This window comes from Salibacter halophilus (assembly GCF_008806325.1).
GTDB lineage: Bacteria > Bacteroidota > Bacteroidia > Flavobacteriales_G > Salibacteraceae > Salibacter > Salibacter halophilus.
This window is the reverse complement of sequence record NZ_WACR01000002.1, coordinates 57,672-115,342: the sequence shown is the minus strand read 5'-3', so window position 1 is coordinate 115,342 and position 57,671 is coordinate 57,672. Positions and strand designations below refer to the sequence as shown.

The window sequence follows — 57,671 nt, the reverse complement described above, 5'->3', positions numbered from 1 at the left end:
ACTAATTTAAAAACCGACTTATTACCCTTTCCATCTGAAATTTCAACAAAGTAAACTCCGGGAGACTCATGGATTTCGTGATTGATGTGATTTGTTTTGTGGTACTGTTTTTCCTGTAGGAGTTGGCCGGTAATGTTGTATAATCTTAAGGTGACAGGGTTCTGAAGATCATTAAGATCTACTGAAAAGATTCCTTTTGTAGGATTTGGGTAGATTGAAATAATGTCTTCATAAGTGTTTGATAAATCTTCATAATTTGTTGGATCTTGATATTCAAACACCTTTACTTGTCCGGAACTTTGAGCGATATCACTATTTCCTATTGCACCTACAGCAAATCGTTTAGCATTTTTACTCAATGAAACTGATCGTCCTAACTGGTTGTTTAATGTATCTCCATAAACACTTTGCCCCAGTTGTGTCCAGCTTGATCCGTCCCATTTGTAAACCTCTGCTTTACCGGCAGCGTTTCCGTTTGTATAGTCATAATTATCACTTATAGCAATTGTATCTCCTGAAGAGCTCAAAGAAGTGGAATAGCCAAAATCCTGTGAATTTGAGTGTCCATGGATATTTGAACCTTTTTGTAACCAGCCATTGCCAATCCATTCATAAACTTTTACAAGTCCATAGGGGGCACCATTGATAATACCGGTAGCGAATGTATTTCCCTGATTATTCATCGAAACTGAAAAACCAAAACCACCATTTACGGATAAGCCGTTTAAATCGGTTCCTTTTTGCATCCAGTCAGATCCATTCCATTCATACACTCTCACCTGACCTGAGTTTAAAGCGATGTCACTATTATTGATTGCTCCGGCAACAAATAAATTGCCATCTGCACTCAACGAAACAGACGAACCGAAGTAATCACCAGCGTTTTCACCGTCAATGTCAGATCCTTTTTGTTGCCAATTTGTTCCGTCCCACTCGAAGACTCTAACCTGACCTGCAGTTGATCCACTATCATCATTAGAAATAGCCCCTATCGCAACAATATCTCCATTGTTGCTGATTGATAGCGAATTGCCGCTGCCATCACCTGCATATTCACCATCAATATTCATCCCTTTCTGAATCCATGAGGATCCATCCCATTCATAAACCTGAACGTGACCGGAGTTGACACCATTTCCGTCATTTCCGGGAGCACCTATTGCGATAGTATTGCCAGCGGAATCGATTTCAACAGCTGTACCAAAACTATCACCCATAGACTCGCCATTAATATCCTGTCCTCTCTGAACCCAGGTATTGCCGGTCCACTCAAAAATCCTCACCTGGCCGGCATTATTGCCGGAATCATTGTTACCGTATGATCCAACTGCAGCAATGTTACCATGATGGTTTAGAGAGACTGCATTACCACAATAGTCATCTATTGATTCACCATTGATGTCAGCTCCCAGTTGATTCCATTGAGCATTTGTTCCTAAGGAAAAGATTGAAGTAATTAACAAGAGAAAGGTGATTTTCATGTCTTTATGAAGGTTTTAAAATTTAAGAGATTAAACGCAAGATAGTTAAAACAGAGATTAAAGTTTGTGATAAACGTTACATTTATTCAGGTGATATACTCTCATTTAAATCACTGGCATTTTCTTTCTTTTGATTATCTTCTTTATCCTGATTTTTCTTTTCCTCCTCAATATTATCTTCATCTTTGAACATACTTGAAACTGCGTTCAGGCATGGACTTACATCAAAGTAGAGCCCCTCAATTCCGTATTTGTTTTGTTCCACAGTCAGGTAGTCATAATGCTCTATCAGTGATTGTTTACCGCCAAAATCAAGGTCGACAATATTCAAAATAACATACTCATGTGATGGGGTAATGACATAGAAAGAAGTTTTCATTTCATAACCATCTCCAGAGCTTAAAATGGCATCAATAACTGAATTGTGCTGTGTTAGCCTTTTATTGTATTTGTCTTTCATCTCCAGGTCTCTCAATGAGTGTAGTTGATAGTAGATTGCTCTGAGGTCAAATGGATTAGACATTAATGAAGAATCTGCAAGTTGAATTATTTTAAGGTTATCATCCTCAGTTAGTTCCTCTTTTTGCCTAATACTTCTTATGCTGTCGTTAAAAACAGAAAACGGATAAGGTGAGTATTCATCCTGAAAAGTGTACCCGTAATAGATATGTCTTTTTTCTTTGAGGGATAATGTAGTGTCGCCACTCTGAAAACGAAGCATTAATGAATCATAAAAAAGACTGGATTCTTCTTTGCTGATATTCTTTTCAATCTTTTGGTAATTGGGCTTTTTGAAATCTTTCTTTTGAGAAAAGCCATCCAAACCAATGATAATAATGATGGTGAGGAACAGTAAACGTTTCATAGTTAAGGGGTTTGTTTTGACTATTCATCAAAAATAACCCATTAGCTGATTTTAACAAATAAGAGACCACTACACTTTGAGAATTACATTCCCCGTTTTTTCTCCTTTTAGAACATATTCATAGGCATCAGCAGTTTTTTCAAGAGGGTACTCTCTATCAATTATCGGTTTGAACTTTTCCTTTTTTAGCTGTTCAATAAAATACGGAATAGACACTTTTCTGCTGTAAGGCACAGGGAAGATGACTCTTTTAGTAAAAATAGAATAAAAGATGTTTTGAGAATTAGGTCCGAGCTCTGATGAAATGTAAACTCCTTTTGGCTTTAAGATAGGTTTACACTTCCCGAGTGTACATTTCCCAACCGCATCAAATACAAAATCGTATTGAAGAGAGTCTTTCGTGAAATCATCTTTTGTGTAATCGATGACTTTATCAGCTCCAAGAGATTTTATCAGTTCTATATTTTTTGAGTCTGAAGTGGCTGTTATTTCCACATCAAACTGACGAGTGAATTGAAGAAGTGCAGATCCTATAGCTCCGGTAGCTCCGTTGATCAGGATTCTTTGACCAGGTTGAATATTCGATTTTCGAATAAAAGAGTATGCATAATTGGCTCCCTCCAAACTTGCTGCTGCATCTTTAAAGTTGATGTTTTCAGGAATAGGGAAGAGGTTGTCTTCTTTGATGGAAGTGAATTGAGCCTGTGATTGAATCCCTGAATCATCAAACCCGAATAACCGATCTCCCTCACGATATGATTTTACCTTTTTACCGACAGAAACAACTTTTCCTGCAAAGTCTGTCCCCAAAACGATTTTTTTGGGTCTGACCAACCCCTGAAAAAAGCGCATGATAAATGGCTTTCCGGTCAAAATTGCACAGTCTGTTCGATTGACAGTAGAGGCATAAACTTCGATCAGAACCTCATTGTCCTTTGGGGATGGCTGGTCGATTTCTTCGACACTAATTTGGTCGGGTAGGCAATAATCCCTGCGTATAGCTGCTTTCATTGTTTTATCTATCGAGCCAAAGATCGATCAATTCCTCAATTGTTTCTGCTTCACTATCTATGATTTTTTCTGATGCATCAGCTTTATAGAGGCCCCATTTACCGTTTTTCCTGAGGGCGCAACCATCTGTGTAGTCGAGACTGAGGTATTCAAAATCATCAAATTCACAGGGTTGTAGCTTTTTGAAATCGGAATCTTTGTAGATGTAATACCCGACTTGTGAGCCACACCACACTTCGAGTACTTTACTTTCTCCAAACTCGTGACTGATAATTGAATCTGCTGCGATAGGAAATTCAGTTTCGCTTCTAAAAGCTCCCTGAATACTAATGGACCAACGTTTTGTTTCGTTGTGTCTGACTTGTAAAACAGGATGAAATTCTGAATCTGTGTAATCGTGGTATCCAAATGGTAGAGCAATATCGATTGAAGGATTTTCAATGAGGAAATTACTGATGAATCCCATGAATTCCTCATCTATACCTTCTGTATAATAATTTCTAATTAATGAGTTTAGTGTTCTATCTGAAGAACTTTTATTAGAAAAATTAAAGCCAGATAATTGATAAAGCTCATTTTCTTTATTGGAGAAGTAAGCTAAAGCCCATCTTTTATCCTTTTCAAGCAAGATAAACTCACAGTTTTTAATCGTGTCCTGTATCAACTTTCCATCGGGATCTTCATAGTAAACGTGATCAAATCTGTAGTGCGGTTTTAATCTATCAAATTCAATTTTTTCAATTAACCCACCGCCTTCAGGACTCAATGAGTAAAGGTATTTTTTCCTTTTGTGGTTGACAATCGTGAAATCACCACATTGTAATTTTGGGAATTCAAATGAGTATCCTTTTAGGTTGTCGATAATACCTTCATTACTGCACAAAACCCAATCATCTTTTTTTGTCTTTAATCTGAAAGGGTAGGAGCTTTTTGAACTACTAGTATTGTACTCGATGTTAATGTATTCTTCACTTGTGAGTAGCTTGTCAAGTGTTGTGACAGGATTTGAGAATCCGACATCCATGTAATAATCCTGCTTTTTAATGTAGTGTTCTACACTTGAGTAGGGTAGATCGTCTTTATTATTAAAGTTAAATGGTGTCAACTGATAAGCAGATTTTTCATACGGATCTGAATTGAGGTAGTATAAAGCCCAGTCTTGTTTTCTCTTGAGAGCAGCTAAATATTCAGTATTCATTTGTTCAACAGTAGTTTGAGTTGAATTGTCAAAAACATAATTGGTGTCTTTGACTCCATGTAAACTCATTTCTTCAAATGAGACATAATCTATTACTTCTTCTCTGGCGAGTGAGTACAGGTATTTATCTCCTTTGAACAAAACTGTCGTTAAACCGATTTTTTCCAGTTCTTTTTGAGGAAATTCAAATGAGTATTTCTTTTTAGCAAAGAAGTCTTGTGTTGAAAAGTTAAACAAAAGCCAGTCTCCTGATTTGTTTTGCACTCGAAAATTGTACTGAGAACTTTTATTTGGGTTGAACTCTATTTCTTCAAGTTCATTTACTTTCAAATATTCGGTTAATTTTTCCTGAGGGAGGTCTGGTGTGATATCTATCATTGTATTTGTTTCCTCATCGTAGTAAGATACATCCTGACTCTTTAACACAAGACTTAAAAGAGAAAGCACGATCACACTCAAAATAGTTTTATTTCTCATGCTATAAAAGTAAACTTTTGAGTTGAAAGAATCTCTCATCCATTGTAAATTAAGCTTTTATAAAAATCATTAGAGTGAATTTTCAATGTAGCCCATCAAATACCTAAATGTTGGTATTGTCTGCTTTCAGACTCAGAAATACTTTTGCCCTCAATATTTATTAAGATTAAATCTAAATAGCTTTATGAGCATTCAAAAAGTAATTGCAATTTCTCTTCTGGCAACAGTAGGTTTAGCCTCTTGTAACAAGGACGATGATGATGACAACAATCCATCACCTTCAATTCCTAACAATTATTCATCAAACAATTTTGAAGCAAACGCAGCTTCTCAAATAGAACTCGGTGACGAGCTAGAGGCTCTCGCTTCAAAAATTGGCGAAGGTGATGACGGTTCAAAACTCGATCAATCAGAAGTTGATGCTCTTTATACTTCTGGTCTCAAAGGAGGAGGAACTTTTGACTATACCAACTTCATCGAGTCTGACGTGCTTCCATTGGTTGGACCGGAAAGTGGTCAATCATGGGATGTTGTTACCAATCCAGATAGTGGTGGTGGCGTTTTTGCCGGTCGCTTTTTGTCTTATACCGGACTAGAACACAAGCAACTCGTTGAAAAAGCTTATTTCATGGGCGGACACTACATCCAGGCTTACTCAATAGCTTATGATGATGGCTTTTCATCAACTGATGTAGATAAACTGCTAGCTCTTTTTGGAACAACTCCTAATTTCCCAATGGGTGCCAGCAATGCACAGGTCTCTGATCGTTTTAGCGCCAAGTACGCAGCACGCAGAACGCCAGAAACAGGCGGTTTTTACCTCGATGCTCGCAAGGCTCTGATCATTGCAAAATATCACCTTGATAATGGAGCTTCTCCTGATGCATTTGAAGTACGTGATCAAATTGATAACTTCTTTGCTGCTTGGGAAAAGAGTATCGCTGCTACGGCCATTAATTACATGTATTCCACTCTGGATGTTATCACTAAATCTAATCCAACTGATGAGGAATTAGCTAATGCACTACACGCTCACAGTGAGGCTGTTGCTTTTATCCTGGGAGCTTATCAACTACCTTCAGGTGAGTATTTAATCGCGAGTGATAGTCAGCTCGAATCAGTATTGTCATTATTGAAGTTCAACGACATTAATTACGATAATTCTGATGCTTATTTATTCGCTTCAGAACCAAATGATCATTATCTCGATATTTCAATCGCGATGGATCAATTAAAGGAAACTTATAATTTCACTGATGATCAAATGGAGTCTTTCAAGATCAATTGGGTGAATGAAGACAACAGATAGTTCAATATTCAATTTTAGACAGATTTCCCTTTGTGGTTTGATTGACTTCAAATCACAAAGGGTTTCGCATTTAAAGTAGGTATGGATAGATTAATTTTAGTAATAGGTGTAGTATTTAGTTTAAGCTTAGTTTCGTGTGATAACGATGATGATGCTGATAATTCAACTCGAGCTTATGATCGTGGACCTATGCTCGAGAACTATTCTCAGAATATTATCCTCCCTCGTTTGCAGGATTTTAATGAAAAAGCAATCGATTTACACGAAGCGGTTGTCGCATTAAAGCAAACTACGAACTCACAAAACCTCGTTCAGGCAAGAGAAAGCTGGAAGCAGGCTTATAAGAGCTTTCAATATTGCAACGCCTTCAATTTTGGGCCGGGTGATCAAATTGACGGAACCTTTCTCGAGAAGCTGGGTACTTTTCCGCCCGATACTGCTCAAATTGAAACTTACATCAATCAAAACGATACTTCTTTCAACAACTTCAACCGTAACACTCGCGGATTTACTGCACTGGATTACATGCTTTTCAAAAGTGACGAAAACACAACTGTTCAGTATCTCAACGGTCAGAACCGAATGAACTACGTGCTCGCTGTATCGGGCAGAATCAAATCTGTAACCAATAAAATGCTCAGTGACTGGCAGCAATACGCGTCTTCATTTGAAAGTAATCTCAATGTAGAGGCCGGTTCACCAACTTCTTTGTTCTATAACGAATTCGTCAAAAGCTATGAGGCAGTAAAAAACTTCAAAACAGGGTTGCCATTGGGGAAACGTCCGGGTCAGCAATCTGCCGAACCGTATCAGGCCGAGGCCTACTTCAGTGGATACAGCAAAGAACTCATGGATGCTCACCTGGAATCGATTCACCAGTTGTATGAGGGCATCGGTGTCGATGGCTCTGACCGTGAAGGACTGGTAGATTTTGTGGAATCTACTTACGGTGGTCAAAGTCTTGCTACAGATACCAGAGAGCAGTGGAACAACGTAACTGATGCTTTTGAAAATTTACCCGCAAAACCAATTCACAAACTGGTTGTAGAAAATCAAATGGAGATGGATGCCTACTACACTGAGTTGAGTAAACAAACGCGATTTTTCAAAAGTGATATGTCATCAAAACTCGGCATTTCAATAACCTACGATAGTGGAGACGGGGATTAAAAAAGCGATACAAAATTCAATTTTCCAGCGGGTATCAATATATCCGCTGGTTACTTTACGCGTACTTTTTGGTGCAGTGATGCTTTTCAGCACGGTTCGTTTTTGGCTCCTTGGCTGGATTGAGAATCATTACATCAATCCTCAATTTCATTTTCATTACTTTGGTTTTGAATGGGTTGAGCCTCTTGCGCCCTGGGCCATGTATGCTATTCATGCGGTAATGATCATCGCTGCACTGGGCATTATGCTGGGAGCGTTTTACAGATTTAGTGCTTTCGTCTTCTTCGTTATTTTCACTTACACTGAATTGATCGATCTCACTTATTACCTCAACCACTACTACTTTATGAGTTTGCTCGCTTTACTCATGATATTCTTACCCGCTCATCGCCAACTTTCATTTGACGTAAAGTGGCAAAGAGTTAAAGCCTCTCGTTTTGTCGAGAAATGGAACATTTTGGCCCCAAAGCTACTCGTTGGAATTGTCTATTTCTATGCCGGAATCGCCAAAATCAATGAAGCCTGGCTGATAGATGCTATGCCACTTAAAATATGGCTGCCAGCACATTCGCATACTCCGATTATTGGAGAGTTGCTGGGACTGGAAATTACGGCTTATCTCTTTTCGTGGATCGGGATGCTATACGATGTGTCAGTCCCGTTTTTATTGCTTTCAAAAAAGTTGAGACCTTACGTTTACTGGGTAATTGTTGCTTTTCACAGCATGACGAGCTACTTCTTTGAAATCGGAGTTTTTCCGCTCGCTATGACAGGTGTTGTCCTTATTTTTTGGAGTGGAAAATGGCATGAGAAACTCTGGCACAAATTGTCGACTATTTTTCATTTTTCGTGGTCGCCATCAATTGTTTTTCACTGTCAGAGCCGAAGGTCCCGAAACCTTTTACTCTCCAGCCTAACCGTTTTTTTCGCCTTTCAGTTGTTGTTCCCATTCAGGTATTTGTTGTATCCCGGGAATCTATTTTGGAACGAAGAGGGTTATCGGTTCTCGTGGCGTGTGATGCTGGTTGAAAAAGCCGGAACGGCCACTTTTTATGTGAAAGATGGTGAAAATGGGAGAGAAGGAGAAGTGGTGAACAGTGAATTTCTCAATCCGCACCAGGAAAAACAAATGGCTTTTCAGCCGGATATGATTTTACAATTTGCTCATTATCTCGAAGAACACTACAGAGAAGAGGGTTTTGAAGATCCCATTGTTCGCTGTGAATCGTGGGTTACGATGAATGGTGAACGGAGCAGGCTTATTGTAGATCCGCAAAAGGATCTGACCGAAATAAAAGATTCATTTAAACACAAAAACTGGATTGTACCGCACGATGCTGAGGATACTGCTTTTGCTCATCGCTAGTTTTGCGAGTGCCTCGATTTGGGCACAACACGAGCTGCACTTATCGGTTCGTGGCCAGGATGCTGTTGCGCTCAATGGTGAGGTTTATTTACCCTCGCTGGAAAAATTCGTTTCGCTTGAAAAGGGAGAAGCGAAAATAGAGTTTGGTGATGAGGGTGTCTATCCCATTGTTGTTTACGTTGAAGGATACAAGTCGTTATCGAGGAAAGTAAAGGTAAAAGGGCTAATAACGAAAGCCCAGGTTGAGTTAGAGCGATTGAACATAAACTTAAGGGAAGTTACAGTAAGGGGCGGAGATTCTTCAAATACCGGGATTCAACGATTAAATGCCATCGATGGCGTTGCAATTTACGCTGCCAAGAAAAACGAAGTACTCGTGCCTGCTGATATGGCTGCTAATAAAGCGGTTAATAATGCGCGACAGGTTTTTTCAAAAGTACCAGGGCTCAATATTTGGGAAAGTGGTGATGCCGGTGTTCAACTCGATATTGGAGCCAGAGGATTGAGTCCCAGTAGAACATCAAACTTCAATGTTCGCCAAAACGGTTACGATATCAGTGCCGATGCGCTCGGTTATCCTGAGAGCTATTATACACCACCAACTGAAGCAGTTGAGCGAATTGAAGTTGTTCGTGGAGCAGCCGGATTGCAGTACGGAACACAGTTTGGCGGTATGCTCAACTTTGTGATGAAAGGAGCACCGGAAAAGACTGGTTTTGAACTTGAATCACGACAAACAATCGGTTCATTTGGTCTTTTCAACTCATTTAACAGCATCGGTTACCGAAAGGAAAAGACGGGAGTTTATGGGTTTTATCAGCACAAACAATCCAATGGCTGGCGACCCAATTCTCAGGTAGATCAAAATACAGGATATCTCCAAATTGAACATGATGTTAATGAAAAGTTGAGTCTGCGTGCAGAATACACTTACATGCATTATCTCTCGCAACTTCCGGGCGGACTCACCGATGAAGAGTTTGAACGCGATCCTTCTCAAAGCAAGCGCGAACGAAACTGGTTTCGGGTTAAGTGGAATTTGGCTTCGCTCTCTGCAGATTATAAAATCAGCGATAAATGGCGGTTGAATTCACGTTTTTTTGCTTTGATGGCGAGCAGGGAAGCTCTGGGAAATCTGGAACGCATCAACCGGATTGACAACGGAGAAGAGCGCACATTGATTTACGGAGGATTTCAAAACATAGGTAACGAAACAAGAGTTTTGAGACGCTATAACTTTTTGGGGAATCCGGCCAATCTATTGATCGGTACAAGGCTTTATGCAGGTTTTACTGAGAGTAGGCAGGGAGAGGCCAGTAACGGATCTGACCATGATTTCACCTACAACAACCCCGATGATTTAGAGGGATCAGATTATGACTTTCCCAGCAGGAATGCAGCAGTTTTTGCTGAGAATATTTTCAGGATAACAGATAAATTGAGTATTACTCCGGGTGTTCGGTTTGAGTACATCAACACCCGTGCTGATGGCTGGTACAAGGAATCAGCATATAACTCTGCCGGTGAACTCGTTGCTTCTCAAAAGGTGGAGGAGGAAAAGGAACTCAATCGTGCATTTGTTTTGGGCGGACTGGGAGTTTCTCAAAAACTGAAGAACAAAACTGAGCTCTACGCTAACTTTTCACAAAACTACAGGGCGATAACCTTCAATGATATAAGAGTTGATAACCCCAATTTCGTGATAGATCCCAACATCACTGATGAGAGAGGGTTTAATTTTGATCTCGGTTACCGTGGAAAACCAAAATCTTACCTCACTTTTGACATCGGTTTGTTTTATTTGGCTTACAACAACCGCATTGGATTTCTTACAATTATCGACAGTACAACCTATTTAGAAAAACGATTGCGAACAAATGTTGGCGATAGCCGATCGTATGGTTTAGAAAGTTTTGTTGAGGTTGATTGGTTTGATCTTTTTCGGTCAGAGCCTATCAAAAGCCAGTTGCGAACTTTCGTGAATTTCTCTTACTTGCAGGCTGAGTATGTGAGCAGTGAAGATAATCTAGTTGAAGGAAAAGAGGTGGAGTTAGTACCTCCTATGACGCTGAAAACAGGGATTACTTATCAGCGAAATGATTTTAAGGTCAGTTATCAATTCAGCTATAACGATGCTCAATTCACTGATGCTTACAATACTCAAGAACCTGTTCCCACTGCAATAGCCGGAGAAATTCCGGCTTATTGGGTTTCAGATTTATCTTTAGGTTACAAATACAAATGGCTCGTTGCCGAGGCAGGAGTTAACAACCTATTTGACAATCAGTATTTCACCAGGAGAGCTACTGGGTATCCGGGCCCGGGTGTGATTCCGGCTAAGCCAAGAAACTTCTACTTTACTCTTGGAGTGAAGTTTTAAGGTCAGGGTATTTTAGTACATCATAGAGTGTAAGTTGCATTTTGTTTGCTATATTCGTGATAAATAGGAGTTTAAATATTGACAACAACCTGCTTTGATCAATTATTATAGCTACTTCAATCCATGCAGCAAGTGCATTTTTGACCATCTATTAAAAGCAAACCACATTATGAACTTCCCTAAGTTACTTTCAATTATATTGATTTTGACTGTTAGTTTGTTTTCATGTAATAAAGATGATAATAACACTTCAGTCAATACTATTCCTAATAATTATCAATCCAATGACTTTGATTCTAACGCATTTTCACAAATAAAACTTGGAAACCAACTAGAAGCTCTTGTTTCAAGAATTGGAGAAGGTGATGAAGGCTTAAAAGTTGAACAGGCTGATGTTGATTCGCTGTTTAACTACAAGCTTTCGATTGGAGGATCCATTTTCTATACTGATTTTGTAGAGAAAGAAGTACTTCCACTCATTGGATCTGAAAGTGGTAACCAATGGGATCTTGTCAACAACCCAAAAGGTGGAGGTGGAGTTTTTGGAGGTCATTTGTTATCGTACACTGGTTTTAAGCACAGGGAGTTAATTGAAAAAGCTTATTACATGAGTGGGCATTATCTTCAGGCATATAAGATTGCTTATAATCCTTCGTTTTCTTCAGCTGATGTAGATAAGCTTTTAGCTTTGTTTGGGACAACTCCAGCATTTCCAATGGGATCTCATAATGCTCAAGTGAAAGATAGATTCAGTGCAAAATATACTGCACGAAGAACTCCGGTAAGAGGAGGCTTCTATTTAGATATTAGAAAAGCGCTTATTTTCACTAAACATTACATGGAACATGGATATTCAGCTGAAAGTGATGAAGTGCGAGATCAGTTGGAAGTTCTTTTTACAGTTTGGGAGAAAAGTATTGCAGCTTCAGCGATTCATAATATGTATGCTACACTTGATCTTTTAGCAAAGTCAAACCCAACTCAAAAACAACTAGCAGATGCTTTAAGTACTCATAGTAAGTCAGTTGCGTTTATTTTAGGCTCTCAGCAACTTCTAATAGATCGTTATATTATGGCTAAAGATGAGGATCTTGAAGCGGTATTATCTCTTTTAATGTTTAATGATCTCGATTACAGCAACTCGAATGCGTATTTATTAGCCTCAGATCACGAAAAACACCAACAAGATATCGTGTTAGTAATTAATTTGTTGCAGAATATTTATGATTTTAGCGATGGTGAAATGGACTCATTTAAGGTGAATTGGGTTGAAGAAGAAAATCGGTTATTTTAGAAGCTATAATTGTGATAGTATTTATTATCGCTTGATGACATCAAGTGTCCACTCAAAAGCGTCCTCTTTTTTGTTAAATAGTTTTGCCTGAGCGTTATTGATAAGTTTTTTCTCTATATCAAAAAAGTTTATGGTCAGAGCCCGAGTTGAGACAACAGCTATTGATTTGAGGTTTGGAAATCTCTTTTGAGTTTGAACATAGTTCGTTGGATCAAAAGAAATAGAATGTTTCCTTACTGCTATGAAACCAAAAGGCTTGTTAGCAAAATGCTGTTGAGCAATTTCAAACAGCTTTTCAATCTCCTTTTTCCCTATATGAACCATCGGTTTGGGTGTATTGACGAGGAAATGAGAGAATATCTCGACAACCCCAAAGTCCATGTCATATTCTTTTATTGCTCTCATTCAGCTTGTTAAATTAGTTGCAATTTTTAGTCTTTGAAATATGATTGATTACTTCCTAACATTTTGATTTAGAGTCTGTTTTATTTTATAACAACTTTATCTATCATAACCAGATTATTGTCGTCTTTCAGGATGAAGAAATGAACACCTCTTTTTACCTGACTCAGATCTATTGAAATTGAATGATTAAAATGTCTTGTTAAAACAACGCTTCCCTTTAAATCAATAATGAATAATTTTCCAGTAAGTGGAGCTTTGATATTTACAATTGTATTAACAGGATTTGGATAAATAAGCATTTCAGGCGAATTTGCTGAAGTCGATTCTTGACCAACACTTATATCAGTTATAATAGTAGTATCATTGTCAGTACCACATATTCCAGAGACAGTACCTATAACCATTAAATCATGGTTATTAGACGATACTGATAGGCATGAATCATTAGATGAACTAATATTCCATGAATAAGTAAAAGGAGAGAATCCATTTAAAGGCTGAAGGCAAATTTGAGCAGAATCTCCTGTCACGATGGTATCCGGCAATGGAATAAGTTGGACTGGTTCTTTTGCAGCGATTTGTAATGTATCTCCTTCAAAAACGCATCCTTCACTGTCAAAAGCGGAAGCCACAAGTATAGAGTCACTTGTTCCATTAAATAGTAACTGATCATTTGTTGAGTTGCCATTTACAGAGAAGTTGTAAGGTGGAATTCCGCCTGTAGCTTCTAGAGATAGGTTGACAGAATCATTCTTACAAATCGTTGTATCAGTCTGATTAAACTCTACTTTAATTGGATTTGAAATCTGAATATAAAAATAAGCTGTATCACTACACTGACCAATTGTGTCAGTTAATACAGCTGTGATTGAATCTGACTGTGGTAGACTTAATCTCACCGAATTTGTTCCGGGCAAGCTATTACTCCATGAGTAACGGTAAGGTCCGTTTCCTGAATGTAATGTTATCGTGGTCGAGTCACCGGGGCAAATAGCAGTATCATAACTGAGTTTTGCCAAAGAGGAGGGGATACCCTGACTAACAACTCCGTAAAGTGTGTCAGTAAATATGCAATTTCCTGATGAAACCTGAACCGTAGTAGTATCTATACCTGCAGTTGTACCCGGTTTAAAATAGTTGATCCCCGAACTGTTATTGTCCCAAGAAATTTGCTGTGAAGTAGTGTTGACTGAATATGATAGCGTATCTCCCTTACAAATGGTATCGCGCATAGCTTGCGTTTCAAAAACAGGTATTGAATCAACGTTAATCGTTAGAGTGTCAGATCCCGGGCAGGAAGAGCTTGAAGATGCGCTGACTAAATATGTTGAATTAATTGAAGGTGACACTGTTGGATCAGGACATTGTGTACAGGAGAAGTTAGCTGAGCTGGTACTGTTTCCGCTCAAAGATTGCCAGGAAAGCGTTGAGTCACCCAGGGCTTGAATTTGAACTGAGTCACCTTTACAAATTGAAATTAGGTCATTGACAATTGATACACCATCAATGATGTTGACAGAATACGACCTTTGTGATTCTCCAACAATGGGGCAGGCGCTATCGGCTGTGCTGATTGTGAACTGTTTTGTGCCCGAAAAACCTTCCGGAGTAGGCCAACAAACTGAAATCGTCTTTGGGTTCTGACCATTTTCAGTAAACGAAGCACCGGGCAGACTACTCAACAACAATGAATCATTGAACTTGATAGTTTGACTTGAATTTGAATCTGATAGGAGAATGTCAAAACAGATCGTATCTCCTGAACAGGAGGTGATTCCGTTAGGACCTGTCAACTGTCCTCCTGTTACATTGGTCAGATCACCGGGCTCATCAGGGTTTATGTTTGAAGTTGTAATACCTGTAAACCGCATTTCATGATCCATGTAGCCTAACGTATCGCCATTTGAGTTGATTTCGTAGACTCTCTGGAAAATGAAAATATTATTCGATACTCCTGAATGAATATTCAATTCGAGGTCTCCGCTGATCGAATCGTTTATCAGGCTGTCAAGAGCATTGTAGTTGGTGCTTGAAGCAACATTGGGGGTATAGAGAGAATACCGAAGTTGATTGCCATCGGGATCGATAGCTGCGCTGTTGTACTGTGTCCACTCGTTTAAAGTTACGTAAGCATTAGCTGGGTTCTGAATGAGCGGACTCGAATTATCCTGATCAATTTGTGTATTCATCCCGGATGAAATCGTTATTGGAGAAGAAACCTGTTGATTGCTAGAGTTTGTAAAGTTTGAAGTCAGTTGCCTACAACAGTTGATAAAAGTAAATTCCCAGTCATTACAAGGAGGAAGTACTACTGTATCAGTATAGGTGTGCTGAACAAGTCCTAAAAGTGATCCTCCGCCACCACCGCAGTTATAGCCGGTAGAATTGCAGGTATTGGTAATGAAATTAGTATACGAAAAAGGTAACGGTAGAGTAAAGGAATTACTACAGGAGCTTGAGATTGTGATGTCTCTGGATGGAAAAACAAATGGTACATCACATTCAGAATATTGAACCAGTTGAATTTGAAAGCTATCCTGACCAATATTTTGATAGGTTATGTAACCTCCTTGCTGACTTGTTGAATAACCTAAAATTTGAATTAATAGAAATAAGGTAACAAGTATTGATTCAATCTTATATTTCAATTTCATAGAAAAAGGGGGTATGAATTAATGAGGATAAAAATAATAAAAAACCTCAAATGAAATTGAATTTCAGTTTTTTACATTTTGAAATGCATCTTTTGTTAATTTGTTTTTTAAAGATTTAGCGAATCATTTAAGAAATCAGTGAAATGTGCTCCTTTATTGCGATCAGGGATACCATTTTTGATTTCAAAAAATTGTGGTTTAAGCGTGGATACGTTTCACAATTTATTATCACCCTTCAATCATTTCGATCAGATCCTCTAAATCCTCCAGTTTGTTGGCTTCAGCGGGCTTTTTGTCGTACCTGATGCGACTGATACGCGGAAAACGCAAAGCCACTCCGGATTTATGCCTTGAGGAGCGGGCAATACCTTCAAAGGCAATTTCAAAGACCATTTCGGGTTCAACGCTCCGTACCGGACCAAAACGCTCTATGGTATTCTGCTTGACAAAACGATCTACTTCCCGCATTTCTTTATCGGTTAGACCTGAATAGGCTTTGGTAAAAGGTATTAGCTCGTTTCCTTTCCACACAGCAAAGGTGTAGTCGGAGTAGAGGTTAGCGCGCCTGCCGTGTCCGCGCATGGCGTAAATCATTACGCCATCGATCAGTAGCGGATCCACTTTCCATTTCCACCAATCGCCCTTTTTGCGACCCACCAGGTAAGGTGATCTCTTTTGCTTGAGCATAATGCCCTCAGCTTTTACTTCTCGGGCGTTTTCCTGCAGTTCTTGAAGCTTTTTCCAGGAATCAAACTCGATGAGTTTTGACAATTGAATGACTGGCGAATTGAGTTCGTTAACCAGCTTTTCCAGTTTTGCTCTTCGTTCAGAAAAAGGAGTATGTCGCAGATCTTTACCGTTTAGTTCTAAAAGATCGTAGGCCATTAAAATAACAGGTGCTTTTTCAAGTGTCTTTTTTCCCACTTTCTTTCGTCCGATCCGAGTTTGCAAAACCTGAAAGGGGAGAGGCTCGCCATCTCTGAAAGGCAAAATTTCACCATCCAGCACAAAGTCTTGCTCAGCTATTTTTAAGCTGTTTTTATCGGTAAATTCGGGAAAGCGTTCAGTGATGAGCTCTTCACCGCGCGACCACAAATGTAAAGTTCCCTTGCGGTGAATGAGCTGACCTCTAATTCCGTCCCATTTGTATTCGGCATTCCAGTCGGTTGTGTTGCCCAGCTCTTCAGCTTCTTTATCCAACTGATAGGCCAGGTAGAAAGGATAAGGTTTGGAGAGATCCTCCTCAGCATCTTTTTCCACCAACAACTTTTTAAAACTGGTTTCTTCCGGTTTCCAGTTTCCCATGAGTCGGTGCGCCACCATGTTTTCATCTTCGTTGAGGTGCTTGCTTAGGGCTCTGACCATTAACTTTTGCGAGACTCCCATGCGGAAACCGCCAGTGAGTAGCTTGTTGAAAACGAAGCGTTCGTGTTTACTCAGCGAAAGCCAGGCTTCACTGATAGCGATTTTCTTTTCTTCATCGGGCTGATCTTTGAGTTCTTTTAGATAAGTCATCCATTCTGCAAGCGAGCGATCTGATTGCGATTCATCAGCCGGGAGCACTGAGGCAATCGTCTCGGCTAAATCACCCACAACGTGATAAGAATCCTCAAAGAGCCAAAGCGGAATACCCGCCAGCTCAGCCGCCCATTCGCGCAGCTGATTGGTTCTCACTGATCTTTTTGGACGCTTACCGGCCAATAGTGCCACGGCCCACAATTTGTCATTATCTGGAGCTTCGTCTAAAAACCGGACAAAAGCTTCTACTTTTTTTAAGGTGGAATTTGTTTGATCGATGGTCAAAAAAAGATGGGTGAAATACCTCATTTTTCGCCTCCTTCCTCTTTTTCGTCAACCATTTCTCCGGTGTAGAGTGTCTTTTCCTGAACGGCATTATATCCCTGATCGTTGAGCCATTTGGTGAAGATGTCGGTATATCCGTGGGTTGTAATGATGTTTTCGGGTTGTGAAAGTTGAATAGCCTCATTCAGTTCTTTCCAGTCGGCATGGTCAGATAAGATAAATCCACGATCAGCTGCGCGTCTCCTTCTCGCTCCGCGCAAAGCCATCCAGCCCGAGGCGATTCCCAGAGAGTAGGGCTTTAACTTTTTCGACCAGGAGGAATTGATTGCGGATGGCGGAGCAATAATCAACGCATTTTTCAGTTCAGCTTTTTTTGTTTCTGACGTGATTCGTTGTGAGCTGAGGTCAAAACTGGTTTGAGGCTGCAGTATCTCATTGCTGTTGAAAATAGCTCCGTGTGTGTAAACAGGGCCGATATCGCGGTTGATGTGTCTGAAAATTCGCTGTGCTTTTCCCAGTGAATAAGCCATGAGCAACGAAGCTTTTCCTTCCCGTGCATTATTTTGCCACCATTGGTTGATAGCGTCAAAAACACTTTCTTGATCGGGCCAGTTGAAAACGGGTAATCCAAATGTACACTCGGTAATCATGGTATTACATTTTACCGGTTCAAAAGCTTCGGCTACTCCGTCATCTGTCAGTTTGTAATCGCCAGTTACCAACCAAATTTCGCCTTTGTATTCCACACGAATTTGTGCTGATCCAATGATGTGTCCGGCCGGATGAAAAGAAACTTTGACACCGTTTATCGAAAGTTTTTCATTGTACTCAACCGTTTCCAGCTTGATGTCGTCTCCTAATCGGTAACGCATAATCGCCTCTGATCCTTTATTGGCCAGATAATGGTCAGATCCAAACCTTGCATGATCAGCATGAGCGTGCGTAATCAGCGCTTTTTTTACCGGTCGCCACGGATCGATGTAGAAATCACCTTTTGGGCAATAGATGCCGTTGTCGTTGAATGTGAGTAAAGGTAAACCGGTCATAATGTTATGTAACAGCTACTATGGTCTTAAGTTTATTGTAATGAGGTAAAACTTTGTGGCCAAAACAAACGAATATCATACCTTTACAACAATCTAATTTTCAGCACCATGAAATTATTCAGTTCTTTTTTAAGTATTTTCTTTCTCGTTGCAATTCACTTTTCGTTCAACATCGGTTCTGAGAAAGATGTATCCGGAACTTACGGTGGTTGTTGTGTAGAGTCAAAAGTGGTTTTGGTTCTGAACGAAGATCAAACTTTTGAATACCGCGATCACTCTGATGTCAATAATAAAATCACTACATCAGGCAGCTGGGCACTCGATGGTAATGTTATACAGCTTTCTAATTATGATGCGCCACAAAAAATTCATCATAAGTGGAGGGTTGAAAAAAACGGCAAAGCGATTAAATCGAGAAAAGGGCTAGCTTTTTATCGTTTAGTGAAAGAGTGTAAGTAGTTGGTTTGGATAGTTTTAAATTTTGTATAATTTAGCGGTTGAAATATTATTATCCATTAGTATGGAAAAACAGAATAAAATAGAAGCGGTGTTGGTGGGGAATTCTCTATTCCTCATTTTGATTCTGTTGAGTTTTTTCAATCACATTAATGGAAACAGTCTTGAGCTCTGGAGAGGATTGTTCTTCCTCGCTAGTTTTAGCGTGTTCTTATTTTTTGAAATTATGCTTTTCGTAGAGTTATTAAAGTCTAAAGATTCTCCTGAAAACTCTAAGTAATATTGGAATCTTAGAAACTGTAATAAATTTTCTGTTTTGGCTTTAAGTAATACTTTTCCTTCAGAACATTATGGCTTACCTTTCTTTTATAATCTTATAAGTCGATACGTTTTTCTTAGTCCTAACTTCAATTAAATAGAGTCCAGGTTCACCATTTATGTTAGCTTGAACTGTTCTTTTAGAATTATACTTCTTGAAGAATATCATCTGTCCAAGTGTATTTTTAATTATTAGAGAAATTTCATCGTAGGTTTTACCTAAATCTACATTGAGGTTTTTATAAGTGGGATTAGGAAAGATATTTACTTGATTATCAAACTTAGCGTTAGCTATTGATAAACTATTTACTGTATAGCATATAGAAGTATCTATGCAACCGTGTTTTGAAACTTCAACAGCATAACTACCATTAGAAGTTGCAGTAAAACTTTGGTTAGTATCACCATTGATAATTGAAAAGCCATTATTGCAGTCTAACCATTGGTATGAAGCTGAATTAAGCTCAGCAACGAGCGTTGGAGAATTATTTGTTACAGAATTATTTATTGAGTTTAGTACAGATAATACAATAGTTAAAATGCTATCACAGCCAGCTGCATCTGGTAGTGTATCTAAGTAAACTCCACTCGTATTCCATGTATATTTTCCACTTGGAGAAGTATAGTTATTACAGGTGGTGTCTGCTAATGTACTTGAACCATCATTTATGGTAAGGTCAATTGTGATTATGCTGTCACAGCCAGCTGCATTAGGGATTATATCCTGATAAACACCGCTTGAAGCCCAGAGATAGTTACCGCTAGGTGATAAATAGCTATCACATTCAACAATTGTTAATGTATCTCTCGTACTCTTAATAATTGAAAGATCAATTGTAATTATGCTGTCACAACCGCCATTATTTGGTACTGTATCCTGATAAATACCACTATTAGTCCACGTATATTTTCCACTTGGAGAAGTGTAGCTATGACAAGTTGTATCTGAAATATTGCTGAATGTATTGTTCGTATTAATGGTCAAATTAATATACAATATACTGTCACAACCTCTAATATTTGTCAATGTATCAGTGTATAGACCACTCGAAGTCCATGTATGATTACCTGTAGGTGATCTGTAGCTCAAACATGACGTGATAGATAAGTTTGATCCAGAGTTGTTTAAACAATAAACGGAATCATTCTTTAATTTACCATAGTAAGTATCGTTATTGTTAATGCTAGAGGTAATTGTTAAACTGTCAAAATCCACAGTGGGTAAATAGGTGTTACATAAAAAGAATAAATGCTTTTCATTCGTAGTTAGATCTGTAATTTTCTTTCCCCAATTTGTATATGTACTTGTAGCAAATACTTTACTCCAATTGTAAGCTAACATTGGGTCATAGTTCAATAGAAAAAGTCCCGTATCAACAGTGTCAGGTCCAATTTTATATTGACCATGTGTAAGCCCGCCAATTGTTATCATATTTTCATTACTAACATCGATAACTGAAGGATGAAATAAAACTGGATTAGAAGTATCTAAGATTACTATTCTGTCTTCATAATTTATAGAACTGTCGTACATTAAAATCACATGACCATGATGATTAAAAGAAATAGTAGTATCTTTCAGTATGGTATGTGGCGTATTACTGCCCATTCTTAAAAGGATGTAAGACGTTCCTGATTGTGAAGTAGTGAAATCATGTATTTCAAAAAAAGTTGGATCAAATCCAGTTATTCTCTCATTTTTCAAAACCTGTCCAGAAGAGTCTATTTTTACGATGAAACTAGCACCATCTCCATTTGATGATAAATATGTTTTTGAAAAATATCCGTAGATATTTGCTAATGAATCCAATGATAATCCTTTTGAAACATCCCTTCTATTGGAAGAGGACCCAAAAGATCGAGTCCATTGAAATTGGCCGTTACTTCTAATCTTGCTAATGAAAATATCAGTTGAACCAACTGATGTTAGAGTATCAGAGCCAAAAACCTCAGTATTTTCATAGTTACTCATAACATAACAATTCCCTGCACGATCTATTTCAAACTGATTCCACAACTCATAACTATCACCAATTGGAAACTGCTTATGCCAAATTAAAGTTGAATCAGTTAGTTTAATAAGGTTTAAATCATCTGGAGTTGATGAAATTGTATCATTCCCAAATTTCAAAAAGCCATCGAACTCAAGTAATACATAAATATCCCCGGCAGTGTCTACTCTTATTTTTAAAGCCTCAACTTCGTCTATAGTGTTCACAAAATCAGGAATAAAAGTCCAGAGAATGTTAGTTGAGTCAGCTTTAGTAATAAATGGACCATCAATGGAGCCATATGCATCAGTTTTACCAGTAAAATAAATATAATTACTGTCGTCAATTGCCATGCTTTTTGCGTGATCGTTAAAACTATAATCAAATTGTTTAACCCAATCATATGAAGGCTGAGCATATACCGATGCTGAAGAAAAAAAAGCTATCGCTGAACAGAGTAAGATTTTGAGTATTGAAATAGAGTTCATAGTTAAGGGGTAATATTTTTTACTAATATACAATATTAGGTTCCCCTGTTGATTTTCAAGGGGTCAATATTAAGTTGGTATTTCATTAATGACCAGGATAAGGCACAAACTCAGTTTCACCTTCAACTTTAGGGAAACGCTGATCAATCCAGTCTTGCCTTGCCTTCTTTAATCGCTCTTTGCTGGACGAAACAAAATTCCAGTTAATATAGCGTTCTTCCGGAAAAGGCTCTCCGCCAAAAATGTAGACGGTTGTATTCGCAGCAATTTCAAATTCACACAATTTGCTGTCTTTAGCGACTAATATCTGTTTTGGATCGTAGGTATTCCCTTCACTTGAAACGCTTCCTTCAAGAATGTAAAGAGCGCTTTCGCCAAATAAATCGTCACCGATTGAAACTTTTTGCGGTTTATCAGATTTAATCTCTACAAAGTAAAAATGACTGTGAACGGGAACCGGTGATTTCTTTCCGAATGCTTCTCCGGCAATCAATTTGATTTTGAGTCCGTCCTGTTCCCAGGAGGGAATGTCAGATGCTTCGATGTGTGTGAATTTTGGTTCGCACTCTTCGAGGTCTATTGGCAATGCCACCCAAATCTGTAATCCGTGTAAGGTTTTGTTGGATTCACGCAGATATTCTGGTGTTCGTTCAGAATGTACAACTCCTTTACCGGCTGTCATCCAATTGACAGCTCCAGGCTTTATTTCAACTTCACTGCCAATGCTGTCACGGTGCATGATGGAACCTTCAAATAAATAGGTCAGTGTCGACAACCCGATGTGAGGATGGGGGAGGACATCCAAATTTTCGCGTTCATTCATCTTTGCCGGACCCATGTGGTCCAGGAATACAAACGGACCAACAGCCCTTTTTTGCCGGAATGGCAGCAGCCTGCCCACCATGAAATTACCGATGTCGGCTGCTCTTTCTTCTATAATGAGATCTATGTTTGACATGGATCAAAATTAGGTGATTTTTTGGTAGGTAGGATCGCAAAATCTTGCGATCCTACCTACCAATTTTTGGGATTATCAATTATGTATTTTCTAATTCTATAGAATGATTTTTCATTCCTAATGATGTGATCATGATACCGGGATTGCCATTTGAATTCGATATCATTCATTCTGGCATATTTTGTCACACCGGCTTTAAAACCCCTAACAATTGATCCTAAATTTTTAGACTGTGGTCCAAATTGATTTGGTTGAATAACTCTATTATTAGGATGTATTTGTTTGTCGATAATAATGATACCGTGAACATGGTCAGGCATGATGACAAATGCATCTAATTTGACAAATGGAAAATGATCGGGAATATCAGACCAGTATTGATTGGCGATTTCACCAATATCAGTAAGATGCATTTTAGCATTCTCAATTTCTCCAAAAAATGGATTTCTATTTGTCGTGCAGATAGTTATGAAATAGGCAGCATTAGATCCGTAATCCCAGTTTTTTAATCTGTTGGTTTCATCTTTGAGTTTCTTACGATGGTTAGTCATACTAATATGGTTGAGGTTCCTTTCTCAAACCTAACCATTTCCCCTGTTTATTCAAAACCACATGGTGTAAGGGTGCAAAATTTTGCGCCCCTACACCATGTGGTCTGAAAATTGAAAAATATACTTTTGCACATGCAGGAAAAGATACTCATTCTCGATTTTGGTTCGCAGTACACGCAGCTTATCGCGCGCAGAATTCGCGAACTCAACGTTTATTGTGAAATTCATCCGTTTAATGACTTCCCGGCTCTCGATGAATCGGTAAAAGGGGTAATCCTTTCGGGTAGCCCGTTTTCTGTGCTCGATGACGAGGCTCCGCTACCGGATCTGACCGAAATAAGAGGCAAAAAGCCGCTTCTCGCTGTATGTTACGGTGCACAATGGTTAGCGCACAACAATGGCGGTAGTGTGGCAAAGTCGTCAACACGTGAGTACGGCCGTGCCAATTTGTCGTTTATTCACGATCAGAGCCCTTTGCTGAAAGACATTCCGCTGGAATCACAGGTGTGGATGTCGCACGGTGACACGATTCAGGAATTGCCTGATGATGTGGAGATCATTTGCAGCACTCCCGATGTGAAAGTAGGTGGCTTTGCATTTGAGAATGAACAAACTTTCGGAATTCAGTTTCATCCTGAGGTATCGCATTCTGTCGATGGCAAAATATTGCTCAGGAATTTCTTAGTCGATATTTGCGGAGTGGCGCAGGACTGGACACCGGCTTCGTTTGTTGAAGAAACTGTTCAGATCCTGAAAGACCAGGTGGGCAATGACAAAGTTGTTATGGGCCTTTCTGGCGGTGTGGATTCATCTGTTGCCGCAACGCTTCTGCACAAGGCGATTGGTAAAAATCTGTACTGCATTTTTGTGGACAACGGCCTATTGCGTAAAAACGAATTTGAAAATGTGCTGGAAGACTACAAAGAACTGGGTCTGAATATTAAAGGAGTAAATTCGAGCAAGCGTTTCTACGAAAAACTTGAAGGAGTTTCTGATCCTGAAGAAAAACGCAAGATTATCGGGAATATGTTCATCGAGGTGTTTGATGATGAAGCACATCAAATTGAGGATGTTACCTGGCTCGGACAGGGAACAATTTACCCCGATGTAATTGAATCAAAATCAGTGAAGGGCCCTAGTGCCACGATCAAGTCGCACCACAACGTTGGCGGATTACCGGATTTCATGAAGTTGAAAGTGGTGGAGCCGCTCAACACGTTGTTCAAAGACGAAGTACGCAGAGTAGGTCGCGAAATGGGCTTGCCTGAGAATTTACTCGGCCGTCATCCTTTTCCGGGTCCGGGATTAGCGATACGTATCCTGGGTGATATCACAGAAGAAAAAGTGAAAATCTTGCAGGAAGTGGATCACTATTTCATTCAGGGTTTGAAAGACGAAGGATTGTACGATGATGTTTGGCAAGCAGGAGCTATTTTATTGCCGGTACAAAGTGTTGGTGTAATGGGTGACGAACGGACTTACGAAAATGCTGTAGCTTTAAGGGCTGTAGAGAGCATTGACGGAATGACTGCCGATTGGGTACATTTGCCTTATGAGTTTTTGGCACGCATTTCGAATAAAATAATCAACAATGTTAAGGGAATTAACCGCGTTGTTTACGATATTAGCTCCAAGCCTCCCGCTACGATAGAATGGGAGTAAGCTAAAACCGGGCTCTGACCGTTAAAAATAAGATTATGAGTAAGTCGCTGAACATCATTCTTTTGTCGCTTTTCTTTGCACTTTCAATACAGTCGTGTAAAGCACAGCAAACACCCGAAACGGTGAAAGTAGATGGTGAAAAGTACTATGTGCACATCGTTGAAAAGGGGCAAACGCTGTATGCAATTTCCAAAAAATACGCGATTGACGTTGCGGAGATTAAAAAAGCAAATCCCGAGCTGAACATCGAAGGATTGAAAATAGGGCAGAGCGTTTTGATTCCAAAAGGTGAGGTGGACAGGCGAGAATTCAAGAAGAGTGATGTCTCTATATCTGGCGATACCATTTACCACAAAGTAGTGAAAAAAGAGACGCTCTATTCGCTATCGAAAAAATACGGACTGGAAATCGATGAAATCCTGAAGATTAATCCACTTGTGGAGAAGGAAGGTTTAGAAACCGGGATGACAGTAAAGATTCCGTATAAATCGGGTAGATCGATAGAAACTGAAGAGCTCGAAAAACCACGAGAAGATTCGCTCAGGTTGCACGTTGTTCAGCCAAAAGAAACGCTCTTTTCACTCAGCAAAGAATACGATGTTTCAATTGATTCCATTCAAATTATCAATGACGGTTTGCAAGAAGGATTGAAGGTCGGGACAACCATCCGCATTCCTAAATCAAACCCGAAATTTGCCGAGTTTGAAAAGCAGGACAGCATCATTCAGGATAGCTTAAAAGAAGTCAATTGGGTGCAAACGAAGCCCTTCGAGATCGCTGTATTCTTGCCGTTTAAACTCTGGCAGGCAGATACACTCGATTCGCTGGGGCCGGATGTTAAAGAACTCATGATCGACAATACATCCAAGATCGCTCTCAACTTTTACCGCGGACTAAAAATGGCTGTGGATACGCTCAACAAGCGCGGAGTGTCAGCTAATCTCCACGTTTACGATACAGGAGGAGAGGTTGATACGCTTAAATCTAAAGTTGAGAATGATACGCTTCAATATGATTTGGTTATAGGACCAATGTTCAGATCCAATTTTGAGTGGCTCGTCAAGCATTACGATACGCTCGATATACCAATGGTTTCTCCGGTGCCTATATCTTCTAAATTCCTGTTGAGTAAAGATAATGTTGTAAAAGTTTATCCCGGAGCAGGAGCTCAAATGGTTCGTTTAGCGCAGTATATCGGGAATTCACATTCCGATTCAAACCTCGTTTTGTGGAACTCATCTCGTTTTAGTGATCGCAACCTCGTTGAAATAGCGCGAAAAAACCTGAATCAATGCATGAGTGAGCTAGGGCATGATAGCGTAACGGAAATGTCAGCTTACACACCTTCAAAGAGTCGCATTTTCAGCACGTTTAAAGATTCTACTCATTACACGCTTTTTGTTCCCAGCAAGGAGCAGGCGTATATCAGTCAGTTCATTACGTCATTGAATGACCTATACCTCTCAGAAAAAGGTGTGACATTTACCGTTTTTGGTTTGAATGAGTGGGCAGGATATGACAACCTGGAAATTACTTCTTATCAGAACCTGGATATTCACATCCCAACACCACGATACGTGGAGTACGATTCACCGGCTGTCAAAAGTGTTCTGAAAAAGTACCGCAAATTTTACGGCATCGATCCGGATGAGTTTGCTTTGCTGGGCTACGATGTGAGTCATTACTTCATCACTTTGCTCGATGAATACGGTCCGTATATGTTGAATCATCTCGAAAAATCGAATAAAAACGGGTTGAGTGTCAAATTCAACTTTGTTAAACTGGGAGCTGAATCTGGCTACGAAAACCAGGCGATTTATATTTACCGCTACAAGAATTACGAAAAAGACAGAGTGCATTAATGCCACAAAAAGAAGAAATTGCAGATTGGTTCAGAGAGTTGCAGGATGATATTTGCCAGCAACTCGAACAGACTGACGGAAAAGCAAAGTTTCACGAAGACAACTGGGACAGACCCGGAGGTGGAGGAGGTCGCACGCGCATTATGCGGGATGGAAACATCATCGAAAAAGGTGGAGTGAACTTCAGTGCGGTACACGGTGAGCTACCCTCAAAAATCAAAGAAGCGCTTGGAGTTGAGGGACAAGACTTTTACGCTACGGGGATCAGCATCGTGATTCACCCGATCAACCCCTGGGTTCCGATCATTCATATGAATACCCGCTATTTTGAAATAAGCGGTGAAACGTATTGGTTTGGGGGTGGAATCGATCTCACTCCGCATTACATTGACAAAGAGCAGGCACGTTTTTTCCATCAACAAATCAAGGATGTATGTGATCGGTACGATGAGCATTATTACACGGATCACAAAAAATGGGCTGATGACTACTTCTTCATCAAGCACAGAGATGAAACGCGCGGTGTAGGCGGAATCTTCTTTGACAGAATGAAAGAAGACAAAGAACATTCAAAACGCGATATTTTTAATTACGTACGAGATGTAGGAAAGCTTTTTGCTCCCGTGTACACGAAATTCATGAAGGAAGGAGCCAAAAAGCCTTATGGTGAAGACGAAAAGCAATGGCAACTCCTACGCAGAGGACGATACGTGGAGTTCAATCTCGTGTATGACAAAGGGACAAAATTCGGACTCGACACATCCGGCAGGATTGAGAGTATTTTGATGAGTTTGCCAAAACTGGCTTCCTGGGAATACAATGTTGTGCCTGAACCACAATCAAACGAAGAAGAAACTATAAATTTGTTACGAAAAGAAATCGATTGGATAAATATTTAAAAACATGAACAAGTTAATTTTAGCCGCAACTGTATTTGCCATCGCATCGTGCGGAGGCAACGCAACAAAAGAAAAATCAAACGACAAAGGATCTGACCAAAAAGCAGATAGCGCAATGGTGGAGAAAAAGACTGAAGAGTCTGAAAAAACAACTGAAGAAGTTGAGTATCCATACATGGCCGGTGCAGAATTTGATCAATCAAAAGCGATCTCAACTGATGAGTTAGCGCAAAAACTTCAATCTTTTGAAGGTGACTCAATGCCCGCAACTGTTAAAGGTGAAATCAAAGAAGTTTGCCAAAAGAAAGGTTGCTGGATGCGCATGCAAGTTGGCGAAAACGAAGAAATGATGGTTCGCTTCAAGGACTATGAATTTTTTGTGCCAATGAACAGCGCTGAGCACAATACAACTATTGACGGAATGGTTTATTACGACACGATCAGCGTGAAACAATTGAAGCACTACGCTCAGGATGCCGGTGCACCAGCTGATTCACTCGATAAAATCATCGAACCAAAAGTAACGCTTGCATTTCAGGCAAGTGGAGTGGTAGTTGAATAATGCGCACGTTTTTAAAATATATAATTCCGGGAATCGTAGTGCTGTGGTCGTTTAGCTGCGGCAATTCGCATTCAGGTGACGGTCAGAGCCAGGACCAGCCGACCGATTCGGCACAGGTTGAAAATACTCAACAGCCCGATGAGTCGAAATCAGGAGTCATGCGTAAAGAGAGCGAGTTAGCTGCGTGGATGAAAAACAAGCACGATCAGCTCGCTATGATTCGCGAAAAACTCGAAAAAGGTGAGTCCATTCCAGATTCAATCGATTGGAACTGGGAAGCGATTTACACCGCTCAACGCACTGATGAAGATGCGAGTGGTGAAACCTTTGACGGAATGGCTCAGGCGTTTCTAACCGAGATGAAAAAGACAGTAGAAACAGGTGATGTAAAAGCGTACAACCACGCTGTTCGCTCTTGTGTTAACTGTCACGAAAATTACTGTCCCGGACCAATTTCCAAAATTCAGCGACTCAAAATAACAGATGCTGAATCGATGTGAAGTTGAACAGTTTTGAAAATGAAAAGGCTTTCTCGAAAATCGGGGAAGCCTTTTTTTATTGGTTTTACACGATTTCAACTTTTCTAAAGTTTCGAACTTTAGAAAAGTTTTATTTCGACAGAACGAAGTGAGAGCATATCTCTATACATCACTGTTGAGCGAAGCGAAAGCGTATAATTTACTTCCCCTCCATTCTAAACTGGATGACCATTGCAGAGATTAGCGTGAGTACGCCAATGATCAAGATTGCATATTCTGATCCCAGGTAATCAGCGATGAATCCAGTTAGAATTGCACCAATAGCGTAGCCCATATCTCGCCACAGCCTGAAAACGCCTATGCTTTTGGGTCTGTCAGTGGGATGAGTGAAATCGGCAATGGCAGCCATGAAGTTGGGGTAAACGAGTGCTGTTCCTGCACCCAGAATGATTGAGTAGATGATGAATTCTGCGTAGAGATCTGAACAAAACAAACCAAACAGCGCGCCAGCCTGAAGCAACATCCCGAGGAACAGAATGCGCTTTTTGTGAAACATATCTCCTAATCTCCCTGTAACGAGCTGACCAAAACCCCAAACTCCGGGATAAATAGCTGTGATAATTCCGATCTCGGCTAATGTGAAGTTCCTGGCTGATAGCAGAATTGGAAAAAGTCCCCACATCATACCATCGTTGAGGTTGTTGACAACTCCGGCTTGTGTGATGGAACTCAGGTTTTTGTTGAAAAGTGTGGTGTCAGCAAACGTGTTTCTGAGTCTGGGGAAATTGCTTTTAGCCGTTTCTTTTGCTACATGGTGTTTCGTGTCTTTTATGAGAAAAGCGCTACCAAAGAGACCCAACGCGATCAACCCAATCCCGATGTAAAAAGGGTAGGGTCTAATTCCGTAATTAGAGGCGATGAATCCTGTGAGCATTGCTACAAGTGCCACTGCTACGTAACCGGCAGATTCGTTAAGTCCCATCGCCAATCCGCGATTCTTTTCTCCTACGAGGTCGATTTTCATCACAACTGTACTGCTCCATGCGAGTCCCTGGTTGATGCCTAAAAAGATATTTGCAGCGATAATCCAGTTCCAGTTATCGGCAAACATGAGAATAAACGGAACCGGAATAGCGAAAATCCAGCCTAAAGTGAGCAGTTTTTTGCGTCCTGTTTTGTTGGCCAGCGCCCCAGCGTAGTAGTTGGAAACTGCCTTGACAACTCCAAATACAGCAATAAAAGAAAGGATAGCCGTTTTTGCTGCAATACCAAATTCAGCTTCAGCAATTTTTGGCAAAATACTGCGCTCCAGTCCAACCATTCCGCCCACAAAGGCATTGATGATCACAAGGAGCGTAAATTGCTTCCAATTCTCTTTTAATCCCAGCTTTACATTTTCCATTAGCGTAAATTGGCTGCGAAAGTAGACATCAATTCACGATTGATTAGTGATGTAGGTTACTGGTCAGATCCCTCACCAAAAATCTGTTGACTCCGCTTTTTGACATCAATGAAATCATTGTGTTCGTCAAATGAGTCAGATGCCATGTTCAAAACCATTTGAGCGTGAATTTTGACTGCTCTTTTGTAATGAGGTCTGTAGGTAAACTCATGGATTGTTATGAGCGCTTCTAATAATCTGATTACAACAGACGGACTACCGCTAGCAAATTGTCTTATTTGATTGAAAGCTGCATCGAGCATTCCTTCGTAAGTGAGAGCATCGGCAATGACGCGGAGATCTCCATCTTCATTGTAACGATATTTTGACGGGAATTTCACGGTGGTCAAATAACACATGGTAGAAGTGAGGTTGTCGATACAGGAAATGGCTGTGTAAGGATCGTTGACACCGGGAGAAAGGGCTCTGACCGCAATTTCTACCATTTGGTGGATCGAGTGTTCAGCGTCCTGGTATTTATTTCGGGTTTCACTGATAATGATTTGGTTGGTGAAATAGAGCACTTGTTCATCTGATAAATCAGTGTTGGTGTAGATCGTAGCAACTTCAACACTGAAAACAACATAGTCGCCCGGCCGGTAATGCAATTCGATGATTCCGTCCATTTCATTTACCTTTTGTAAAAGTGAATCGTTGTTGATGTATTGTAAATAGCCGCTTTTTGGCGCTTTCACCTGCATTCTATTTGAATAGGATTCTTTGATCTCCTGTTCTTTTGGTTCGTGATCTTCACCGTGTTCTTCCCCAATTTTTTCGGGAAACAGGACATTGAGATTTTTATTGAGTGATTCTGAAATGTCAGAAATAACCATATCGGCCTGGATTGTGGTGGCGATGTGATGAATGAAAACGATGAGCAGGATGATATTAGAAAGTGCAGCTAGCAGGGAAAGTAGAATTGAAATGGACGGGAGAAAGTCCATTTCGCCATTTTCTTTGATTGTATTGAGAATTATTAGGCAGTAGATGTAAGTCGCCACGTAAGAACCCAGCACAACCTGGTTGAGTCGGTCGTACATGAAGTTTTTGATGAGTCGCGGTCCAAATTGTGACGAAGCAAGCGTCAGGGCAACGAGTGTAATTGAAAATACTGTACCTGCAACTCCGATCATCGCACCGGAAATGGTAGTGAGAATGCTTCGGGCAGAGTCAGCGCTGTCGATAAACAGGTAACGGCTTAACCCGCGATGTGAAATCTCTACAAGTCCATCGATATAAATCGATAAAATGGCTATTCCTATGGTTCCGACTATGATGAGAGAAGGAACAAACCAAAAGGTAGAAGTGAGTTGATTCCAGAAAAAATTGAGTTTTTTCATAGATCAGCTAAGATAGGGAAAGCCGGTCAGATGAAACTAAAAAAGCTGCTTCAGAGAGCAGCTTTTTCTTGTAAAGACTTAATTAAAACCTATTAATCACTTCAAAACAATTTTTCTAGTTGATAAGCCTTTGTTTCGTCTAATACTGATGATGTAAATTCCTTTTGGTTCATCAGAAAGATCAATTTCTGTAACGGTATCATTATTTACGTTTGAAGAATAATGAACAGCTTTACCTGTATAGTCGTTTACCGAGATGGATGTTACATCATTTGTGTGGTTTATCCTGAATTTTCCATTAGAAGGATTAGGGTAAATTGATACGTCATCTTCATTTAGATTTTCATTTACGCCAAGACTAACTCCGCTTATAGATATATTATCGAAGAAAACCGTTAACCATTTTGTGCTACAATCAGTATTTCTGTACCTCACAGCGAAATAGGATAATCCGCTTTTGGGAGGTAGTATAATATCAGTTTTTATCCTGTAAACATTATCATTTTGATATTCATTGTCTCTGAAATCAAATAAAAGAGTTTTACTTGCTAATGTTGGATCCTGAGAACCGTTTAATAAATATATCGCGATCGTATCACCAGTGTCAGGCACTGAAAAGCCTGAAAAACTGTACCTGATAGAATCTAGCTTTCCACCGTTACTAATTGAAAAACCTGGAGAAACATACCAGTTATCTGTTAGGTCTATCCCGGTAGAAGGAGAATAATCGTGACTGATGCAATTTGGGTCTGAGTAAGCATTAAAGCCACCATCTCCCCAATGACTGAACTGGGTTGCAGCAGTTTTGTATTCAGTCCATCCGTCTTTTTGCTCCTGAGTATCAAACCCAGAATAATAAGGAAGGGTTACCTGTGCTTTTGATTGAAAATTGAACAGTAGAACAATCAATATAATTAGGTGTAAACGAACAGTTTTCATACTTATATAAATAAAGTTTAAAACTCAAAGACGTACTTTTTTGATTAAAGTTTTCTTGATGGATGAAACTAACTACCGTACAATAAAAAAAGCCGCTACAGAGCGGCTTTTCCAGTTTTCAAAAATGTCATTTAAGACTACTTAAACGAGTCAGAAACTACGAGTTCTTTTGTCCCGTGGCTCCAGTCGTAAAAACCTTCACCTGATTTCACACCAAGTTTGCCGGCAGTCACCATGTTCACGAGAAGCGGACAAGGTGCGTATTTTGGATTGCCAAAGCCTTCGTACATCACGTTGAGTATACTGAGGCAAACATCGAGACCGATAAAATCTGCGAGTTGGAGCGGACCCATAGGATGCGCCATTCCGAGCTTCATCACAGTATCGATTTCTTCAACACCAGCAACGCCTTCGTGAAGTGAGATAATCGCTTCATTGATCATCGGCATCAGGATGCGGTTTGCAACAAAACCGGGATAATCGTTTACTTCAGTTGGCGTTTTGCCGAGGTTTTTCGAAAGATCCATGATGAGGTTTGTCACCTCGTCTGATGTAGCATAACCGCGAATCACTTCAACCAGTTTCATAATCGGAACCGGATTCATGAAGTGCATACCGATTACTTTATCAGGACGGTTCGTTTGAGCCGCAATTTTTGTGATCGAGATTGATGAAGTATTCGATGCCAGGATTACATTGTCATCTGTTACTTCACTCAACTCTTTAAAGATTTTGAATTTCAGTTCAGTATTTTCAGTAGCAGCTTCCACAACTAAATCAACACCTTTTGCACCTTCAGCCGTATTGGTGAAAGTCGTGATATTCCCGAGAGTAGCCTCTTTATCACTTTCGCTGATCTTTTCCTTTTTGATCATGCGATCGAGGTTTTTGGTGATAGTCGCGATTCCTTTATCGAGTGAATCCTGCGAAATATCGATCAGTGAAACCGCATAACCGGTTTGTGCAAAAACGTGTGCGATGCCGTTTCCCATTGTGCCGGCACCAATAACTGCAACTTTCTTAATATCTGCCATATTCTGTTTTTATTTCGAGTTTATCAGATTTCAAAATTATACAAGCAAAGCAACTAATTGTTGTTGAATCGCTCTTTTGGTTTCTCTTTTTTTCCCATTATTTGAATGTAGTAATTCACCGCGTCACTTCCCACTTTCTTGCGCTCTACATTGAGGTACGCTTCGTATTTTTTCGTCTTGAACCAACTCCACTTTACAATGTAAAAATTGAATTGTTCGCGCGGATGAATATTGGGCTCACTTTTCATGAAGTTTGCTAAAAACAACGTGTCACCTCGCTTGACTTTTATCTCCTTTTCTTTGAAAGGCTCTCCGCTCTGTTCTTTGTTGTGGACGAAAACTTTTACGCTTCTTCCGGCATTGTTGTAAATGTAGTACTGGTGTTGGTATTCATCAACTTCCTGTGCGTTTACGTTCAGAACCGAAAAAATACCACACAGCAAAGCGATTGTCATGATAGCAAAATTGTTGTTCATAGCGGTTGTTATTTTATTCACTTGCGAATTTCAAAGGTAAGTGAAACGGCAATGAGGAAAAAATTCCTGTAGATGAGCTTTGAGCTTTTGTTTCGGGAATATTCCTAATTTCGCGATCGTGCTGTCACATCTCAAAATATCGAACTACGCCATCATTGAGGAACTCGATGTTTCCTTTGAAAACGGCTTTGTCGTGCTAACCGGTGAAACGGGAGCAGGGAAGTCCATAATTTTGGGAGCTCTCGGACTGGTACTCGGTGAGCGGGCAGATCTTTCGGTTCTGAATGTGAAAGAACAAAAAGCGATTATTGAAGCAGAGTTCGACATCAAAAACTACGGACTAAAACCGTTTTTTGAGTTGCACAATCTCGATTTTGAACCGCTGACTATCGTGCGGAGAGAAATCACGCCTTCAGGAAAGAGTCGTGCTTTTGTGAACGATACGCCAGTTAAGCTCAATGTGGTAAAAGAACTCAGTTCCAGGTTAATCGATGTACATGCTCAACATCAAACGCTATCCATTCAACAATCAGATTTCCAACTAGACCTCGTAGATCGTTTTGCCGGCATCTCCGATAAGGTTCGTGATTATGAGTCGGTTTACAACGGCTGGAAACAGGATCTGACCAAATTGAATGAATTGCAGGAACTGGAAAAAGAAGCGCGAGCCCAGGAAGATTACTTCCAGTTTCAGTTTGATGAACTCGAAAAAGTTGACTTGTCCTCAGAGCAACACGAACAAGATGAAAGCGATTTACAGCTATTGGAAAATGCTGAGGAAATCAAACGTGCTTTTTACGAAAGCAGTGCCGGATTGAGTGAGGGAGAAGGAAATGCGCTGGAAAGATTGAGAGAGGTGAAGCAGTTGTTGGGTGAAATCAAAGAGTTTGGTGACAAACCTGCTGAGCTTTTTGAAAGGCTGAACAGTAGCTTAATTGAACTGGAAGATGTTGCACAGGAATTAGCCAATGAATCTGAAAATGTGGATCTTGATCCTGAGCGACTAGAAGTCATTCGCGAACGAATGGATGAGGTGAACAGGTTGATGCACAAGCACAATGTTCAATCGGTTAGCGAGTTGGATGAATTGAAAAGTGATTTGTCTGAGAAGCTCGAAAAAATGGGATCGCTGAGTGATGAAATTGAGGAATTGACCAATAAAATTCAGCAGAACGAAAATGAATTGTGGGAAAGTGCTAAACAGATTTCAAAATCGCGTAAAGATGCTCTGAAACCTTTAGCGCAAAAGGTTGAGGAGTTGTTGAGAAAACTCGGCATGGAAAAAGCTGAGTTTGAAATTGATTGTCAAATTCAGGATTCACTCGGACAAAAAGGGATTGATGAACTCTCGTTTCTTTTCTCAGCTAATGCCGGAATGCCAAAACGTGAGATTAGCAAAGCGGCCAGTGGTGGTGAGCTTTCCAGGTTGATGTTGGCATTGAAGTATATTTTGAGTCAGCACAAAAACCTCCCAACGATTATTTTTGATGAAATCGATACGGGAGTTTCAGGGAAGATAGCCGGTATGCTCGGTAAAATGTTGCGCGACTTAGCCGGGAATATGCAGGTTTTTGCGATCACGCATTTGCCTCAGGTAGCCGGACAGGGAAACCAGCATTATCGGGTTTTTAAATACGAAGAGGGCGGACTCACAAAATCACAGCTCAAACTTCTCGATGAAAATGATCGTGTCGATGAGATCGCTTCAATGCTGAGTGGTGAAGAGAGGGGAGAGGCTGCTGTTCAAAATGCCAGGGAGCTTTTGAAATAATTAAAACTTCAGCGTTAATTGCACGCCACTTCCCCGCGATTTTTTCTCCAAATTACTCAATGTAACACCTATCAATCTTATCGATTGTTCGAGAGGTTGTTCGTTCAGCAGACTTCTGGCAACTGATAGGATATCAACTTCCTCACTGATGAAATGATTATCTGATCTACTTCTCGTTTGAATGGTGAAATCTGAATATTTTAACTTGAGCGTAACCGTTTTCCCCTTTGCTTTCAAGTCTGCCGTTCTGCTGGCAACTTTTTGCGTCACATTTTTGAGTTGGTAGTCGATATCATTTAAGTCGTACAAATCTTTTTCAAAAGTGCGCTCAGCGCCAATCGACTTGCGAATTCGGTTCGGTTTTACCTCGCTCTTTTGGATTCCTCTAACAATATTGAAGTAGTGCAACCCACTTTTTCCAAACTGCTTGACCAACCATTGAAGAGATTTCGCTTTTAGGTCAGATCCCGAATGAATTCCCATCCGCTTCATGCGTTCAGCTGTTTTAGCTCCCACACCGTAGAATTCATCGATCGAGAGCTTTTCCATGAAGTCAAGTGCTTCGTTTGGCGGAATTAGTTTTTGTCCGTTTGGCTTGTTGATATCTGACGCTACTTTAGCCAAAAACTTGTTGATGCTGATTCCGGCCGATGCATTTAGACCAGTCTCATTTTTAATCCGCTCTCTAATTTCACTGGCTATTAAAGTAGCCGAAGGTATTTCGCGTTTATTGGTGGTAACATCGAGATAGGCTTCATCGAGTGAAAGCGGTTCAACGAGATCAGTGTAGTCGTAAAAGATAGCGCGTATTTGCTGAGATATTTCTTTGTAGCGCTCAAATCGCGGTTTAACGAAAATGAGATGACGACAACGCTGGTAAGCCTGGGATGAAGGCATGGCACTTTTTACACCGAATTCACGAGCTTCGTAACTGGCAGCAGCAACAACTCCGCGTTCTCTGCTTCCTCCAACAGCGATTGGTTTGCCCCGCAACTCAGGGTTGTCGAGTTGCTCCACCGATGCGTAAAAAGCATCCATGTCAATATGAATGATTTTGCGAATGTATCGCTCATCAATTTCCATTTTGCAAAGATAGTGATGACTGTTGTTGAATTGATTATTTATTTAAAACCTGAGTTCGATTCACAGTTTAGGATTCAAACCACATATAAATACTGCGTTTCTTTTGCTCAATTTAGCCCGCTAAATTTTCACAAAAGAGCCTTGTCTAATGGCTTCTTTGAATATTTGAATCTATAGATAATAATCGAACTCAGGTTTAATCTGTTCTGTTAGCTATTTTCATAATTTAGCGTCATGGAATGGAGAAAGATTAAATTCATAGCGATTACAGCTCTTGTCATAGCTGTATCGAGCTGTCAAACAGATGATGATGCCGGAACCACAGTTCAACCGAGTCCTAACGCTCCCGACTCAGACAGGTACATCAAGTTCTTAAATGGATTTTACAACGATGCCCAGGCTTTTCACCTGGAAGTCGCATATCAGAGCGATGCACAACCATTTTCTCAACCTGATGACTGGAATTTAACTGCTGAAAATATGCAGGCTGTATTTGATGAGCGTCCCATCACTCCGGCTCTGAACATTCCCGATACTGTGAGGGAAGTCGCTTCCGGATCTGACCGAAATTTCACACCAGCTGAGATTGTAGATTTGGCTGATCAACACAGGAAACGCTTATCAACAAAAGTTGAGCCCAGCGTTTTTGTGATTTTTCTTGACGGCTATCTCGAGCAGGATGGTGAAGTAGTGGATAAAGTTGTGGGAGTAAATATTTCAAATACGTCAGTTGTAGCGGTTTTCAGACCCGTAATAGACAGTGTTGGAACAACCGATTTACAAAAGCGAAATATAGAACAGGCAACACTCGTTCACGAAATTGGTCACGCTATAGGACTTGTGAATAAAGGAGTTCCGCTCACAGCCGACCACCTCGATCCAGAGCACGAGAAGCATTGTATCAACGAAGATTGTGTGATGTATTTTGAGAATGAGGTATCGGGAAACATGGCTGATTTCATCACAGGGAATCTCACGCCACAGGACAGAATTTTATTCAAAGAGGATTGCCTCACTGATATTCGCGGTTATTGAGAATTGAGCTTTTCGTGAGCGCCAATTCCAAATAGCGCAAAGTCGTATTTTACAGGATCGGTCAGATCCAGCTTTTGCAGGCTTTGCGTGATTTCCTCAACCGCTTTCCAATCGTTTTGTTTGCGTTTTAAGAGCTTGAACTTTCTGCCCTGTGTGGCTGTGTGAACATCGAGCGGAAGCATAAGGTCTTTTGGTGAAAGGTTTTTCCAAATACCAAAATCAACTCCTTTCTTTGGTGAGCGAACCATCCAGCGCAAGAACATGTTGATCCGCTTTGCCGATGATCCTTTCATCGGGTCTGAAACGTGCTTTTGAGTTCTTTTAAGGTGTTCAGGTTCAAAGAATTTCCGTTTAAAATCGCTGATGCGCTCTTTGGCTGTTGGAATTTTTGGATTACCGAGTGTTCCTTCGAGTCCGCCATGGTTTTCGTATAGTTTTTTCAATCCTTCAATAAAAAAGAGCAGATCAGATCCGTTGAATGTGCGGTGGACAAAATTTTCAAGCGGTTGGAGGTCTGCTCCGGATGCATTCATCACAAAGTCGTGCGGACTCTCATCCATCCACTTCATGAGCTTGTTGGCATTGTTGATAATCGTTTTTCGCTGACCCCAGGCAATCGTTGCTGAAAGGAAGCCGGCTATCTCGATGTCTTCTTTTTTGGTAAAACGGTGCGGAATTGAAATCGGATCTGACTCGATAAACCAGTTTTGTTCGTAGAAATCTGCTTTTTCGTCAAGGAATTCTTTCAGCTCAGCTCGTGTCATTGACCGATGATTAGCCCGTCTTTCATTTCGAGTTTGCGATCAGCCATATCAGCTAGCTCTTCGTTGTGAGTGACAATCACAAACGTTTGATTGAGCTCATCGCGCAAGTCAAAGAACAACTGGTGAAGTGATTTAGCGGATGAAGTATCCAAATTTCCCGATGGTTCATCAGCCATCAATACACCCGGTTCATTGATGAGTGCACGAGCCACCGCTACACGTTGTTGTTCGCCACCTGAGAGTTCTGACGGTTTGTGTTCCATTCTTTCTTTCAGACCCAAAAATTCGAGATAGTGTTCCGCTTTTTCAACGACTTCCTTCTTTGGTCTTTTACCGATGTAACCGGGGATACAAACATTTTCAATCGCGGTGAACTCGGGGAGGAGGTGGTGAAACTGAAATACAAAGCCGATGTTCTTGTTGCGGAATGAGGCCAATTCTTTTTGACTGAATTTGGATACATCCATTTCATTGATCTTGAGCGAACCGCTATCCATGAAATCGAGCGTTCCTAAAATTTGGAGAAGCGTTGTTTTTCCAGCACCCGAAGCGCCTACAATTGAAACGATTTCTCCCTTTTTTATATGTAGGTCAATTCCCTTTAGAACCTCTAATTCTCCGTACTTTTTATGAATGTTTTTGGCCTGTATCACTGCAATTTTTTTGAGACTTGCGAAGATAGGTAATTAGATACTTCTCGAAATCTTTTTCCCTTTACTTGAATGTGTTACTTTTGAGTCGCTCAAAAAATACTCGTAATAAAGCAACGCGTAATATCATGAACTTACACGAATATCAAGGAAAATCGTTATTAGAAAGTTTTGGAGTAAAGATCCAAAAAGGCTACACAGCCTCAACACCCGAAGAAGCAACTGAAGCTGCTAAAAAGCTACAGTCTGAAACCGGAACTGAGTGGTTTGTCATCAAAGCTCAAATCCATGCCGGTGGTCGCGGAAAAGGAACAGTTACTGAAACTGGCTCGAGAGGTGTTGTACTCGCAAAGAGTTTGGATGAAGTGCCAGAAAAGGCAAAAGCAATTTTGGGCGGTCACCTCGTTACAGCTCAAACTTCAAAAGAAGGTAAGAAAGTCAACAAAATATACATTGCACAGGATGTTTATTATCCTGGTGACAACGAACCTGAAGAATACTACATGTCTGTTTTGATGAATCGTCAAACAGGTCGTAACATGATTATGTATTCTCCTGAAGGTGGTGTTGACATTGAAACTGTTGCTGAAAAGACTCCTGAGAAAATCTTTACTGAAGAAATCGACCCAAAGGTTGGTATCCAGGCATTTCAGGCTCGTAAAGTAGCATTTAACTTAGGTCTTTCTGGACAGGCTTTTAAAGAAATGACAAAATTCGTTGTTTCTCTCTACAAAGCTTACGAAGGAATCGATGCCAGCATGTTTGAGATCAACCCTGTGTTGAAAACATCTGATGATCAAATCATGGCAGTTGACTCTAAAGTAACTGTTGATAACAACGCTCTTTTCCGTCACAAAGACATCGCAGAAATGCGCGATAAAACAGAAGAAGATCCAACAGAAGTTGAAGCTGGTGAAGTAGGGCTCAACTACGTTAAGCTTGACGGAAACGTTGGCTGTATGGTAAACGGTGCCGGACTTGCAATGGCAACGATGGACATTATCAAATTATCTGGCGGTAACCCGGCAAACTTCCTCGATGTAGGTGGTACGGCTGATGCTAAACGCGTTGAACAAGCTTTCAGAATTATCCTCAAAGACGGAAGCGTGAAAGCTATTCTCGTTAACATCTTTGGTGGAATCGTTCGTTGTGATCGCGTGGCACAAGGTGTTGTGGATGCATACAAAAACATCGGAGATATCGATATTCCAATTATCGTTCGCCTCCAGGGTACAAATGCTGAGGAAGCGAAAAAACTCATCGATGATTCAGGACTAGCTGTTCACTCAGCGATTACGCTACAGGAAGCGGCAGACAATGTAAAAGCTGTAGTATAATTTGATCTCTGATCTCGAGTTTTAATAAAATAAAAAGCCCTCATCTTGCTTTTTGCAGGTTGAGGGCTTATTTTTTAACCAAAAACTGTACGCTATGAAATGGGCTCTGACCATTACTTTTTTCTTATTCCTCAACCTTTCTCAAGCACAGAATAAAATCGACTTCTCCATTGTTGTGGGCGGTAAAGACGTGGGTGATTTTTATGTAACAAAATCTGTTTCCGGTGACACAACAGTCTATTCAGGAGTTTCCAAAACGCAGGTTAGCCTTGCTAAAATGTTTGCAATCGATTATACAGTGAACGTGATTCATATTGGCGGAGAACTGTGGCGGTCTACGATGCGCAATATTGTCAACAATGATACTCGTGATGCCATTGAGGTGAAGAGAGATCGCGATGTTTTCAAAGTTTTTGAGGAAGGTGAGTTGGAGCGTACGATCAACATTAAACCAGATATAACTTCGTTGGAAATGTATTATTCAGAACCGAAGGGTGTTAGCAGGACATTATCTGAAGTTCAGGGACTTGTCAAAAATGTAACCCAGGTAAAAGAAAATGTTTACAAAGTAGAAGGGGAGAGCAGCTACGAGAGTTATTTTCATTACAAAAACGGAGCGTTACAAAAAGTAGTTGTCCACTACAGCCTGGCTAAATTTGAAATCCGCAGGGATTAAGGCGAAATGTATTGAGTATTTTCAAGTGTTACATCGATCAGCTCTGTTCCGCGTTTGATTCCCAACATGACTGATCTTCCGTTTTCTAAAGTTCTTTGCAGGTTTTCATAATTACTGCAATTGTGATCCAATTCAATCGTATTGAGCGTTACAATTTCATCACCAATTTTGATACCTGCCTCATCAGCAGGAGAATTCTTGATGAGTGTTGTCACGATAAACTTTTCGTCCTCTGATCGAGTTGAGATTCCAACACCCTTTAGCGTTGTCAATTGGTTGAGCGGTTTGCCCTCAATCCAAATTCGCTCTCGCTTTGGAGCGTAGGTAAATACTCCATCACCAATCCAGTAAGTCCCGATCATCGGCCTGTTTCCGGTTCCGAACGTAGTTATAGCCTGCGCTTCATTTTTCACAAACCACTGCCGGAATTCAATATCCATGAGACTGATAACGGATGTGTCGTGGTATTCCTCACCAAATAAATTTTGATATGCCGAACCTACCCGGTAGACTGAATCTTTCAACATCTCAAAATAGTCCATCATTCCAAGGCTTTCTTTATTGAGCTTGACGCTGCCGTTAAACCCGGTGTCAAACATGAACAATCCTTTCGGTTTTTTGACTTTTACGTAGGGCGTTCCCTGACTGTCGCTGAGTTTGATTTTCAATTTACGTGCACCCTTTCTGTGCTCCAGGTTGTTTAGTTTATCGGTCAGAACCAGCTTGTTCGATTCCTCTCCGGGGACGAATTGCCAGTTGCAGGCATTGATGACGTTAGCTCCCAAAATACCGTCAATTCCCAAACAGTCAAAGATGAAAGAACTGTCATCCCAAACGACACTCCAGTTATTAGCGAAAGTCGTGTTGCCCACCTTGAGTGTATCGAGCGGTTTGATTATTCCCATTTTTTTGGACTCGTTGTTCCCATCAGTCACTTCTATAGTATCATTGGCTCTGAGTCCTACAGATTTTGCCGTTGAGGATTTCAATACAGTGATAGCACCCGTATCAAACAGGAATTTAAACTGTTTCCCATTGATTGTGACATAGACAAAAAACAGCTCGTGCTCACGTTCATAAACTGTGGTATCACTGAAGTTGCTTTCTACTACATCAGCCTGACTGATACCTTTTGACCACGAGAGTAGCGGACTGATTAAAAAGAAGAGGAGCAGGAGTCTTTTCATTTTGTCGTTTGTCCTTTGTAGAGGTTTGTGAAAGGTTCGTCAATCGGTTCCCAAAGTTCAATTTTATTTCCTTCAGGATCCATAATGTGCATGAACTTTCCGTACTCAAACGACTCGATGTCACTCACGATTTTGACATCTGACTTTTCGAGTTCCTTTTTCAATGCTTCCAGATCGTGGACACGGTAATTGATCATGAATTCTTTTTCAGATGGCTTGAAATGGTCAGATCCCTCACTCATCGTACTCCATTGCAAATAAGCCGGCTCGTCAGCATCAGCCTTTCTGAATTCGAAAAGTGAGCCGTATTCATTTGTTACAAGTCCCAGTTGATCGCGGTACCAGTCGCGCATTTTATCCGGTTCTTTGCACTTGAAGAAAATTCCGCCAATTCCGGTTACCTTTTTCATGATTGAAATAGTATAAATGATTTTTTATTAAAGGATGTAAAGGTAAAAAATGATTTATTCTCTCACTATATACAGCGTATGTTGACAACATTTTGATATTCAGCATTCTTTCGCTTACCTTTGAGTGATATGCCCCTGAGGAGCCAATATATCATTTCATTTCTTCTCCTGCTGTTTTTTTGGGTTTCTGAGGAAACCGTAAGAGCCCAATCTCCACAACATGGTGGTCAGGCTAATAATTGGTCTATAGCAGATGGAATGTATTCTAATCATGAATGGCTCGATTTCAATGGCTTAACAGCCAATCCGTTTCAGCTATCAAATAGCAACCATTTTAATGCCTCATTAAACCATAATAACTCTGTATCGGATAAGGACGGTGATTTGATGTTTTATGTTTATACCTCGTATATCTACGACTCCACTCATCAAATTATGCAAAACGGAACTCTTGTAGATACATCTACATCTCAAATTAATTATGATAGTTATGTTTTAGAAAATATTATTATACCCAAGCCTTGTTCTCCCAACAGTTATTATTTGGTTGAGTTGCTCGATACCGGTATTATTCATCCTCCTTATAACAACAGCAGTTACCACATAGGTTTGTATTACACTGAGATTGATATGATGCTCAATAATAATAAAGGAGCTATAGTTCCGGGGAGTAAAAGGGTGTTAATACAGGATAGTTTAAATAGTACATTTACTTTAACTGCTACAAAACATGCCAACAACAGGGATTACTGGCTGATGTCTGGAGTGCGAGACACCAATATCTACCAGGCGTGGCATATTATGGATTCCGGGATTGTCACAACCCCTGTCACCTCTTCTTTAGGGCTTAATTGGGAGGATGGTAACGATATGAAATTTTCACCAACCGGTGCTAAATTAGCGACAGCCAAAGTTTATAACCCTGATAGCGATAATAACCTGAATTCTTCGACATTTGAATTACTCGATTTTAACAATGCAACAGGGCAATTGACTAACGCGTTAAAACTCGATTTTGACAGTAGTTTTATCCCCCTACGCTCTTACCCCTTGAATCCTCAACCTCATTATGACACTCTATTCGATTGTCCAGCGAGATATGTTGAATTTTCATCGAATGGTCAGATCTTGTACGGAAGTACCCGGCATTCAATTGTTCAATATGATTTGAGTTCGCAGAACAATACCATCATTCCTTCTTCCTGGAATGTTTTGTACAAACCTTATAATGTACTCGCAAGCTTGAATAATGCTCCATGGTCGCATTTAAATGATATTGAAAGAGGGCCTAATGGTAAAGTCTATCAAATTGAAAATCACACCTATTTTTCTTCTTCTATTAGCGGCTGGCAAACTATCAACGCTGTTAGTAATCCCAATATTTTCGGTAACGGGGCAAACTACAATGATTCTCTTTTGGTTTACACTAATGGTATAAGTCTCGCACTCCCCAACTTCATAGCCGACATGCTCCAGAGCAGGGCCATCACTTTAAGCGATACCTGTAGCAACATGTCCATTTCCTTTAGTTTGGAAGATACACTGCACATAGACAGTGCCCACTGGTATTTTGATACCAACTCTACTTACGTGAGTTCATCAACTTTCCCCGTTCAACACACTTATTCCCAACCGGGCGATTATCCCGTAAAAGTGCGGTATTACAGCGGTTGCACCATCGACAGCACGCTCGACACCATGCACATCATGCCACCGGCTGAGGCAAACCTCGGTCCGGACAGGACACTCTGCGAAAACGACACTCTCCAAAACGCTTTAGTCTATCCCGGCCTCTCTTACCAGTGGAATACAGGGGATACTATTTCCTATCTCTACAATCCGCCAGCTGATACTTATACCATTGAAGTTTCCAGCCCCAACTGCGGTACAGACTTCGACACCGTAGTGATCGACTCTATATTGCCTTTTGAAGTCAACTTACCCGCTGATACACTCCTTTGCCAGAGCGATAGCTTTTTGCTCGATGCAACAGTTGGCCCGGGAAACTACCAGTGGAGTACAGGAGATACCACAGCCTCAATTTACATCACCCAATCGGATACCTACACCATCACTTTCACCAATTCTTGCGGGAGCAACAGCGACACCATTTTTGTGGACGGAGTGGAAGAGCCACAAGTAGATTTAGGAAGCGATACATCACTCTGCAACGGACAGGTGCTCTACCTCGATGCAACAGATACCTTAAGCTCTTACCAGTGGCACGATGGCAACACTTCACCGTTTGACACCACCACAACCGAAGGCCTCTATGCTGTTACCGTGACCAATATTTGTGGATCTGACAGTGACAGTCTCAACTTCAATATCGATACAGTCCTAACGAATTTCAACCTCGGAGAAGATACGATCCTTTGCAAAGACGACACCCTTGAGCTCAACGCCCCAGGCGATGCTCAAAACTATTACTGGAGTAATGGTCAGATCACGCCTTCCATTACCGTCACCCAGCAAGACACATACTCCGTAGAAGTGCAAAACACCTGCGGCAATTACTTCGACACAATAGCCGTGCTCTACGATGAGTCGCCCATCACGAATTTAGGTCCGGATAGCACCTATTGCTACACCAACCTCCAATTGCTCGATGCCAGTTGGAGCAGAGCCAGCTACCACTGGCAAGACGGCTCGAATGGCCCCACTCACTTAGCTGATTCCTCAGGAAAATATTGGGTAGAAGTCACCAACCTGTGCGGTTACGATGACGACACCGTTAAAATATTCTACGACCTGCCACTCGATATTTCACTCAGACCCGACACCACACTCTGTGAAGGAGAGAGCATTCAGCTTTCCGTTTCACACCATCATGCCAACTTTGAGTGGAACACCGGCAGCACCGATAGCAGCATTACAGGTTATCCCGGCAACACCTATTTCGTTACCGCAACAAATGCCTGCGGGACAAAGACAGACACAGTGAATCTTCTCGAAAAACAAGCTCCAACACTTGAACTTCCCCAAACAGATACATTGTGCAAGGACGAGCCAATTGACATCAAAATAAGTTCTTCAGATAACATCCAATGGTTTGATGGAGAAAGCGACAAAGAGAGAACACTCTTTGCCCCGGGCGAATACCCATTGACAGCCACCAACGAATGCGGACAAATAACCGATACCATCATTCTTTATGCAGAAGAAGATCCCAGTCCGCAACTTGAAGCTGATACTGTAATCTGCGAAGGAGAAGAAGTACAGATAAACATCAAACCAACATTCACCAACCACACCTTTGACTGGAACACTGGGCAGGAGTCGCCAACGATTACCGCGAAAGAATCCGGTCTTTACCGTGTCACGGTTACCAGTCCGAGAGGTTGTGAAGGAAGCGATGAAATCGAAATTGCAGACTGCCCCATCAATATTTTCATTCCGAACGCCTTCACACCAAACGGAGACGGACTAAACGACAAGTTTGAAGTACAGGGCATCGGCATCACCGATTATCATATTTTGATCTTTGACCGCTGGGGTAATCTCGTCTTTGAGAGCAACGACATCAACCATTCCTGGAACGGCTTTCAAAACAACAGCGGAGAAAAAGTCAACCAGGGAACCTACAACTACAAGCTCCAATACCGCTCAGCAGACTACCAGCTAAAAGAGCGTTTTGGGAAAATTGAGGTGATTTATTAGATGAAGTGTTAAAACGAAAAAAGCCGATCAAATTGATCGGCTTTTGTGCCCAGAACTGGAGTCGAACCAGCACGACCTAATTCGGTCACATGGCCCTCAACCATGCGCGTCTACCAATTCCGCCACCTGGGCAAGGTGTTTCCCTTGTTGAAAGGGAGTGCAAATCTAAAATTTTTTGATCAATTAGAAAGTTCAATGTCACTTTTACGACAATTTTATTCAGGTCTTAAATTTTCTTTTGTGATGTTGTAAGCTGAAACTTTAGCTTGTACTTTTGGTAAAAACACATTTTAATGGCTCAAACACAGAGCAAGCTTTGGCATTTAGAACGCATCAACTTGTTTAAGGATCTCACCGAAGAAGACTTATCAAAGATTGAAAAGGTTGCCAGAATGCGCACGATGGAAAAGGGGAAGTACATTTACTTTCCCAATGACCCCAGCACAGTTGTTTTTTTACTGAAAGAGGGCAATGTGAAAATCGGGTCGTATTCTGATGACGGTAAGGAGGTGATCAAAACAATTTTAGAACCGGGAGAAATATTTGGTGAACTCTCAATTGCCGGACAAGACAAACGAACAGATTTTGCAAAAGCAATGAACAACGCGCGAATGTGCGCAGTTTCAAAAGAGGAGATGTTACAGATATTGAATGATATTCCATCTCTGAGTTTGAGAGTTACGAATTTGATCGGTTTGAGACTGCAGCGAATTGAGAGAAGGTTTGAATCGCTCGTTTTTAAGGATGCCAGAAAAAGGATTACCGATTTCATTAAAATGAGTGCTCTTGAAAAAGGAAAAAAGGTAGGCTATGAATATGTTTTTAAACACAAATTGACGCATAAGGATATTGCTAATTTAACTGCTACTTCTCGTCAAACTGTGACGATAGTTTTGAATGAGTTGAGAGATAAAAAAGTGATCAGCTTTGACAGGAACAGAATTCTAATTCACGAAATTGATCAGTTGTAATGGAGTATAATTTATTCATAGGAAAAGACTGTCACGATTGCCAAAAAGTAGTTGAATTCATCGTGAAAAATGAACTTAAAGTCGATATCATCAACCTTGATGAAGATGATGCAACAGAACCTCCTGTTCAAATATTTGTTAGACCTGCTCTGTTTGTCAAAGGTGGTCTAAAAGCTTATGGGACAGACATTATAGCGTATTTAAAACAAAATAATTAGATTAATCTAATGAATTTTTTAGCACACTTACTTCTCTCCGGGAAAGATGAAAAACTAACTGTAGGAAATTACCTGGGAGATTTTGTGCGATCTGTTCAGTTGAGAGAGCTGAGTCCGCAAATTGTGAAGGGAGTTGAGCTGCATCATGCTATAGATTCTTACACTGATGCGCATCAACAGTTTCAGCAAAGTGTGGAAAGATTGAGACCATCGTACAGAAAGTACGCTCCGGTTCTGACCGATATTTTTTACGATTACTTTTTAGCCAAAAACTGGAGTGAATTCTCTGATCAACCATTGCAGGAATTCGCACTGGAAATGTATGAGCTTCTCAATAAGAACAAGGCTGTTTTTCCACCAAAAGCAATTCGGTTTTTACAGTTTTTGGAAAGTTACAATGTGTTGTACAATTACGGCAATAAAGAGGGAATTCAGCGTGTTTTAAATGGAATGTCGAGAAGGGCGAGTTTTGATTCAAGAATGGATGAAGCAGTGGTAGAGTTGAAAAAATTTGAAAGTGATTTCAACACAGAGTTCATGGCGTTTTTCCCTGATTTACTTCAATTTTGTGAAAAGTGGATAATGGATCATGAATGAAATTGTAGAGACAAAAGACGGCTCTCATTCACTCAAATCGGAGCAATTCAACCAAACCTATCATTCAGTTCATGGCGCTTTAGCTGAGAGCGAGCATGTTTTCATCGAAGCAGGATTGAAACCGGCAGCCGGTGAAAATGACAATCTCACCATTTTTGAAATGGGTTTCGGCACCGGGTTAAATGCTTTTTTGACAGCTGTTTATGGATATGAATATGACCTCAATATTCGTTATGAAACGGTTGAGCAATATCCAGTTGATCTAGATCAAATCAAGGATCTGAACTATGCTGAACTGATCAATAACGGGAAGAATTCTGAGCTCTTTCAATCACTTCATACAGCGAAATGGGATACAGAAACGGGGATCAATGAGAATTTTACACTGGTGAAAAGGAACTGCAACCTAAAGGATTATCGGTCAGAGCCGGGGAGTGTTGACGTCATCTATTTTGATGCATTTTCACCGAATGCTCAGCCGGAGCTTTGGACGGTTGATGTTTTTAGACAGATGTTTGAAATGATCAAAAAGGGTGGAGCTTTAGTTACTTACTGTTGTAAAGGCGTTGTTCGCAGAGCCATGTTAAAAGCTGGTTTTACAGTCGATAAACTTGAAGGTCCGCCCGGTAAACGAGAAATGATTAGAGCGACAAAGCCATGAAACAATACACGATAAGAGTTTATGCTATCATTGAACACGAGGGAAAAGTACTGCTCAGTGACGAATGCATTGGCGATAAATATTTCACTAAATTTCCAGGTGGCGGACACGAATGGGGCGAGTCCTTTCCCGATACAATTTCGCGTGAATTAAAAGAAGAAGCCGAAATTGAAGTAGAGAAAGTCGAACACTTTTACACGACAGATTTTTTCGTAAAATCGGCATTTGATGCTCAAAAACAAGTTGTGAGTATTTACTACAAAACAAAAGTTCAAGATCCTCATTCCATTCCGTCATCAAGCAAGAAATTCGACTTTGACCACAATCTTCAAAAGGCAGAGCAGTTCAGATGGGTGAGCATTAAAGACTTAAGTCAGGAATCGGTTACGTTTCCCATTGATAAACGAGTTGTGAAGCTATTTTCTCCATAAAATGGCTCTAAGTTACAGCGTTCATTTTTCCCAAAATCTTATACATTTGAGGAGCACTTAAACAATTTACTCTCTAACATTGAGCAAATGAAGCTTTCGAACTTTATTCTTTTTATTGGAATATGTATAATTCCTCATTTCGGTTTTGGTCAGACCCCAGTTTGGAAAGATTCTCTACAAAAGTTCAAGCGGATGCCTCCGCAAAAAGGAGTGGTTAAACTCGAAAGTGCACTCGATCAAAAGTCGTTAAAAAATGACACTTTGAGGTTTAAATACCTATCAGCTCTTTTCTTCCGGTACAACCGTCTAAAACCGGATACGAATATGTCGATAGCTCATGATATGTTAGAGCTAGCTCAAAATATAGGCGATACTTCATTAATATCCCGTAGTTTAATATCAAAAGGTTGGATTTACAGGGATAGAGGTAACTGGGATTCTACTCTCTATTACACTCAAAAAGCTGAAGAAAAAGCAAGTCAGGTTCATGATACCGGTATGTTGATCATTGTAGCAAATACAATGGCAGCAATATATTACGACTTGAATGTTGACAGTTTAAAAAAGCAATATCTAATTAAAGGTGAAGAGTTATCGAGATCACCAAAATACATTAGTCAACGAAACTCGATCATGACTAATCTTGGTTACACTTACATTGATGTAGGCGAATATGATAAAGCCATAGACTGTTTACTTGAAGCAGATTCGATTCAAAGAATTACAACTCCATCTGCATATCATGTATTCTATTTAAACTTCAATCACCTGTTTGATGCATACCAAAAAAAGGGTGATTATGAAAAAGCTATTCAGTATGCAGATTCTGCAATAAAGTACTCAGCTTTAGCAGGTGGTAATGCGAGAGAGGTTATATCGAGAGCTCGCAAAAATGTATTAAAAGCAAAACTTGGTCAGCCCATTGATGCAGAGAAAATCTATGCAGAACTCAAAAAGGTAAATCCCAGCAGACTACCAAAAGATGAGCGTACTGCATTTTACAAAAGCACGATGTTTCTATCCAATAGAACGGGCAATTACAAAGATGCTTATGAGACTTCCAGAAAGTTAATTTCCTACAAGGACTCTGTAAACTCAGCTGATCTCCGCAACAAAATTTCCTCTATGCGAGAGCTGTACGAAGCAGATAAACGCGAAGCTGAGATTGATCAACTCGAAAAGGAAAATCAAATTGCAGAGTTAGAAACTGAAAAAACAAAAAACCAGTTAACAGCTTTAGCAATAGGCTTAATATTAGTCATTGGAGCGGGAGGTTCTCTTTTTTATTACAACAGAAAACTGAACAGAGCGAAAAAAGAATTGTCAGAACTCAACGACACAAAGGACCAGTTTTTCGCAATTGTTTCGCACGATTTGCGCAATGCCACAACTGCTTTTCAGGGTTTGGGGAAAATCATCAAAAAATATGTTGATCAGGGAAAGTCTGACAGACTCGAATCTCTTGGAGGGAAAATAGACACTGAAGCAAACCACCTCAACAATTTACTCGACAACCTTCTCAAGTGGTCGATGACACAGCTAAAAGCGGTTCCGACCAACCCTGAAAAACTCGAACTCAAAGAACGGACTAAACACATTATTGAACTCTTCCAGAACCAGGCAGCTGCAAAAGATGTTAACCTCAATGATGAGTTGCCTGGCAGCATTAAAGCAATGGCAGATCCCAACGCTTATGATCTCGTGATGAGAAACCTTATCAACAATGCAATCAAATTTTCTGAGTCTGGAGGAGAAATTAAAATATCGGGCAGGGAAGAAGGAAATTTCGTCAAACTCGAAGTGAAGGACAATGGAAAAGGAATTTCGAGAGAAAAACTGGATAAGCTATTTGATATCGATTCCAAGAAAACGACCAAAGGAACAAGTGGCGAGAAAGGAAGTGGATTGGGATTAGTTCTCTGTAAGGAATATTTGGAGTTGAATGGTGGTAAAATAAAACTCGTGAGCGAACCAGGAAAAGGAACAACAGCTACTGTTGAGCTCAAAAAAGCCGCATAACATGCAAAACGTACGCTTGCTAATAGTTGAAGATGATTTACTCCAGAGCGAGAAAATTGAAAATATGGCTGAGGATCTCGGTTACGAGGTCGTTCAGGTAATCAATAACGCCAGCGAAGCAATCAACGTCATCAACGCAGTACAGCCTGATGTTTTGGTTATGGACATCAACCTCGATGATGAGCTCGATGGAATTGAAATTGTCAAAAAGGCAAAACCCGAAACAGATTTCGCACTTATTTACGTAACATCACTTGCTGATTACCAAACTCTTGAGCGTTCACAGGCAACTGATCCAGATTCGTATTTGATTAAACCAGTGTCAGAACCGCAGTTCAAGTCTGCAGTGGAATTGGCCGTATCAAAACGTGGTCAGAACCTAAAGCTGATGAGTGAGAATGGATCTGACCAAAAACACAATTTTGGCGGAGTGTTGAACGAAACCATCTTTGTGAAAGTTGGCGACTCACTCAAAAAAATTCCATTTTCAGATATCCTTTATTTTCAGGCTTCTAAAGATAAATATTGCGATATAGCAACAGTTGAGAAATCGATAACTGCGCGTATTACTCTGAGTGAACTCAGCGAATTATTACCCGAGAAAAACTTCATGCGCATTCACCGTTCAACAGTTATCAATCTTGAACATTTGGAGTATGTCAATAAAGATCACGCCATACTCGGTGAAAATATCAAGGTTCCTGTCGGTCGAACCTACAAGCGAGATTTGTATTCGAGAATGAGAATTGTTGGATAAAAGGGTATTCATTCAGGTATTATTTCATGTCGTTTAGGGATTGATTCTGTTCGTTTACCGGCTTCTTAAAAGATGTTAAGGTCATGTCGCTAATTTGGACTCGAATTAGCACTCAAACAAGTCTGTGGCGGCATGAAAGAATTTGTCATTTCGGTACTGCTATGGAGTTTAGCCTTACTGGGATTCTCACAGGATTTTTCAAATCTGAGTGAGAAGAAACCACTTCAGTTAGGAGGAAATGTAACGGCTACATCTTCATTTTACCATGTTGAAGGCATGGAAAATCGCAGGGATCCTCTTTTTTGGCAAATAAATGCCAATCTTGATGTGAAGATCTTTGGAAACTCTGTTCCTTTTTCATTCACCTATTCAAATCAGGAAAGTTCATTCTCACAGCCTTACAATCAATTTGGTTTCAGTCCCAAGTATAAATGGATAACAGCTCATGTAGGTTATCGATCCATGAATTTTTCCACTTACACATTGAGTGGTAATCGCTTTTTTGGTGGAGGAGTTGAGGCAGCACCACCAGAATTACCAATTGAAGTAAAAGCGATGTACGGTCGGCTCAATAAAGGTATAGATCCGGCCGATTTACCACCCGGAGTTGCAGTAGCCGACATGGATCCAACTAGCGGGCCAGCCTATGATAGATGGGGTGGTGGAGCTAAGGTTAAATACACGAAAAAATTCGGAAGTTTGGAGTTTATCGCTTTTAAGGCAAGTGACCGTCCCGGCTCCATTGATGTTCCCGATAGTATTCAGAACCTGCAACCGGCAGAGAACCTCGTGTTGGGTTTAAATGCTGATATAAAAATTGACGATAAAACAACAGCTAAAATAGAATATGCTCGCAGCTACTACACGCGCAACATCTCACTTCCCGATCAGGCGATTCAATCGTTCACCTTTGCCGATAACCTGGGGCCATTATTAAAGGCCAACACATCAACATCAATCAATAATGCCATAACAGCTCAGGCGTCACGAAACTTTGGAAAGTTCGAGTTAAATGCAAAGTACAAGAGAGTTGATCCCAATTACCAAACGATGGGGTCGCCATTCTTAAACAACGATCTTCAAAATATTACCGGAGGTGTAGCATTTTCACTATTCAAGAACAAAGTTACGTTCGCTGCTGATGCGGGTGTCCAAAAAGACAACATCGATGACCTCAAAGAAGAAGAGACTCAGCGAATTATCGTGAATGGAAATATCTATATAAGGGCTACTAAAATGTTGAACTTTACATTATCAGGATCTAATTTCACTACTAACTCTTACCAAACAGGGGTTGTAGCAAATGATACGCTGCAATTTTTTCAAATTACACGAAACCTCACACTCTCCACTTTTTACACTATTAGCTCAGATGATATTCCTCAATCGATTTTCCTCACTATATCCAGACAGGAAACAAGTGATGCTGAAGATAACGCATCTGAAATATCGAATTTTAACCTGGGTTACACAATTGCATTGTCATCAATAGGAATGACGGGCAATCTATCGATCAACTATTTCCGCAATGACATCAACCCAATTTTGACAAACGGGATCGGACCAACATTACAGTTGAGCAAATCAGTTTTTAAGGAAAAAGGAAATGTTTCACTCGCATACTCTAATGCACAAACAATTGTAGATGGCGAGCGGAATAGTGATGTACACACAATAAGTCCCAGTTTTAATGTGAAGCTTTTTAAAAAGAGCACTCTGGGATTACAGGCAAGTGTTGTGAATCAACAACCTGTTGGTGCACAGGCAACCGGCTTTACAGAGTTAAGAGGGAATGTTTCATACAGCTATAATTTTTAATGAAAATGAAAAAGTTCACCCATATCATCCTTTCATTTTGCACAGGTTTCCTGATGTTGGCTAATTCTGCCAAAGTAAATGCACAGGTTTATCCGGTTGATGTTACTACCAACTTAACGCCACCGTATTCAGCGTTCATCGCTGATTATTCACAGGCAGGCTCCAACAAGTGGATGTCGAATATTACACTTCGCGATGCTAATGAGCCATCAGTCCAGGTTAGGTTACACCTTACCATTGAATCGAGTTCGATTAAACTGGAGACAAAACCCAACTTTATTCCCAACCAACCGATTACTTTAACACCTAATGTTCCGGTAACGATCAAGGGATCTGACCTTTTACCGTATCTCGATTATAACAATCTACAATTCAATGGAATATCTCGACAACAAATCGAGCAAAACGGGAAAATCCCCGAAGGAATGTACACCTTTAAGATTGAAGTAGTTGAGTACATGTCGGGTAAAACGATTTCTCGTCCGGCACAGGCCAGCGCTTATATTCAGCTCCGCGATCAGCCACTTGCTGTCAATCCAACTTGTAGCACAGCAGTTTCCCCATCTCAGGGACAAAACACTATTTTTCAGTGGCAGGCTGCTAGTCCGCCAGGTCCTGGAGCCACAGGATCTACAGAGTACAGGTTTACGCTCTACGAAATTACAGACAACACCATCGACCCGATGAATGCCATGACGAATAACGCTGTTTTTCAGGTTTACGAGAGTCAGTGGCAAATGCAAACTACACTTGTTTACGGTATTGCACAGCCTCCGCTAGAATTGGGTAAGAAATACCTGTGGCATATTCGGGCGCGTGACAATCGCGGATTTACCTCCTTTAAAAACAACGGCCTCAGTGAGGTTTGCTGGTTTTCTTACGGTTATCCAACAGGTGGAAATATCACACTCAACAAGCCCGATGATGATTTTGGTTTTACAGATGAGGATCAGCCCATTTTTGAATGGGGAGCCATCGATAATGACGTGCCCGGTCAACAAGTTGTTTACAACCTTAAAATAGTCGAGCTCAGTAATGGTCAGAACCCGGACCAGGCCATCGACAACAATCAGGCTTACTTGTCTCAAAACACAGCCCAAATGCCTGCAACAGGAGGATATCAAATCATGCTCGATTCACTCCCAACTGATAATGAATATGCCTGGCGAGTTTCAGCTCTTAGTGATGGGCAAAAAGTTGCAGAGAGTGACGTGAGGACTTTTACATCTCCACCTTTCCTCGACAAATTCAAGGCGGGAAATCACGAAGTGCTTGTCACTACTCTTGACGGTACTGATTTGAATGATATTTCAGGAACAGGAAAAATTAAAATTGGAGGAGGAGATTCGGCTCTGATCGAAATCGACTTTGAAAATTTAAAGCTCAAAGAAGTAGCAGGACAGGTCGTTCTCGATGAAGGAGAGATTGAAACTCAAATTACGATGGACACAATAGGTCTTGAGAGTTTGACCGAGGGCATTCCAAATGGATTTTTTCATCCAGAGAAAGTAAAACTCAATAAAAATTCACTCTCCCTAAAAGGGTACGCAACTTATCCGCTTCCTCTTGTTACAACAGCCAGTCAGCAGGCGAAAGTTGAAACGAAATCAGACTGGATCAATTTTGATAATTACTACCTGCAGGGCGGATTAAACCTCAATGAAAACAATACATTCAACTTATTAGATCCTGCAGGGTTCACGATTGAGTACAACGATGATTCAGAATTGATTATCAGTGAAAACCGCTTTTCAGGAGATTACGATGGCGAAATCACTTTTGAAGACGACATTAATGACAGCGAAGGAAATCCGCTCGTAATTCCATTTGTCGATTTTGACAATCTACATTACAACACCATTTCATACGGATTGGAAGGAGTAGATATCAACCTTCTAGAAAATACAAAGTTCACTCTCAACCCAGGTGAAATAGTAGTGGATTTCAGTGAGGATGAATCTCCGGGAACAAAGAGCGGGCAAGCAGATTGGACTGGTATTTACTTCACACAATCAGAGTTTGAAATTCCTTTTGGATTTGATGAGAATGGATTTGTTTACGTGAAGGAAGATATTGTGAAGGATGCCGGCCTCACACAGTCTTACATGATGAAAAACTCAATTGACTCAAAAGGGCTGAATTTCAAAATTGACTACAGTCCGGCTGATGAGCTCGCATCGGCTTATGCTTTCGTTGGTGATTTCGACTATTTGAATTTCGAAATTGACGGAAGTGATTTTGTAGAAGGTGAGATGGGAATTGACATCACTCTGACTCAAATCAACACAGAAACGAAATACGATGTTAAAGCTCCCCTCACAGCCTCTGGTTTTGACACACCTTACTTCGATGGAGATTTCAACGGTACAATAGAAGTCGATAAAGGTGATGACGAACGCTACTCAAAAATCACTGTTTCTGACGCTCACTTTGATGAAAATGGAATACTGGACATGAACGCAGTTTACGAGTGTCCGGCCTTGGATCTGACTGTTGATAATATCAGTAATTTCAAAATGAGTGCTACAGGAATGATGGGCTTTGGAGGTCTTAACCAGGCGATGAGCCTGGAAACACCAGTTTCCTGTGAACTCAATGGATTACCCGTTACAGTTAGTTCAATAGCAGCATTAGAACTGGAAGGATACACCGCGATTGGCGCTATAGCTACGGTTGATATGGGACCAACGGTTGCCGGTGACGGTGGAAGTGCCGGTATTGAAGTAGCATTGACAGCTGTAAGGCAAAAGCCTGAGCCTTACGATACTGAAAAGGAAGATTTTATCAGCGCTGTGGTGGAAGGTACAGCCAGTGCCAGTGGAGGAAATTCAACTGCGAGCGGTAGTGCCGGAGCCAGCGGTACGTTGGGTTTTGAAGGTGGAGATGGAATAGGAGCTCAGGGAGGTGTATCAGCTTCAGCATCTTCTGAAGAACTTCAAAAAGTAAGCGATGCTGCCAGTCAGATCACGGGGATTCAGTTCAAAGATGCAACAGTTGATGTGAAAGCAGATGCCGGAGCGATGGCTGGTGTAACTGATACTGATCACGGTTTCAAGTTCGAGGCCAATGTTTATGTCGATCTCGGGATGATAGCGAGCGTGAGTGGAAAAGTGAGCCTGATCAATGACAATGAATTCGGGATTGGCGGAAATATTGTTGGTGGTAATTTGGATTTCAATTCAGGAATCATTCCAGTATCACAATACCTAGATGGTTTTAAAGTCCAAACGATTATGGGCTACGCCTCTGGATCTGATGGTGTTCCGCGTCCAGTTTATCTTATGAGAGGCCAGGCTGGACTTGGCTTCCCAATCGTTTCACCGTATATCGGACTCAGTGGACTCGGCTTTGCTATTGGTTCTCATGTTTCACCTAAACAATGGATTGTTCGTGATGGAACGCCAATTTATGAACGCGAGTTTGCTGTCGATTTGCAAACACCTTTTTCTATCACATGGGGAGCCGGAATTCAGGATGAATTTGAGTTGCCTTTTGTGGGAATTGGAGGAGGAGTTTTATACGACTTAACGGCAAACCTCGGTGGAAGAGTAGAATCAACTCAGGAAGTCGATTTTTCAAACCCGGCATCATTGACCAACATCAGGGCCTGTGTTATGGGGAACTTTGATGGTGGTTTCTGGAATACAGATTTCTCTCCGCTAGATTTACTCATCAAAGATCAAAGTGCACTTGCGCTTACAGGTGGAGGAG

The 57,671-nt window shown here is 40.6% G+C and carries 47 protein-coding genes and 1 tRNA gene (2 of these 48 cut by a window edge); 26 read left to right on the top strand and 22 right to left on the bottom strand.

Going from position 1 to position 57,671, the window contains the following annotated elements; all coding sequences use genetic code 11:
* From F3059_RS02610 to F3059_RS02595, 4 genes are all read right to left on the bottom strand, one after another.
* Positions 1–1,481, bottom strand: partial view of a T9SS type A sorting domain-containing protein gene (locus tag F3059_RS02610; RefSeq protein ID WP_151166386.1) — the 5' portion only. 10 nt of this gene lie to the left of the window's left edge; only the first 1,481 of its 1,491 coding nucleotides appear in the window; the start codon lies at positions 1,479–1,481; its stop codon lies beyond the left edge, outside the window.
* Positions 1,482–1,563: 82 nt separating this feature from the next.
* Positions 1,564–2,346: a DUF4919 domain-containing protein gene (locus tag F3059_RS02605; protein ID WP_151166385.1), complete on the bottom strand. Its 783-nt coding sequence runs from the start codon at positions 2,344–2,346 to the stop codon at positions 1,564–1,566.
* A gap of 69 nt (positions 2,347–2,415) precedes the next feature.
* Positions 2,416–3,357 carry an NAD(P)-dependent alcohol dehydrogenase gene (locus tag F3059_RS02600; RefSeq protein WP_151166384.1) on the bottom strand — a complete coding sequence of 314 codons (942 nt, stop codon included), beginning with the start codon at positions 3,355–3,357 and terminating at the stop codon, positions 2,416–2,418.
* A 4-nt stretch (positions 3,358–3,361) separates the two neighbouring features.
* On the bottom strand, positions 3,362–5,032 hold the full coding sequence (locus tag F3059_RS02595) for a hypothetical protein (protein WP_151166383.1): 1,671 nt from the start codon (positions 5,030–5,032) through the stop codon (positions 3,362–3,364).
* Between the two features lie 184 nt (positions 5,033–5,216).
* On the opposite strand from F3059_RS02595, the gene F3059_RS02590 reads away from it, so the two are divergent.
* The 5 genes from F3059_RS02590 (at position 5,217) to F3059_RS02570 (ending at position 12,551) form a co-directional block, all read left to right on the top strand.
* On the top strand, positions 5,217–6,341 hold the full coding sequence (locus F3059_RS02590) for a hypothetical protein (RefSeq protein ID WP_151166382.1): 1,125 nt from the start codon (positions 5,217–5,219) through the stop codon (positions 6,339–6,341).
* An 81-nt stretch (positions 6,342–6,422) separates the two neighbouring features.
* The gene (locus tag F3059_RS02585; RefSeq protein WP_151166381.1) at positions 6,423–7,511 is read left to right on the top strand and encodes an imelysin family protein; all 1,089 of its coding nucleotides are present in this window, start codon (positions 6,423–6,425) and stop codon (positions 7,509–7,511) included.
* Positions 7,495–8,877, top strand: coding sequence for an HTTM domain-containing protein (locus tag F3059_RS02580; protein WP_223274525.1), 1,383 nt, complete (start codon positions 7,495–7,497; stop codon positions 8,875–8,877). The genes F3059_RS02585 and F3059_RS02580 overlap by 17 nt, the downstream gene beginning before the upstream one ends.
* Positions 8,846–11,257: a TonB-dependent receptor family protein gene (locus F3059_RS02575; RefSeq protein WP_151166380.1), complete on the top strand. Its 2,412-nt coding sequence runs from the start codon at positions 8,846–8,848 to the stop codon at positions 11,255–11,257. Before F3059_RS02580 ends, F3059_RS02575 begins: the two co-directional genes overlap by 32 nt.
* 169 nt (positions 11,258–11,426) lie before the next feature.
* Complete coding sequence (locus F3059_RS02570; protein WP_151166379.1) at positions 11,427–12,551, top strand: hypothetical protein; 1,125 nt, start codon at positions 11,427–11,429, stop codon at positions 12,549–12,551.
* 24 nt (positions 12,552–12,575) lie between these two features.
* On the opposite strand, the gene F3059_RS02565 is transcribed toward F3059_RS02570, so the two are convergent.
* From F3059_RS02565 to F3059_RS02550, 4 genes are all read right to left on the bottom strand, one after another.
* Complete coding sequence (locus F3059_RS02565; RefSeq protein ID WP_151166378.1) at positions 12,576–12,956, bottom strand: hypothetical protein; 381 nt, start codon at positions 12,954–12,956, stop codon at positions 12,576–12,578.
* Positions 12,957–13,036: 80 nt separating this feature from the next.
* A complete protein-coding gene (locus tag F3059_RS02560; RefSeq protein ID WP_151166377.1) occupies positions 13,037–15,610 on the bottom strand; it encodes a T9SS type A sorting domain-containing protein in 2,574 nt (857 codons plus the stop codon).
* Positions 15,611–15,838: 228 nt separating this feature from the next.
* Positions 15,839–17,437, bottom strand: coding sequence for an ATP-dependent DNA ligase (locus F3059_RS02555; RefSeq protein WP_151166376.1), 1,599 nt, complete (start codon positions 17,435–17,437; stop codon positions 15,839–15,841).
* A complete protein-coding gene (locus F3059_RS02550; RefSeq protein ID WP_151166375.1) occupies positions 17,434–18,459 on the bottom strand; it encodes a ligase-associated DNA damage response exonuclease in 1,026 nt (341 codons plus the stop codon). The genes F3059_RS02555 and F3059_RS02550 overlap by 4 nt, the downstream gene beginning before the upstream one ends.
* 108 nt (positions 18,460–18,567) lie before the next feature.
* Here F3059_RS02550 and F3059_RS02545 point away from each other — a divergent pair, with 108 nt between their 5' ends.
* Complete coding sequence (locus tag F3059_RS02545; protein WP_151166374.1) at positions 18,568–18,918, top strand: copper resistance protein NlpE; 351 nt, start codon at positions 18,568–18,570, stop codon at positions 18,916–18,918.
* Positions 18,919–18,979: 61 nt separating this feature from the next.
* Positions 18,980–19,195 carry a hypothetical protein gene (locus F3059_RS02540; protein WP_151166373.1) on the top strand — a complete coding sequence of 72 codons (216 nt, stop codon included), beginning with the start codon at positions 18,980–18,982 and terminating at the stop codon, positions 19,193–19,195.
* Between the two features lie 75 nt (positions 19,196–19,270).
* Here F3059_RS02540 and F3059_RS02535 read toward each other — a convergent pair whose 3' ends face one another.
* The 3 genes from F3059_RS02535 to F3059_RS02525 all read right to left on the bottom strand — a co-directional run bounded on the left by F3059_RS02535 (position 19,271) and on the right by F3059_RS02525 (position 23,221).
* A complete protein-coding gene (locus F3059_RS02535; protein WP_151166372.1) occupies positions 19,271–21,712 on the bottom strand; it encodes a T9SS type A sorting domain-containing protein in 2,442 nt (813 codons plus the stop codon).
* Between the two features lie 85 nt (positions 21,713–21,797).
* Positions 21,798–22,670, bottom strand: coding sequence for a pirin family protein (locus tag F3059_RS02530; protein WP_151166371.1), 873 nt, complete (start codon positions 22,668–22,670; stop codon positions 21,798–21,800).
* A gap of 56 nt (positions 22,671–22,726) precedes the next feature.
* Positions 22,727–23,221, bottom strand: coding sequence for a transposase (locus F3059_RS02525; protein WP_151166370.1), 495 nt, complete (start codon positions 23,219–23,221; stop codon positions 22,727–22,729).
* A gap of 132 nt (positions 23,222–23,353) precedes the next feature.
* On the opposite strand from F3059_RS02525, the gene guaA reads away from it, so the two are divergent.
* From guaA to F3059_RS02500, 5 genes are read left to right on the top strand one after another with little or no spacing between them, the layout of a single operon-like run.
* Complete coding sequence (guaA, locus tag F3059_RS02520) at positions 23,354–24,883, top strand: glutamine-hydrolyzing GMP synthase (protein WP_151166369.1); 1,530 nt, start codon at positions 23,354–23,356, stop codon at positions 24,881–24,883.
* Between the two features lie 35 nt (positions 24,884–24,918).
* Entirely contained in the window at positions 24,919–26,745 is a 1,827-nt protein-coding gene (locus tag F3059_RS02515) for a LysM peptidoglycan-binding domain-containing protein (RefSeq protein ID WP_151166368.1), read from the top strand.
* On the top strand, positions 26,745–27,644 hold the full coding sequence (gene hemF, locus F3059_RS02510) for an oxygen-dependent coproporphyrinogen oxidase (RefSeq protein ID WP_151166367.1): 900 nt from the start codon (positions 26,745–26,747) through the stop codon (positions 27,642–27,644). The genes F3059_RS02515 and hemF overlap by 1 nt, the downstream gene beginning before the upstream one ends.
* 4 nt (positions 27,645–27,648) lie before the next feature.
* A complete protein-coding gene (locus tag F3059_RS02505; protein ID WP_151166366.1) occupies positions 27,649–28,206 on the top strand; it encodes a DUF4920 domain-containing protein in 558 nt (185 codons plus the stop codon).
* A complete protein-coding gene (locus F3059_RS02500; protein ID WP_151166365.1) occupies positions 28,206–28,706 on the top strand; it encodes a hypothetical protein in 501 nt (166 codons plus the stop codon). The genes F3059_RS02505 and F3059_RS02500 overlap by 1 nt, the downstream gene beginning before the upstream one ends.
* Before the next feature lie 178 nt (positions 28,707–28,884).
* On the opposite strand, the gene F3059_RS02495 is transcribed toward F3059_RS02500, so the two are convergent.
* The 5 genes from F3059_RS02495 to F3059_RS02475 form a co-directional block, all read right to left on the bottom strand.
* Positions 28,885–30,087 carry an MFS transporter gene (locus F3059_RS02495; protein WP_151166364.1) on the bottom strand — a complete coding sequence of 401 codons (1,203 nt, stop codon included), beginning with the start codon at positions 30,085–30,087 and terminating at the stop codon, positions 28,885–28,887.
* Between the two features lie 56 nt (positions 30,088–30,143).
* A complete protein-coding gene (locus F3059_RS02490; RefSeq protein WP_151166363.1) occupies positions 30,144–31,466 on the bottom strand; it encodes a DUF2254 domain-containing protein in 1,323 nt (440 codons plus the stop codon).
* A 96-nt stretch (positions 31,467–31,562) separates the two neighbouring features.
* Positions 31,563–32,405: a T9SS-dependent choice-of-anchor J family protein gene (locus F3059_RS02485; RefSeq protein ID WP_151166362.1), complete on the bottom strand. Its 843-nt coding sequence runs from the start codon at positions 32,403–32,405 to the stop codon at positions 31,563–31,565.
* A gap of 137 nt (positions 32,406–32,542) precedes the next feature.
* Positions 32,543–33,430 (bottom strand): 3-hydroxybutyryl-CoA dehydrogenase, encoded by an 888-nt coding sequence (locus F3059_RS02480; protein WP_151166571.1) that lies wholly within the window; start codon positions 33,428–33,430, stop codon positions 32,543–32,545.
* A 62-nt stretch (positions 33,431–33,492) separates the two neighbouring features.
* Positions 33,493–33,915, bottom strand: coding sequence for a hypothetical protein (locus F3059_RS02475; RefSeq protein ID WP_151166361.1), 423 nt, complete (start codon positions 33,913–33,915; stop codon positions 33,493–33,495).
* A 118-nt stretch (positions 33,916–34,033) separates the two neighbouring features.
* Here F3059_RS02475 and recN point away from each other — a divergent pair, with 118 nt between their 5' ends.
* Positions 34,034–35,686 (top strand): DNA repair protein RecN, encoded by a 1,653-nt coding sequence (gene recN / locus F3059_RS02470; protein ID WP_170265000.1) that lies wholly within the window; start codon positions 34,034–34,036, stop codon positions 35,684–35,686.
* On the opposite strand, the gene dinB is transcribed toward recN, so the two are convergent.
* Positions 35,687–36,769 (bottom strand): DNA polymerase IV, encoded by a 1,083-nt coding sequence (gene dinB, locus F3059_RS02465; RefSeq protein WP_151166359.1) that lies wholly within the window; start codon positions 36,767–36,769, stop codon positions 35,687–35,689. It lies immediately after the preceding gene.
* A 234-nt stretch (positions 36,770–37,003) separates the two neighbouring features.
* Between dinB and F3059_RS02460 the strand changes: the two genes are divergently transcribed.
* Positions 37,004–37,804 carry a zinc metalloprotease gene (locus F3059_RS02460; protein ID WP_151166358.1) on the top strand — a complete coding sequence of 267 codons (801 nt, stop codon included), beginning with the start codon at positions 37,004–37,006 and terminating at the stop codon, positions 37,802–37,804.
* On the opposite strand, the gene F3059_RS02455 is transcribed toward F3059_RS02460, so the two are convergent.
* Entirely contained in the window at positions 37,798–38,568 is a 771-nt protein-coding gene (locus F3059_RS02455) for a TIGR02757 family protein (RefSeq protein ID WP_151166357.1), read from the bottom strand. The genes F3059_RS02460 and F3059_RS02455 overlap by 7 nt on opposite strands.
* Positions 38,565–39,221: an ABC transporter ATP-binding protein gene (locus tag F3059_RS02450; protein WP_151166356.1), complete on the bottom strand. Its 657-nt coding sequence runs from the start codon at positions 39,219–39,221 to the stop codon at positions 38,565–38,567. The genes F3059_RS02455 and F3059_RS02450 overlap by 4 nt, the downstream gene beginning before the upstream one ends.
* A 125-nt stretch (positions 39,222–39,346) precedes the next feature.
* On the opposite strand from F3059_RS02450, the gene sucC reads away from it, so the two are divergent.
* Together sucC and F3059_RS02440 are read left to right on the top strand one after the other, a co-directional pair.
* On the top strand, positions 39,347–40,555 hold the full coding sequence (sucC, locus tag F3059_RS02445; RefSeq protein ID WP_151166355.1) for an ADP-forming succinate--CoA ligase subunit beta: 1,209 nt from the start codon (positions 39,347–39,349) through the stop codon (positions 40,553–40,555).
* A gap of 94 nt (positions 40,556–40,649) precedes the next feature.
* The gene (locus tag F3059_RS02440; protein ID WP_151166354.1) at positions 40,650–41,231 is read left to right on the top strand and encodes a DUF6134 family protein; all 582 of its coding nucleotides are present in this window, start codon (positions 40,650–40,652) and stop codon (positions 41,229–41,231) included.
* On the opposite strand, the gene F3059_RS02435 is transcribed toward F3059_RS02440, so the two are convergent.
* Positions 41,228–42,418 (bottom strand): PDZ domain-containing protein, encoded by a 1,191-nt coding sequence (locus F3059_RS02435; RefSeq protein WP_151166353.1) that lies wholly within the window; start codon positions 42,416–42,418, stop codon positions 41,228–41,230. The genes F3059_RS02440 and F3059_RS02435 overlap by 4 nt on opposite strands.
* Positions 42,415–42,828 (bottom strand): VOC family protein, encoded by a 414-nt coding sequence (locus F3059_RS02430; protein ID WP_151166352.1) that lies wholly within the window; start codon positions 42,826–42,828, stop codon positions 42,415–42,417. The genes F3059_RS02435 and F3059_RS02430 overlap by 4 nt, the downstream gene beginning before the upstream one ends.
* A gap of 129 nt (positions 42,829–42,957) precedes the next feature.
* On the opposite strand from F3059_RS02430, the gene F3059_RS02425 reads away from it, so the two are divergent.
* A complete protein-coding gene (locus tag F3059_RS02425) occupies positions 42,958–46,488 on the top strand; it encodes a T9SS type B sorting domain-containing protein (RefSeq protein WP_151166351.1) in 3,531 nt (1,176 codons plus the stop codon).
* Positions 46,489–46,534: 46 nt separating this feature from the next.
* Here F3059_RS02425 and F3059_RS02420 read toward each other — a convergent pair.
* Positions 46,535–46,620: transfer RNA gene (locus F3059_RS02420), tRNA-Leu, on the bottom strand.
* A 161-nt stretch (positions 46,621–46,781) separates the two neighbouring features.
* Between F3059_RS02420 and F3059_RS02415 the strand changes: the two genes are divergently transcribed.
* The 9 genes from F3059_RS02415 to F3059_RS02375 form a co-directional block, all read left to right on the top strand.
* Complete coding sequence (locus F3059_RS02415) at positions 46,782–47,459, top strand: Crp/Fnr family transcriptional regulator (RefSeq protein WP_170264998.1); 678 nt, start codon at positions 46,782–46,784, stop codon at positions 47,457–47,459.
* Positions 47,459–47,677 carry a hypothetical protein gene (locus F3059_RS02410; RefSeq protein ID WP_151166350.1) on the top strand — a complete coding sequence of 73 codons (219 nt, stop codon included), beginning with the start codon at positions 47,459–47,461 and terminating at the stop codon, positions 47,675–47,677. The genes F3059_RS02415 and F3059_RS02410 overlap by 1 nt, the downstream gene beginning before the upstream one ends.
* 9 nt (positions 47,678–47,686) lie before the next feature.
* On the top strand, positions 47,687–48,274 hold the full coding sequence (locus F3059_RS02405) for an acyl carrier protein phosphodiesterase (RefSeq protein WP_151166349.1): 588 nt from the start codon (positions 47,687–47,689) through the stop codon (positions 48,272–48,274).
* Positions 48,267–48,935 (top strand): tRNA (5-methylaminomethyl-2-thiouridine)(34)-methyltransferase MnmD, encoded by a 669-nt coding sequence (gene mnmD, locus F3059_RS02400; protein ID WP_151166348.1) that lies wholly within the window; start codon positions 48,267–48,269, stop codon positions 48,933–48,935. Before F3059_RS02405 ends, mnmD begins: the two co-directional genes overlap by 8 nt.
* Entirely contained in the window at positions 48,932–49,366 is a 435-nt protein-coding gene (locus tag F3059_RS02395) for an NUDIX hydrolase (protein WP_151166347.1), read from the top strand. The genes mnmD and F3059_RS02395 overlap by 4 nt, the downstream gene beginning before the upstream one ends.
* Before the next feature lie 87 nt (positions 49,367–49,453).
* Positions 49,454–51,385 carry a tetratricopeptide repeat-containing sensor histidine kinase gene (locus tag F3059_RS02390; RefSeq protein WP_151166346.1) on the top strand — a complete coding sequence of 644 codons (1,932 nt, stop codon included), beginning with the start codon at positions 49,454–49,456 and terminating at the stop codon, positions 51,383–51,385.
* 1 nt (position 51,386) lies between these two features.
* A complete protein-coding gene (locus F3059_RS02385) occupies positions 51,387–52,142 on the top strand; it encodes a LytR/AlgR family response regulator transcription factor (protein ID WP_151166345.1) in 756 nt (251 codons plus the stop codon).
* 132 nt (positions 52,143–52,274) lie between these two features.
* Entirely contained in the window at positions 52,275–53,960 is a 1,686-nt protein-coding gene (locus tag F3059_RS02380; RefSeq protein WP_151166344.1) for a porin family protein, read from the top strand.
* 5 nt (positions 53,961–53,965) lie between these two features.
* Positions 53,966–57,671, top strand: the 5' portion of a protein-coding gene (locus F3059_RS02375) for a hypothetical protein (protein WP_151166343.1). 692 nt of this gene lie beyond the right edge of the window; 3,706 of the gene's 4,398 nt are visible here — the first part of the coding sequence; the start codon lies at positions 53,966–53,968; the stop codon falls past the right edge of the window.

Bases quoted from the DNA above. Each gene is read 5' to 3' on its own strand.
- F3059_RS02395 (WP_151166347.1), top strand. From the start codon at position 48,932: ATGAAACAATACACGATAAGAGTTTATGCTATCATTGAACACGAGGGA.
- F3059_RS02430 (WP_151166352.1), bottom strand. From the start codon at position 42,828: ATGAAAAAGGTAACCGGAATTGGCGGAATTTTCTTCAAGTGCAAAGAA.
- F3059_RS02585 (WP_151166381.1), top strand. From the start codon at position 6,423: ATGGATAGATTAATTTTAGTAATAGGTGTAGTATTTAGTTTAAGCTTA.
- F3059_RS02390 (WP_151166346.1), top strand. From the start codon at position 49,454: ATGAAGCTTTCGAACTTTATTCTTTTTATTGGAATATGTATAATTCCT.
- F3059_RS02515 (WP_151166368.1), top strand. From the start codon at position 24,919: ATGAGTAAGTCGCTGAACATCATTCTTTTGTCGCTTTTCTTTGCACTT.
- F3059_RS02570 (WP_151166379.1), top strand. From the start codon at position 11,427: ATGAACTTCCCTAAGTTACTTTCAATTATATTGATTTTGACTGTTAGT.
- F3059_RS02490 (WP_151166363.1), bottom strand. From the start codon at position 31,466: ATGAAAAAACTCAATTTTTTCTGGAATCAACTCACTTCTACCTTTTGG.
- hemF (WP_151166367.1), top strand. From the start codon at position 26,745: ATGCCACAAAAAGAAGAAATTGCAGATTGGTTCAGAGAGTTGCAGGAT.
- F3059_RS02550 (WP_151166375.1), bottom strand. From the start codon at position 18,459: ATGACCGGTTTACCTTTACTCACATTCAACGACAACGGCATCTATTGC.
- mnmD (WP_151166348.1), top strand. From the start codon at position 48,267: ATGAATGAAATTGTAGAGACAAAAGACGGCTCTCATTCACTCAAATCG.
- F3059_RS02500 (WP_151166365.1), top strand. From the start codon at position 28,206: ATGCGCACGTTTTTAAAATATATAATTCCGGGAATCGTAGTGCTGTGG.
- F3059_RS02485 (WP_151166362.1), bottom strand. From the start codon at position 32,405: ATGAAAACTGTTCGTTTACACCTAATTATATTGATTGTTCTACTGTTC.
- F3059_RS02455 (WP_151166357.1), bottom strand. From the start codon at position 38,568: ATGACACGAGCTGAGCTGAAAGAATTCCTTGACGAAAAAGCAGATTTC.
- F3059_RS02595 (WP_151166383.1), bottom strand. From the start codon at position 5,032: ATGAGAAATAAAACTATTTTGAGTGTGATCGTGCTTTCTCTTTTAAGT.
- F3059_RS02545 (WP_151166374.1), top strand. From the start codon at position 18,568: ATGAAATTATTCAGTTCTTTTTTAAGTATTTTCTTTCTCGTTGCAATT.
- F3059_RS02380 (WP_151166344.1), top strand. From the start codon at position 52,275: ATGAAAGAATTTGTCATTTCGGTACTGCTATGGAGTTTAGCCTTACTG.
- F3059_RS02525 (WP_151166370.1), bottom strand. From the start codon at position 23,221: ATGACTAACCATCGTAAGAAACTCAAAGATGAAACCAACAGATTAAAA.
- F3059_RS02385 (WP_151166345.1), top strand. From the start codon at position 51,387: ATGCAAAACGTACGCTTGCTAATAGTTGAAGATGATTTACTCCAGAGC.
- F3059_RS02590 (WP_151166382.1), top strand. From the start codon at position 5,217: ATGAGCATTCAAAAAGTAATTGCAATTTCTCTTCTGGCAACAGTAGGT.
- F3059_RS02495 (WP_151166364.1), bottom strand. From the start codon at position 30,087: ATGGAAAATGTAAAGCTGGGATTAAAAGAGAATTGGAAGCAATTTACG.
- F3059_RS02575 (WP_151166380.1), top strand. From the start codon at position 8,846: ATGCTGAGGATACTGCTTTTGCTCATCGCTAGTTTTGCGAGTGCCTCG.
- F3059_RS02530 (WP_151166371.1), bottom strand. From the start codon at position 22,670: ATGTCAAACATAGATCTCATTATAGAAGAAAGAGCAGCCGACATCGGT.
- dinB (WP_151166359.1), bottom strand. From the start codon at position 36,769: ATGGAAATTGATGAGCGATACATTCGCAAAATCATTCATATTGACATG.
- F3059_RS02410 (WP_151166350.1), top strand. From the start codon at position 47,459: ATGGAGTATAATTTATTCATAGGAAAAGACTGTCACGATTGCCAAAAA.
- sucC (WP_151166355.1), top strand. From the start codon at position 39,347: ATGAACTTACACGAATATCAAGGAAAATCGTTATTAGAAAGTTTTGGA.
- F3059_RS02560 (WP_151166377.1), bottom strand. From the start codon at position 15,610: ATGAAATTGAAATATAAGATTGAATCAATACTTGTTACCTTATTTCTA.
- F3059_RS02440 (WP_151166354.1), top strand. From the start codon at position 40,650: ATGAAATGGGCTCTGACCATTACTTTTTTCTTATTCCTCAACCTTTCT.
- F3059_RS02475 (WP_151166361.1), bottom strand. From the start codon at position 33,915: ATGAACAACAATTTTGCTATCATGACAATCGCTTTGCTGTGTGGTATT.
- F3059_RS02605 (WP_151166385.1), bottom strand. From the start codon at position 2,346: ATGAAACGTTTACTGTTCCTCACCATCATTATTATCATTGGTTTGGAT.
- F3059_RS02425 (WP_151166351.1), top strand. From the start codon at position 42,958: ATGCCCCTGAGGAGCCAATATATCATTTCATTTCTTCTCCTGCTGTTT.
- F3059_RS02405 (WP_151166349.1), top strand. From the start codon at position 47,687: ATGAATTTTTTAGCACACTTACTTCTCTCCGGGAAAGATGAAAAACTA.
- F3059_RS02535 (WP_151166372.1), bottom strand. From the start codon at position 21,712: ATGAACTCTATTTCAATACTCAAAATCTTACTCTGTTCAGCGATAGCT.
- F3059_RS02555 (WP_151166376.1), bottom strand. From the start codon at position 17,437: ATGAGGTATTTCACCCATCTTTTTTTGACCATCGATCAAACAAATTCC.
- F3059_RS02460 (WP_151166358.1), top strand. From the start codon at position 37,004: ATGGAATGGAGAAAGATTAAATTCATAGCGATTACAGCTCTTGTCATA.
- guaA (WP_151166369.1), top strand. From the start codon at position 23,354: ATGCAGGAAAAGATACTCATTCTCGATTTTGGTTCGCAGTACACGCAG.
- F3059_RS02540 (WP_151166373.1), top strand. From the start codon at position 18,980: ATGGAAAAACAGAATAAAATAGAAGCGGTGTTGGTGGGGAATTCTCTA.
- F3059_RS02415 (WP_170264998.1), top strand. From the start codon at position 46,782: ATGGCTCAAACACAGAGCAAGCTTTGGCATTTAGAACGCATCAACTTG.
- F3059_RS02505 (WP_151166366.1), top strand. From the start codon at position 27,649: ATGAACAAGTTAATTTTAGCCGCAACTGTATTTGCCATCGCATCGTGC.
- F3059_RS02600 (WP_151166384.1), bottom strand. From the start codon at position 3,357: ATGAAAGCAGCTATACGCAGGGATTATTGCCTACCCGACCAAATTAGT.
- F3059_RS02565 (WP_151166378.1), bottom strand. From the start codon at position 12,956: ATGAGAGCAATAAAAGAATATGACATGGACTTTGGGGTTGTCGAGATA.
- F3059_RS02435 (WP_151166353.1), bottom strand. From the start codon at position 42,418: ATGAAAAGACTCCTGCTCCTCTTCTTTTTAATCAGTCCGCTACTCTCG.